This is a genomic window from Edaphobacter sp. (assembly GCF_035763405.1).
GTDB lineage: Bacteria > Acidobacteriota > Terriglobia > Terriglobales > Acidobacteriaceae > Edaphobacter.
On the sequence record NZ_DASUBE010000071.1, the window covers coordinates 1 to 57,671 of the forward strand.

Genomic DNA, 57,671 nt, shown 5'->3' on the forward strand with positions numbered 1-57,671 from the left:
ACAATCCATGAAGCATTTACAGCACGGATAAACCCGTACCCTTACGCAAAACGAAACCCTTCCGCAGCCTGTATCGGCGGTCAGGCGAAATCGACTTCGACCTCGTCCACGTAGCACCAGCCCCAGTCCTCGCCGGGCTCAATCGAGCGCATGATCGGGTGTCTGGTCGCGTGAAAGTGCTTCGTCGCGTGCTTGTGCTTCGAGGAATCGCAGCAGCCCACGTGCCCGCACTCCATGCACATACGCAGATGCACCCATGTGCTGCCCATCTTCAGACACTCCTCGCAACCCTTCGCCGACGGCTTCACCTGCCGTATCTGATCCAGATGCGTGCATTGCATCGCGCCCACCTCCGCCTGCGATTCTACGGCAAGCGGCGGGTGTCAGAACGCCGCGCCATCGACATCCTCGGCAAGGCCATACTCCTTCAGCTTCCGGTAGAGCGTCGTCTTGCCGATGCCGAGCAGCTTGGCCGCCATCAGCTTGTCTCCGTTCAACTGCCGGATCGTTCCAAGGATGGCGTGCTTTTCCATCTCGGCGATCGAGACGATGCCGTTGCCGCCCGTCCCGTCAGTCACATCGTGCTGCACCTCGGCCTCCGCGCCGTGCTGCGGCGGTGTGCGATGCAGCCGGAAGTCCTGCAACTGCGTGGGCAGGTCGCCCATGTGCAGCACCGGGCCCGAGGAGAGCGCGCAGGCCCGCTCGATGGCGTTCTCCAGCTCGCGCACATTGCCCGGCCAGTCAAACTCCGACATCACGCGCAGCGCGTCGTCGGAGAAGGTGTGCGACGTACCGTTCTCGCGGTTCATCCGCGCCAGAAAATGCATTGCCAATGGCGCTATGTCGTCGCGGCGGTCGCGCAGCGGAGGAATCCTGAGGTTCACCACGCTCAGGCGGAAGTAGAGGTCCTTGCGGAACTGGCCGCGCTCGACCATCGTCGCCAGGTCGCGGTTGGTCGCGGCCAGTACACGCGCCGAGATGGGCTTGGCCTGAGTGGCGCCTACCGGACGTACCTCCTTTTCCTGCAACGCGCGCAGCAGCTTCGCCTGTAGATCCAGCGGGAGTTCGCCAATCTCGTCGAGAAAGACTGTGCCGCCTTCCGCCGAAGCTAACAAGCCGTCCTTCGCGCGATCTGCTCCGGTAAAGGCACCCTTCACGTGGCCGAAGAGTTCGCTTTCGATCAGCGTTGGCACCAGCGAGCCGCAGTCCACCGGCACAAACGGCTTCGAGGCATTCGGGCCGTTCAGATGGATCGACCGCGCGACCAACTCCTTGCCTGTACCGCTCTCGCCGAGGATCAGTACCGGGTGCGCGGAGAAAGCGACCTTCGACAAAATTCTGTAGAGCTTCTCCATCTCCGGCGACTGGCCGATCAGTCCGCCCTGGCCTTTCTGCGTGCGCAATTTCTCGCGCAGCTTGCGGCTCTCGATGTCGATCTGGTGTTGCTGGCTGGCGCGTTCGAGCACCGTGGTCAGTTCTTCGAGCGCAAACGGCTTGGTTAGATAGTCGCCCGCGCCGATGCGCATGGCCTCGACCGCCGAGGCGACCGAGGCAAACGCCGTCATCACCACCACGCTGGTGTCCGGGTGCAGCGCCTTGACCTGCTCCAGCAGGCCCAGGCCGCCGCCACCCGGCAATTTCAGGTCGAGCAGAATCAAATCCACCTTCTGGTGCTTCAAGATGGCACGTGCCGCCGTGGCACTGTCGGCGCTCATCACTGCAAAGCCCATCCCAGCGGCGATGGTGCAGCACGCCTTGCGAACCGCATCGTCGTCATCGACGATGAGCACATGCAACAGCTCAAGCCGTTCATCAGAAACTGCCTTCCTGGTGACAGCAGGCGGTTCCAGCGGCGAAACACCGATCAGCACGCCCGAGGGTGCGCTCACCAGCTCCTTCTGATTTCCCGCCAGCCTCACCGCTTTATGGATTCCGTTGTCGCGCCTTCCATCTCCACTTGCTTTATCCACGCCGAAACCAGCCCCAGTTAGCATGTCCTTGACCTCGCATCGTTCTCAACCGCAGTCTTAACTTCCTGTCCATCGAAATCGTCCGCCGTATACCACTCAGCCGAAACGCGGGTGCCCTCATCGACCTCGCTCTCGATGCTCAGGCATCCGCCGGAGATGGCGACCAGCTCGCGCACCACGCGAAAGCCCAGCCCGCGCCCGTTCGCCGGCACGATTCCACCGGCCTGCATCAGCCGGCGCACCGCCGCCTTGTCCATACCGCAGCCCCGGTCGCGGACGGCGAGGACAACGCGCCTTCTGAAGCCGCCACCGACACTCTCTGTCGCGCCCTCGACGCTGATAGCGATTGCGTCGCCCCATGGAGTCGCCTCGGCTGCGTTCTTCACCAGATTGGTCAGGATACGCTCGACCGACTCAACCGGCACGGACACTCGCTCGAATGCACCCGCGCCGTAGCTCACCTCGACGGCCCTGCCTGCGATTTTGGTTAACAGGCCGTGGCACCGCTGAACGACTTCCGGCAGCACCGTTCCCGCCGCGGCGTACCTGGGCTGCTCAGCCTGCGCATGATGCACCAGCCGGTTGACCATCGCACGACTGCGCTCGCTCAACAGGCGAAGCTCCGCGGCATACGAGCGGTGCTCCTCGCGCAACACCCCCGGCAACGCAAGAAGGTCTGAATAAAGAGTGAGTGCCCCTAGAAGGTTCCCCACATCGTGCGCCAAGCCGGCGCCTTCGGCCACCCCGCCTGCGCCCAATGCCGCATTTCGCGCGGACAACACCGCGCTTTCTTTTTCGAGGCTCATCGCCTGCGAAACCTGACGAAGCGCCCTGAACTGCCCTGAACGGTCCCCTGACTTCCAGGCTGTACTGCTCTGCAATGCCTGCATTCCGTGCTCGCAATCTTCCGCGTACTTTCTATACCAACGCAGATAAAACTTCAGTAATCAATTTAAGTGCCAAACTGGAACTACTGCGCTAAATCCTTTCTCATAAAGCTAAAACACAAGATTACTCCACAAGCGTCTTCACCTCCTCGATTCCCAATATGGAATCCATCCTGAACCTCTATTGCCGAAAACCCCAGTAAAAATGCAAGCTGCATTATTTCCCAGGCTGGAACCCTGTCCCATTTTGGAACGCGCTCTCATTCGCTCAAAGGTAACTACCGCCTGCTTGCCGCAAGCTGCACGAGCTGGCTCCTGCGACGCACTACGGAATGACCCTGAGGATGAGCGGCAGATGCATCCTTCGGCGACCCGCCAACTATAATCAGCCAATGCCTGAAGTCTTCCGTCCCGATCATCGCCTCGCAGATGCACTCCGCCCGATTCGCCTGACTCCCAACTTCGTTGCCACCGCGGAAGGCTCCGTGCTCATTGAAGCCGGCAACACGCGCGTGCTGTGCAACGCGACCATCGAGCAGGGAGTCCCCGGCTGGCTGCGCAACTCCGGCCGTGGCTGGGTCACGGCGGAGTACGGAATGCTTCCCCGCGCAACCCTCACCCGTACTCCGCGCGAGAGCGAGCGCGGCAAGATCGGCGGACGCACGCACGAGATCCAGCGTCTGATTGGCCGCAGCTTGCGCGCCGTCGTCGATATGAAGGCGCTGGGCGAGCGCACGATCATTCTCGATTGCGACGTGCTCCAGGCCGACGGAGGCACACGCACGGCCGCCATTACGGGTGCGGCTGTTGCGCTGGCGATGGCGCTCGACAAACTGGTCGCGGCGGGCACGCTGAAAGCGTCTCCGCTGCGCCAGATGATTGCCGCCACCTCGGTGGGTATCGTGGACAGCAACATCCTGCTCGATCTCTGCTACGAAGAAGACTCCCGCGCCGAGGTCGATATGAACGTCGTCATGCTGGCTGACGGGGGACTGGTGGAGACGCAGGCCACGGCGGAAAAGGGTTCCTACACGCGCAAGCAGCTTGGCGAGATGCTCGATTACGCCGAAAAGGGCATCCGCGAGCTGCTTGATGTTCAGCGCGCTACGCTGCAAAGCGGCACATAGAGGCGCGCCTATCTGCGCCTTACAGCAGAGGCCCTACGCGATAGCCGTTTGTCAACAATTCCTGTCCTGAGACGGTCTCGTCGGGACGATCGTTCCAGGAGATGCGATATTGCTGTGACGGGTCGACGCCTGCGAAATGGACGATCCATTGCCGCTGCTTTGCGGGCGAAGCGATGTGAAACGCAATCTCTCCGGAACGGATGCGCAGATCGCTGATTGCGCATCCGTCGAAGCCGACTGCCTTGCCAGCTTTGAGATCGATCAAGGCGTCGCCCAGTTCCGGCGACATCATCTCGACCGAGGTCATCGCGCTGCCCGTGCCCCAGTGGAAGCCTGTCAGGGCTCCATGCTCGTCGAGATAGCCTGTGTGGGCCCAGTTCTCCCAGGGAGCTACGGCAAAGGTGGCCCTGGCGGCAGCGACCGCACGTTCGAGATATTCGACGTTGTTTGTGGCTCGGTAGTAGTCGAACAGCAGCGCGGCGGCGTAGCCCTGGCGCGCGTCGCTCCACTCGGCGTCGGTGTTTTGCGTGGTGAACCCGCCGAATAGTTTCGGCGAAAACGATGGGTTGTTCCACACCTGCTGGGTAAGCAGCAGATAATCGAGCGCCTTCGTGCCTGAGTCCAGGTAACTTTGCTTGTGAGTGATCTGATAGAGCACCAGCCACGCCCGCACTGTTTGAATCTCGGCCAAGTTATTTTGCGGAAACTGCGCGGTCCAGTGGTCGTAGAAGCCGTAATCTTTTCTGGCGCAGGAGAGAAATGTCTCGAAGTCGTACCACCGCTGCCGGGGAATAACTTCGTCGCTGATGAACTGCATCGCACGCTCTGCCCCGGCAATGTACTTTTGATTTCCTGTGGCTTCGCCCAGCGTCGCTAGAAAGAGCGCCGAAACTCCCGTCTCTGCGTTGAAGTCGCGGAACTCCGCGCGGGGGTGAAGCGATGTGTCGTACCAGGAAGGAATGACGCCGCTCGGCTGCTGCTCGCGCAGTAGAAAATCGCCGTAAGGTTCGACAAAACGCAAGACCTCGGCCTTGCGCTCGGGCGTAAGGTCGTCGACCCAGCGAAGCATCCAGTACGCCGTCCACGACATGCAGAACGAGTGGTAATCCTGCTCATAGCCAGCCCATCCATCGTCTGGTATCCATCGGTTGCTTTTGACGAGATAGATGGTGGGAAACGCTCCGTCCTTCTGAGGAGACGAGAGCGCAAGCGTCAGGACACTCGCGGCCTTGCGCATGATCGTCGCGTCGTGTGTATTCCTGCCGAAGATGTACCAGCCATAGGCGGTCCGCAGCGTCTGAAACCATGCGTTAAACCATGCGTCCGGTTCCGAGTGCTGCCAGTCGCCGTTGACGCTTCGGTTGCTGGCGAGTGTGCCGCAGAGTTTCCCCCCGCAGTCGAACGAGGTGTAGACGCGGTCGGCATAGTCCTTCCAGGCGTCTTTGCGCCAGGACGCAAACGATCTCAGCTCAGGGCGAATGATGTTCTGCTGCGCATCGGAAGAGTTGAGCAGCGACGGATAACCATACTCTGCCCAGAGCCTGCGAACGACACGACGATAGCCAAGCTTTGGCGGCTGGCGCGAGACGACAATCGAGTAGGCGTACTCGACGGTATCCGCCAGCATCTTCGGATGGCCGTCCGGATCCCTGCGAAAGTAGCTGTGCCCGTGCGGTTGCGAAGGAATTGCGCCGTAGGACATCCATGGCTGCTTTTCCGATGTAACGTCGAGGTCCATCGCCAGCGGCTCAATCAGTCGATTGCTCAGTTTTGGGATGAGTGCCGTGAAGACCTCGCCCTGTTGCAACATGACGGCCGGAGATTTAAATCCGCCGGTCGGGATGAGATCGTCGGCCTCGCTCTTGATATTTTGCGACCACACAAAATCGAGCGGCCCGGTTTGCGTATTGTCCGTGGAGCGGCGCGGCGGCAGGAAGCTGTAGCGGTCTTCGACAGAATGGACGGTCGCGTCGGGATTCAGGGTCAGCCGCGTCGAAACGTTCAACACATCCTCTTCAGCAGAGAGAATGATGCGTTGTTCGAATTGTCCGACGCCGCAATCGCCTATGAGCAGCAGCCCGCGTTCGATCTCAGATGCCTTGCTGAGAACGCACGTCTTCAGCCCGGTTGCAGTCCGCACCTGAACAGAGGATGAGCTGGCCGACAAGGCGGGCGTCCAGGTGTCTCCGATCTTCAGGGAGATGATCTCTTTGGAAGCTGAACCGGAACCGGTCATCTCTACGCGGATGGCCTCGCCGCCAGCTTTGAGTGCTTCCGCGTGGAATTGCGGGACGCAAAGGACAGCACTGGCTATCGCCGCTAACCATCGACGGGACATTCCACGACTCCTTTTGCGGAAGAGGCCGCTGGCTTCTACACCAGCGGCCATGGGCATCTACCTGACCGCTTTAAATGCGTTGCCTGGGCCGCCAACATGCTGGAGCGCGGGCAATCGCTCCTCGACTGGCGGCAGTGGAGGAAAGGGTTCGTGCGGCTCAGCCTGATACCAGTAAGCGACCGAGTAATAGTTGTCGGAGCGGTCGTTGGCGTTTCCATGCTCGATGGTGGCCTTGAACGACTGGGTAAACGGAATCGGCGAATCGAGATGGAAGCGATAGACGCTGGACCTGCTGCCAGCCAGCTCGTCGCCTACGATGGGCGCTCCGTAAAGCTGATACGAGAACGGCTTGCCGCCAAAGTCCCATGCGCCCAGAAAATAGTCTTCAGAGCCGGTGCCGACGATCGACGGTGTCTTTGCGCCATCGATAAAAAACATGTCGTCGCCCTCGCCCCACCATCCATCCTGATTCTGGAGCACCGACATGGTTACGCCTACGTACTGGCCGCGACCTTTGGCCTCCATCCACACGTAGTTGTCCTTGCCGTCGGGGTTCGTTTTGTTATTGACGAGAGGGTCGCCGTTGCTGATCCAGTTGTTGGTCCAGCCGCGGTTCGGCTGTGCCTGGCGATACTCCGCGTGGAAATAGACGGTGTCGTCCGGCAGGGGATGTGTATAGGTTCGGTAGTCGATGTTGTAGTAGAAGCTGCCGACGCGCTGCTTGCCTTCGTTCGTCACGGTGATGCGCGCGTGATGGCGGAACGGCATGGGAAAGAAGCTGTTCAGGCTCTTGTCGCTGCCGACCGAAAGCATCTGCGACTGCCAGTTGTGATAGATGCCGAGGCCTAAGCCGAAGAAGTCGCCGATCGGCGCCTCGACGCTGGGGTTCTCTTCGCCGTCCCAGTAGATACGCAGGACAATGCGCTTCAGGTGGTAAGGCTCGCCCGTGGCGATGGTGAACCAGAGATGGGAGACCATGCCCGGCCCGTCGGCATCAAGCACTGTCAGCGTAGCTCCGGGCGCAATCGAGCGGAAGTCCGCATTTGCGCCCGTAGGGTCGGTGCTCGAAGCCCTGTGCAGAGTGTAAGTCTGCTGTCGCGTGAGATCCGGCTGGGCAACCGGACTCTGCGCAAACGCCCCAGCCGTGAAGCCGGCGGCCAGCAAAACGAGCAGTGAAAGTCGCATCATGATTGTTTTCCTCACTCTTTGTAAATTTGCGTCAATCGATACCGAAGCTGTGTTGTATCTGTTCCAGCGAAACGCCCTTTGTCTCTGGGTAATACCTCAAGATCAGGAAGAAATCGACGACCATCATTGCGCCGAAGAAGATAAACGGATATGCGCCGGAGGCGCCCGCCATCACAGGAAAGATGAGTGAGATGATGGCATTCGTCACCCAGTGCGATGAACTGCCGAGCGCCTGCCCCTTGGAGCGCACGCGGTTGGGAAACACCTCGCCGATGTAGACCCAGACCACGGCTCCCTGCGAAATGGCAAAGCACGCGATGTAGGCCATCAGCAGCCACACCAGCCACTCCAGATGCTTGTGCGTCATGAAGACGTAAGATACCGCCCCGAGGCATACGGTGAGCCCCGCAGTGCCGACAAGCAGCAGCTTCTTGCGCCCGAACTTGTCGATGACCGACATGGCTGCCAGCGTGGCAACCAGGTTCATTGCCCCTACGGCGACCGCCTGTAATGCTCCCGAGACCTTGGTGGCCCCTGCAAACGCAAAAATATCGTTCAGGTAATAGAGGATGGCGTTGATGCCGGACAACTGGCAGAACATTCCAACCGTAATCGCAAGGAAGACCGGGAATCGATATTGCCGCGAGAACAGCGGGTCTGACGACGCACTCCGCTCCAGGTGAACCGAATCGACGATCTCGTCGAGTTCCTGCTGCGTCCGCGTGACGCCTGTAAGACGAAGCACGTCCATCGCCTCGCTGAGGCGTGACTTCATCACCAGCCAGCGCGGGCTGCGCGGAATACTGAACAAGGCGATCAGAAAGAGAATCGCTGGCAGTGCCGAGATGCCGAGTTGCCATCGCCACTCCGCCGCACCGAGATGCATGGTATCGATCAAGGCGTTCGACATGTAGGCAAGCAAAATGCCGACGACGATGTTGACCTGGAAAAAGCCCACCAGACGCCCGCGCCACTCCGCCGGAGCGATCTCCGCGATATACATCGGTCCAAGTACGGACGAGCCGCCGATGCCCAAACCACCGACGAAGCGGAAAAAGATGAGCGAAGTCCAGTTCCACGCCAATGCGCATCCCAGCGCAGAGATGACGTAAAAAATCGCCATCACGCGCAGGCTGTCGCGACGTCCATATTTCTGTCCGGGAATTCCGGCTGACATCGCACCGATGACTGTGCCTACGAGCGCACTCGATACTGTAACGCCAAGCAGCGCCGGAGAGAGATGATAGGTCTGGGTCAGCGCGCTCGTCGTGCCGGAGATCACGGCCGTGTCGAAACCAAACAGCAGGCCGCCCAGTGCTCCGACCACCGTGCTTTTCACTACGTGAGAGTTGATCGTCATTTGCCTTCCTGTCGTTGCGTCCGGCTTGCGATCTGCCGCAAGGCGGGTAGGATGTGCCCAACCGGCGCTGACGGTGCGTTGGGCAGTCCAAGCACAAAATAAGCATCGCGGAAGAGCGAATACAGTCTGTCATACACGGCGGCTTCGCGCTCGTCCGGCAGCTGAACCCGATGCGCTGGGCACAGAGCATCCTGCGCTTCTTCCACCGATGCATAATCGCCACAGGCCACGAATGCAAAAATCGCTGAGCCAAGGCTTGTGACATCACCAACGGGTATCAACACGGGCTTATTCAATGCATTTGCATAAACGCGATTCAGAACGTCATTCTTCTGCGGAATGCCTCCGCCGTTGATGATGCGGTTGACCGGAGTGCCTTTCTCCCGCATCCGTTCAAGAATGATTCGCGTGTGCAGCGCTGTCCCTTCAATGGCCGCAAAGAGTTCGTCCTGCGCCGTATGCACGAGGTTCCAGCCAAACGTTACGCCGCCCAGATTGGGATTGACCAGCACGGTGCGGTCGCCGTTGTCCCACGTCATGCGCAGGAGCCCGGTCTGCCCGGCACGGTACGATTCCAGTCCTTTCATCATCTCGGCAACGCTGGTGTTTCCCCTCCGTGCAATGCCGTCAAACAGATCTCCGACTGCCGACAGGCCCGCTTCGATGCCGGTATACCGCGGCACGACTGATCCGGGGACAACGCCGCAGACTCCGGGCACCAGCATATTTTCCTGACTCAGGCCGATCATGCAGGTCGAGGTGCCGATGACGTTCACCACATCGCCCAGACGAATGTTCGCGCCTATCGCGTCCCAGTGCGCGTCAAGCGCTCCGGTTGGCACAGGGATGCCCGCTCTGAGTCCCAGACGCTCTGCCCACACGCCGCTGAGCCTGCCTGCAATGCGGTCCGAGGTCATGTAGCGACCAGCCAGCTTTTGCCGAATTCCATCAAAGAGCGGATCGACAGAGGTGAGGAACTCCTGCGAAGGAAGGCCGCCCCACCTCGGGTTCCACATCCACTTGTGGCCCATCGCACAGATACTGCGGGGCAACTCTTCCACCGACGAGATGCCGCAAAGGGTGGCCGCGACCATATCGCAGTTCTCAAGCGCCGTCACGAACCGCCCGCGTTTCTCAGGATTGTGTCGCAGCCAGTGGAGCAGCTTGGCAAATCCCCACTCCGAGGAATACGCACCGCCGCACCATTCAATCGCCTCGAGGCCCTGCGCATGTGCGGCTTCTGTAATCTCCTGCGCTTCGCTCCAGGCGCGGTGATCGCACCAGAGGTAGTAGTCATCGATCGGCTGCAGGCCTTCTCCTACCGGAAGGACACTGGAACCCGTTGTATCAAGCGCGAGCGCCTCGACCCTGTGGCCATCGATCCTGCTCGTGTTCAGTGCCTTTCGCATCGCCTCAACGAGCGCATCCATCTGTGCGGCATGACTCTGCGTTGCGAAGTTAGGATCGTGCGGCGACCGGTTAAGTGGATACTCGGCCGCACCTGAGCCCAACCGCCCTTCGCACTTGTCAAAAAGCGAAACGCGCACACTCAGTGTTCCAAAATCTACGCCCGCAACAATACTCACAACCGCGCTCCTCGGACCGCTCCATGCAAACTAGTTGAAGCTCACCGTGCCGCAAAGATGCACCTTGATGCCCAGAGCATCAAACATGGCCGCTTTGACGGCCAGTGCCTGCGCTGCTGCCTTCGCATCTGGAGCGTAGACAATATTCACATGATTTGCCCTGTGCCGAGCCATGAACGCATCGCGCGAAACACCATCGAAAACCGCGCTCACCATGGGCCACTGCGTGGTCGTCTGGTTCCAGCGCCGCATCGTCTCATCGCGTGGCAGTTCCACGACCGAACCGAGCCCGGCATCGACATGCAGCGCGCCCCCTTCCACGAAGACGCGGCTCCAGACGATCTTTCCCGGTCTGCCAATACCCTTCAGCGTTCCGCCTCCCAGCGGGAAGTACATCGCAGGTTGCCGGTCGCTGGCCGCGCCGCGATAGCCATCGACAAAATGGCTGGCGGGTGCCGCACCTGAAATCTGAAGAACCCAGACGAACTCATCGAGGCCGTTGCCCTTATAGTGCTCGCCCCAGCGAACATCGTGCAGCGTAGTGGAAGGGTCGAGTCCCAGCGCGGTCCAGCAACGGTTCGTCACAAGCGCGTCGAGTCCCGCGCATTCATCCACCTCGTTGAAGTGGGGGAGGGCTTTGCCCGCATAAAGTTCATTGCCGGAGTGTTCGTCATAGACAGGAGGACGGTCAGGGTTGTTCAGCAACCCCTCAACCAGGTCCGATGCGGGCACCATGTCCTTCAACCCCTGCTGATATTGAATGCCAATCGCATCGCAGCCAAATTCGGCAGCCATGCGAACAGCAGCGATATACATCCTGCACTGTTCATGAATCTGCGCATCGGTCAGCTCCGACTTCTCATCGCTCCCTATATTGAACCGCATCCCTTTGGCGTTGAGCCATGCGCGCACGCCGGTTGCATCTTCGTCTTTCACTGTGCGCATCCGCGCCACAAGAGCAGACTGGCTGAGCCGCTCTTTAAAAACGCCTGCGGGATTGAGCAGTTCATCGTCGACGATGGCGTTGTACATCCCCATGCATCCCTCATCGAAGACGCCAAGGATAGCCTTCCGTTTCTGCAATGCCTCGGCCAGCCCACTGCCCATCCTGACCGCATCGACAGGCAGCTTACCGCGATCCAGCGCCTGCACATGCGAAAGATCATGCGTGACCGTTCCCCGTCCGATCCATTCGTTTAACCCGCGCGTAAAATACTCATCCGTGAAGTGCTCGCTCCAGAGCGAATGGAACGGCACGCCGGCCTTCACCAGCGACCCATTCAAATTCAGCAATCCGACAAGCCCAGGCCATTGCCCCGACCAGTTCGCCACCGTCAAGATTGGCCCGCGATGGCTGCGTAAGCCCGGCAATACGTGATGGGTGTACTGCCACGCAGCGGTCGCAAATACAAGGTTTGCCTCAGGCGCGATTCCGGTGAAGACGTCCATGCCCATCCGCTGACTGGAGATAAAGCCATGCCCGCGCTCCTTGTCCACAGGAAAAGCGCGGCGAACGGTCACACCCCGCTCAGCAAAGCAGCGCGTCAACTCACGCTCCAGCGATTCCTGCGCGGGCCAGCAAACTTTGTTGGCAGATTCCCGCAGGTCTCCACTCGTAATCAAAACTACTTCCTTCATTGGCAAAACCGGCATGGTCAAGTCCCTCGTCTCCCTTACATCGAATCAGCTCATTGCAAAAGTCTTCTTCAGTTATGCATCGTCGCGTCCTTCATCTCCGAAGCGTCCTCCGGCGTGGGCCTGCTATCAGCAACGGCTTCCAGTTGCCTCTGAGCGTTGCTCCGCGCCTTCACATCCTGCGAAGTCTTTTCAAATAACGCCAGTGCGGCGTTCATCTTTTCCTTTTCTCCCAACTCCCTATACGCCTTCGACAGCAAATAATACGCAGTCGAGTCGTCTTTCCGGACAGCGACGTAGCGCGTCAGGTTGCTGACAGCAGAGCGAGCATCCTTACGGTTCAAATCGAGCTTGCCCATCAGCCTGTAAACCTCCACTGGAGGGCGCTCCATCCCAAGGGCCGCAGTCAGCATCATCGTTGCCTCATCATCCCTGCCCATCGTCAGCAGCACATCGCCGGCATGCACATGCGCACTCGACGAGCGGGGTTGGATCTGAATCTCCGCCTCAAACTCCTTCAGCGCAGCATCTAGTTTCCCTTGCTGCTCAAGTACATTGCCAATCGCCTCGTGAACGCCAGGCAGGCTGGGCTTCAGCTTGAGAACTGCTCGATACTCCTCGATAGCCTGCTCCGGCTGCTGCTTCGCAACAAAGACATCGGCCATAATCTGGTGCGCACGGTAGGAGTCAGGGTCAATCCGCATCACCTCGAAAAAGGCGGCGTGTGCCTGCTGTTCGGCATCGTGCGCCTGCCGATAGACCGCGTCTTCCTTCGTCCACTCCGCCCGTGTCTGCGACGCGACAGCCGGGACTGTTCCTCCAGCTTCACGAATCAGCGTGCTTAACTCGGGCACATCGGGTCTGCGCTTGATCGCTTGAAGATAGTCTTCGAGCGCCTGCTGACGGTTTCCCTGTAATTGATACTGCTCACCCGCAAGCTGCCACACACGCCCGCTGTCCGGCGCCGAGGCAAGCAGCTTCAGCGTGGCGTTTTTACCTAGCTGAAGATAGGACTGCCCAAGCGCGTACCATGCGTCCACATTCTTCGGGTCGAGACCGCACACACTACGGAACTGCTTGACCGCCGCGTCGTACCTGAGCTGCGCGACATACGCATAGCCAAGCCACTGATGAGCGAGAACATCAGAGCCCTTCAACCGCACAGCCTTTTCCAGTTCCGGAACAGCGCGGTCCGGTCCCAAGAGATGATACTGTGCCAGGCCGAAGAACAGGTGCGGTGCAAACAGATTTGGATTGAGCACGATTGCCCGCTGGGAAGCCGCAGCAGCACCCGTCATGTCGTGATTGAAGTACAACGCCACTCCCAGATTGCTTTGGACCTCAGCATTGTGCGGCATCAGCTTCGCCAGTGCTTCGTATTCGCGCACTGCAGTTGGAAAATCGTTCCGGCTCTCAGCCAGTCGCGCAGCCTGCGCACGTTGCGCCGCGTCGCCCGAGACTGCTTGCCCAAACAGCGGCAGGGCCATGCTCATCAAGATGATCAGTTTTGCGAGCATGGCCCCTCCCTTCAAAACTCCAGCCTCGCGCCAAACTGGATGATTCTAGGCCCATTCTGCTGGTTCGTCATAATACCGAAGTTGGTGTTCGAGTTCTGCAACGATGCCGGACTCAGATTGGGCGGCGCCAGATTGATGATGAACGTCTGCGCATTGCCTCCCGAAGAGAACGTCGTCCTGTTCAGAACGTTGAAGGCGTTTGCTTCGAATTGCAGGTCGAGTCCCTCGAATAGCGTCGTCCGCTTCGAGATCGACAGATCTTCATCAAGGTAGGCAGGCATTCGCAACGACGAGATCAGGTTGGGCGCATTGCCGAACTCACCCGGCGGCGGCGCGACGAATGCAGCGGGATTGATATAGAACTGGCAAGGATTGCGCCCGGCCGATGCCTGCAACGGCCCCGAGCAGCTTCTCCGGTACTGCGGATTCTTGAAAGGTTGACCAGGCACGATATTTGGACGGAAGCTGAATCCATCACCTGCAGCAAAGTATGGATTGGAAGCTCCGAATGCATCGTATTCGATATGAATCGGCCTTCCGCTCTGGTATTGCTGGATACCCGAGACCGACCATCCGCCTGCGACCTTACCCACAAAGCCTTTGTGGTTTAGATACTTTTTGCCTGGCCCGATGGGAAGCTCGTAGGTGTAGCTCAGCGAGACGACGTGAGGAATGTCCGAGCTGGTCACGGAGCGCTCCGCCTTGCCGTTGTAGTAGTCCTGAAAGAACGAACCAGCAAAGATCGCGTTCTCCGCACCGGCGGAAGGTCCTGAGTTAGAATCGACATCGCCAATCGTCTTCGAGAACGTATAGGAGACCAGGAACGTCAGCCCCTGCGCGAATCGCTTTTGCAGACTAGTCTGCAAGCCGTTGTAAGAGACGCTGCCAATCGGGTCCATAAAGTGGTCTGTATCGCCGTACTGTGGAGTAGGCCGAAGCGCCTGCGCCATCGTGGCTCCCGGCCCGAACAATGCGGCGAATCCAGGCCACGGAGATTGCACCCCTGCTGCCGCTACGCGAGGATCATTGATCGGCAGAACAAGGAACTCGTTCAACGGCATCCCCGCCGCTGCCGCGGCTGCGCTGTATTTCTGCTGCACGACCTTGGGGTTCGACTCATTCGGCTTCGACCACAGGCCCAGATGATAAGTATGCATCCCCACATAGCCGATGCTTGCCATCATGCTGCTCGTCATCTGCTGCTGAATCTGCATCGACCAGTAAATCTGCGTCGGCGGAAGCCCTACATTCGACCCGATCCACGCCGGATTGTCGTTCCCCGTCAGGATCGACGGACTCAGCGCCGAACCCGCTGCGATGACGCTGCCTGGCGGATAAGTGTTGTCCCAGTAAAACGCGGGAGAACCCACATAGTCCTGCGGCCTGTTCACCGTTGCGAGTCCCGCATACCCGGCATCGTAGGAGACGGTGCCACCGATATTGTCGTTACCCAGAGGGCGAGTGATCGCAAACCCTCCTCGCAGCGCCGTCCTGTGCGCCGCGTCCGGAGAATACGCAAAGCCTACCCGGGGCTGGAACCCGAGATAGTTGATGTTGCCCACTCGCGTCTTCCCGTTGCGCCCAGTCCCTTTCCCGTAGAAGACATACGCGCCTGGAATGCCTCCGGCCGCGGGATTCGGAACAGTCGGGTCCATGGTCGAGACATTCCCGTACTTCTCCGTGCGCGGCACCTGCAGGTCATAGCGCAAGCCAACGTTGAGTGTCAAATTCTGGTTGATCTTCCAATCGTCCTGCGCATACAGGCCCATCTGAGTCCAGCGGTAGTACTGGGAGATCGGATAATCAAAGCGCGAGAAATCAAGGCCGCCAAATAAAAAGCTGGCAACCGAGTTTCCCGTCTGCGCAGGCAGCGCCACCACTTGGCCGTTCGCAAATCCTGTTCCGTTCAGTGCCGTCTCTGTAGCCTCAAAGTTGAAGCCACCGCCGGCAATGCCGCTGTTATTCCGCTGCAACTTCCGTAGCTCGCCCCCGAATGTCAGCGTATGTTCGCCGCGAACCAGCGTCAGGTTGTCGCTGACGATATAGCGGTTCTCTGCGTCTCCACTGGCGCCACCCGTACCGATGCTGTTCTGATTGCGCAACGCGATGTTGGGAAATGGGCTGTTACTCTCCAGCGCAGGCAAACCTGTGAGCCCAAGAGCCGTCAGGCCCGGGCCGGCCTGTAGCGGTCCGGAAAATCCCGTATCGCGCAGCAGACCTACATTCAAGTTGTTCACCAGTGTGGCAGAGTGCGTGTAGTTGTAAGAAAGACGCAGTTGTTTCGTATTCACCTGGGTCGAGTTGGAATCGTACAGATTCAGGCCGCCGTTGTTCGTGTTCGTGAACCCGCCCAGAAAGATGCTCCCAGAGACGGCGTTCTTGTCCGTCAGATGTTCATCAATCTTCACCACCACGCGATGCTCATCAGTCTTCACTGCCTGGCGCCGTACCAGGTTGTTGAACAATGCGTCGCTGTCCGCCGTTGGGAAGTATTTCAGAACGTTCTGCGTGACTTTGCTCAATCCAGGTGTGCCTGAAGGAATAATGTTGCCCGGGAACGGGTCGCGCACCTGATAGCTCTTACCGTCCTGTCCGATCACCGTATGGGTCGAGAGAGGATTGTAGATCGCCCCCTGATACACAGGCCGTCCCGCTGGATCGTAGATCAGGTTACCGCTGCCGTCGGTCAACTGCGGACCAAGCGCCTGAGAGAAATCGCCCGTGCGGTACTTGTTGGGCACCGTCGTCAAGCTCGCGTTACTCGAACTCGGACGGAATTTGAATCCAGTGTAATCGACAAAAAAGAAGGTCCTGTCGCGTCCGTCATAGAGCTTCGGAATCCGCACTGGCCCTCCGAACGTTCCGCCAAACTCGTTCTGCTTCAAACCCGGCTTCCGGCAACCGGCTGGTTGCGGAGTCACCGTGCAATCTGTACGCGCGCGCAGCGCATCGAACACATATCCACCCGCATTCAGGGCATCATTCTGTAGGTACTCGAACAGGCTTCCGTGGAATGCATTGGTGCCCGATTTAAACTCGAACGAAACCACGCCGCTCGAAAGCCCGTACTGCGCCGTCTGGTTGTTATTCACCAGCTTGAACTGGCTGATCGCGTCGAGCGGAGGATGCTGGTCGTCGATCCCGCCGGGCAGGTCGGTCGCCATCACCGGGATACCGTCCATATACACTTCGTTCGCGTAGCTCGATGAGCCGCTGATATGCAGGCGATAATCCGGCTGCGCTCCCGGCACCGACCCGGACACGCCCGGCGTAAGGAAGACAAAACTCAACGGGTTGCGCGAGTCTCCGCTCATGTGCAACGGCAAGTCTTTAATCTGCTCGGGAGAAATGACCGTGCCGATGTCCGACGTCTGTGTCTGAATCGTGCCTGTATCAGCAGAAACCGTCACAGTCGACTGCACCTCTCCAGGCTGGAACACGACCGTCAACGAAACCGTTGCGCCCGTACCAACCACGATGTGCTGCTGCACCGACGTGCTGAATCCTCCGGCCGACGAGGTGAGCGTATAGACGCCGGGCGTCAGGTTCAGAAAATTGAACTGCCCCGAAGCGCCGGAGACCGTATTCGTCACAACACCGGTTGCTTCTTCCTTGAGCGCAAGCTTTGCATTGGGCACGGCAGCCTTCTGGGTGTCGACAGTCTCGCCCTTGATGGCACCGCGATCGATCTGCGCCGCCAGATTGGCGGGCAACAGCGAAATCGATAATAGGAGCGTCACAACAACTGGCCAAGTTCTCATAACCTTACCCTCTCCGTCATTATTAAACCTTTAACTATCTCTGCACATCATTCAGACCCGTGGTTCTTGAAGCGTTCATTCTGTACGACGAGGCCCCGAAGAATACTATGCACAGCGGAACGCCGCAGCCACTCAGTGCTCAGGTCTTGCACGGCCTGCTCTGCCACTGCAAAATTATCGAGCATCATTAACTGATCAACGGCTCCGGCAACAACATCTGTTAAACGTTTTACTCTGTGCCGAACAGCATCTGACCACGAGCAAAATACCGTTGTCAAGATTTTTTTTGAACACCTCATCATCGCTTCCACCCCAAGAAGATCAGGCTCATCCTCCATCACTCCTCGCAACCATTCCATGAATCTTTCGCCCGGAACCAAGCGCCTGTCCTCTGCTCGCCTCGCATTGCCAAAGCCATCATTTATCGGGCAGTCGGTCCTCTACTTTGTCGGAGCAACCTTCGCACTTCCAATCGACCGACTTGAATCATAGACATGCAACCGACTGATCGAGGTGAAATGTGAAGCACCGCCCGGCGTCCCGATGATGCGAACACCATCCCCCACAACCACCGGAAAGCTGAACGTGTATGTTGCATAGCTTCCCGCCCGCTGGTCATAGGGATAAGCCGGAGTCATCGTAACTCCGGGAACATCAATCCACCGAAAGTCGCGACGGATCTGTACGCGCAAGTTGTCAGCGAACCAGCCGCCGTCTCCGGACATGACTCCCGTTGTGTATACAACGCGGTTAATGCTGTAGGACCGAGGCCACGTGTAGCCCCACCAGTCCGTCGTCTTCGACTCTTCATCCCAATCGTCCTCACTTCCTCCAGCCTGTGCGCCGCTGATCAGGTCCGAACAGTCCAAGCCACACAAGGAACCGAAATGCGTACTCTTGCTGGTAGCGCGCGTTCCCGGCGCGGCCGCAAGATCCTCCCCTGAAGGACCATTAAACGGCTGCGATGCTGAATACGGCTGTAGATAGAGCCGCCGTAGCGCGAATGTATACGCAGCCCACCAGACATTACTCTGCACATAAAGCGTCCTGCCGTCGGTGCTGATGTACTTCGATGGGATGTTCGTTCCGTACTGCCCATAGTTTGGCGACTTGCGCAGAGGGCCAAAATCCTTGGATAGAAAACGGCTCCATGGCCCCCATGGTTTTGGCGCCTCATAAAACTGTTGGGTCGCGCATGACCAGGACGCGAAGATATATCTCTTCAGCGGCGCGTCGTACACCACGCCTCCCTGCCCAATCACATGCTGATTGGCGGAGCAGTCTTTTTTAAATACTGCAGGATAGAGCAGCCGCTCATCAGTCAAAACAGCTACCTTGCGCGCCATATCGCGCGACCATACAGGAGCACCCTCCGCGCTGGCTCCCGCATAAAACTCCCACGCAGAGCGCTTCTGGATACGATCCGCTGGAACCCGCGCCAGATACATCGTCTGCTGCGACCTCCAGTTATGGTCTAACCCATACGCATAGACATAGCCATCGATCGCATTGTCTGAGTTCCTGCCATAGTCGAGAAAGAATATGGTTGTGAATTTGTAGGCGAGCGGACTTGCGGAATCGCCTGGTGTCCCAAACATCGGCGCGCGTGTGTCCCATGTCCATGTCAGCCCGTGATCGGAAGATTTTGCAATGGATGCGGCCGGAGCATCATTGAACTTCAGACCCAGGTTCTGAAACGCAAGATAGATAGCTCCGCCGACACACACCATGCCTGTCGGTTTGCGGTTGTAGTTCGGTCCGCTCCAATTTGTCCCCACATTAGTGGACACAGTAGTTCCTCTCAGAGCAGGCGGCATGCCACTGATCCTGCTGACCGCCATGTCGTACCGGCTTATTGCCTTGGTAAAGGCCTTGCCGTCGCCATTGGCGGCGTACACGTTGTCATCGTCAGACCAGCACGAAGGCCAGAGATCGCCGTCGCCCGGCAACTGGTAGGTTGCATACGACTCTTCAGCTGCCGTTGCAAAGAATGTGCTTTCAGGTGGAGACACAACTTGCCCCTGACACATCATCGCTGCAATCGACAGCATCGCTACAGGCACGAAGCTTGCAACCCAGATTTGTCTGAAGATCGGATGGAGCAACGGCAATCTCCTGACCGAGGATAGAAATCTGTTAAACGTTTTACGTTCTCTGACGCCCCTATCAAACTATCCGACCTCAACCTCTGTCAACTTTTATTTGGAGCCGGCTCCATTCGCCGATTGACCGCGCGGCTTCGTCGATTCGCGAATAACCAGTGTCGGCACGATCCTCACCACGGATGGCTCGCTCGTCAGTTTCCCTTCAATGCGATCCATCAAAATATTGGCCGCCCGTGACCCAATCTCGTAGCTCGGCTGCACCACCGCCGTCAGATGCGGATGGAATGAACGGTCCAGCACCAGATCGTCGAATGTCGCCAGCGCGATGTCACCCGGACAGGAGACACCCATCTCTTCCAATGCCTTCAGCACGCCCAGCGTCATCACACCGTTGCAGACAAAGATCGCGGTCGGCCTTCCCCGCTTCCGCAAGAGATCCTTGCCCAGCCGGTAGCCGGATTCCTCTCTGAAGTCGCCTTCGAGGACCATGCTCCGATCAATCTCAATATCGGCCTCCTTCAGCGCCTCTTCATATCCGCGCAGGCGCTCGCGTCCTGTCTGCAACTCCAGCGACCCGGTAATAATCGCAATTCTGCGGTGGCCTGTCTGGATCAGGTGCCGGACACACTCTCGCCCGCCGCGAACGTTGTCCAGCAGCACGGCATCCGTCTTGATCCCGGAGGCGGCCCTGTCCAGACAAACAATCGAAATGCCCGCATGAAGCGTGTTGCGGATATGGCTCCAGTCCTTGCCCGGCGCCGAAGCCAACAAAATTCCGTCGACCCGGTACGACCGAAGCGCAGAGATGATGCGCCGTTCGCGCCCAATTTGTTCGTCGGTATTGGCCGTTACCAGAAAGTAGCCGCGCTCGAATGCGCTGTCTTCGGCCCCGCGGATGATCTCAGGAAAGAAGGGATTTGTAATGTCGGGAATAATCATGCCCAGCATCCGGGTCTGCTTCACCTTCAGGCTGCGCGCGATTTCATTGGGGTAATAGTCCAGTTCGCGGATGGCCTGACGCACCCGCTCTTCCAACTTGGGACTCACCCGTCTGGTCCCACGAATCACGTTGGAGACCGTTGCAATCGAGACCTTCGCGCGCTCGGCTACTTCAATAATCGTGGGCATAGCACCTGATTTAGAAGTTACACGTTATCTAGAAGCCTGTTTAGTTAATCACAAAGTCCGAGTTTGCCCACAGAATCGACGCTGCATGCTCTTACGCCTACCGCTTATGATGCCGATGCCCTATTCTTGCGTATATGTCTAAAACCGCCGTTTTGCTCATCGACTGCCCGGACCGCAAAGGGATCGTCGCTGCCATCGCCAACTTTCTCGTCCGAGAGTATGACGCCAACATCCTCAACGCCGATCAGCACCAAGACGTCGAACTTGGTCTCTTCTTCATGCGAGTCGAGTTCGCCACGCAAAATCCAGCCTGCGACGAGGCCCAGTTTCGCCATGTCTTCACGCCGCTTGCTGAGCAGTTCCGTATGAACTGGCGTCTCACTTTCGCCACTCCGACACGAAACGTCGCCATCTTCGTCTCTCATTACCTGCACTGCCTCGCTGACCTGCTCGACCGCCGCCAGGTTGGCGAGCTCAATTGCAACCTTTCCTTAATCATCAGTAACCACGAGAACGCCCGCGCATTAGCAAACTTCCACGGTATTTCCTTCCACCACATTCCCATCACCACCGCTAATAAGGCTCAGGCCGAGCATCGGCAGCGCGAGCTGTTCGCCGCTCATCAAATCAATCTCATCGTCCTCGCCCGCTACATGCAGGTGCTCTCGCCTGACTTCGTCCGCGCGTATCCGCAACAGATCATCAACGTTCATCATTCCTTCCTGCCTGCATTCACCGGCGCCAAGCCGTATCACGCAGCCTTCGCTCGCGGCGTCAAGCTCATCGGCGCGACTAGCCACTACGTCACCGAGGCCCTCGACGAAGGCCCCATCATCGAGCAGGACGTGACCCGTATCTCACAAAACGACCAACTGCCCGACCTCGTCCAGAAGGGACGCGACCTTGAGCGTCTCGTGCTTTCACGCGCTGTCCGCTGGCACCTGAACGACCGCATCCTCTCCTACGCCAACAAGACCGTCATCTTTGCGTAGCACAGGAGGGCGTCTCCTCCAATTTCCGTGCTCACGGCGCTACCATCATTCATGGCCGCCGACACCGCTACCCCCGCCGATCCGAGTCCATTGTCCCGGGCCGCCAAATGGCGTGCTCTCGTCGAACTAGGCGGCGGATACGGACTGATCCTGCTCGTCCTCTGGGCCCCGCGCACCGCACGGCATCCTCTCTCCATCACGGCAATCATCTGGATCGTCATCGCCACCTGCGTCTCATTCGACGGCATGCGAACCATGGGTCTGCGGGTCTCTCGTCCGCTGCGCTCGGCATGGATCGTCCCCGCCACGCTCGCGCTTGCAGCGTGCGCCATCGGTGTCGCCTCGGTGCTGGGCACGCTCAGCCTGCCCCGCACCTGCATACTGTTCGTGCAACGATACTGGGGATACGCCATCTGGGCAGCGGTACAACAGTTTCTCCTACAGGACTTCTTCCTGTTGCGCCTCCTGCGTGTGCTTTCCGCAAAACACGCGGCGATTGCAGCGGCGCTGCTGTTCACCCTCGCCCACCTGCCCAATCCCATCCTCACACCGCTCACGCTCGCCTGGGGACTGGCCTCCTGCCTGTTGTTTCTCTGCTATCGCAACCTCTACCCGCTCGCCATAGCCCATGCCATTCTCGGCATCACGCTAGCCATGACCGTACCCGGGCACATCGATCACAACATGCGCGTCGGCCTCGGTTACCTCACCTATCACCAGCACCATCACCTCAGCCAGAACCCCCACACAACATCCACCAGCGCATGTGTCATCGCAGAAGCGCCAACCCTCCGCTCCTCTCTCCACGCCCGGCCATAAAAAATCCCCGCCACCGACGCCAGCAAAACATACCGCCAGTTGAAATGCAGCGCCCGCTTGTTGAAGTGCGATAGTCCGAACAATACCGAAGTTAAAACCAGCGCGCCATTCCGCCCCACGCGGCGCTCCAGCAGGTTCTGGAGCCATCCACGGAAGAAAAGCTCCTCCGGTACAGCGATGAAAAAGAAAGTGAACATCGCAGCAGCAGCCAACTTCACCGATCCGGCCCATGAAGCATGAAATCCATGCAGATGCAGAAAACCAAGCCACAAACCAAGCGGCACGGCAATCGGCACATAATACATCCACTCGCGCAACCCCACCTTCGCATCGCGCCATCGCAGCCGCAGGTCAAAGCCGGCCCCATCCAGCCGCCGCATCACCAGAAACCCGTAGATGCCGCATCGAGGAGCAGCATCTTGTTGAAAATCGCTAATCGCGCTGGCCATGCCGCTTCAAACCAGCGCAGGTCAACCGCCAATCCGAGCACCATCAGCACTAGAAAATCACGCCAGTTCCCGCGCCCCGCGGCATCCATGCACCTCGCCTGCCAAAGCAGCGTCACAACCGCAATCGGCAACACCGCATAGAGCGTCAACCACTCCCAGCGAAACATCCCAGCCGAAGAAGCCACCAGCGCATACGGAATACAAAGCAATCCGGGCGCAGCCAACCACAAGCAAACCGGCCACCGTTCGCCGAGCCTATCCAGTGAAATCGCAAAGAACGCAGCGTACAAATAGAACGCAAGCGTCAGCAATGCCGCAATCGCAACCTCAGGTCCAATCACAAGCCATCACCCCGAAGCTAGCGTTCGCAGCACTCCGACATTGCGCGCCTCATCGCCCGGAGCGTCCACCGGCGTCTCCGCAATAAATGCCGCATGGGCGAACCGCGCATCGTGCAACAACCGCCGAAACGCCTCCGCGCCAATCGTCCCTTCACCGATATGCTCGTGCCTGTCCAGCTTCGAGCCCATCGCCGCCTTCGCATCATTGCAGTGCCACACTTTCACCGCATCGAACCCCACCGTGGACTCCACCAGCTTCACCGTCTCGATGTAGCCGTCCGTCGTCACGATGTCATAGCCCGCCACATGCACATGGCACGTATCCAGACACACCGCCACGGGCGCCGAAGCACGCAACGTCTCTACCAACTCTGCGACCTGCTCCAGTTTTCCGCCCAGAGAAAACTCCGCGCCAGCCGTGTTCTCAATCAGAATCCGAAAATCCTTTCCTGGGCTGATCACCTTAGAAAAATCGATCCCGTCAATCGCCCGCTCAATCGACTCCGCCGCCAGCCGCAGCCCTTCCTCGCGCGTCAATCCCTTCCAACTCCCCGGATGCAGCACTAGGTACTCCGCTCCCAGAGCCATCGCACGCTCCACCTCGCCGCGAAAGGCCGTCACCGAGTTTGCCCGCACACTCCCTGTCTGGCTGCACACATTGATCAGATAGCTCGCGTGAACTGCCACCGGCCCCACATCATATTGCTTCCGCAGCTCCAGCATCTTCGTCGCGTCCGCCGCCTTCACCGGCGCAGCCTTCCACATCCTCGGACTCGCCGAGAAAATCTGGAACGTATTCGCTCCCGACTCCACGGCCCGCTCGACGGACGTCCACACCCCGCCCGCCGTGCCCACATGCACGCCAATCCGCTTCTTCAGTCCAGCCATTTCACAAGCCTACCCGAATTTCGTCGGTGCTATGCTGTTTGCCACAGCATCAACCAGTCGCTCCTTCAATTCGAAACGCCCGAAAGGAAGTACAAAGATGCCCATCGAACAGAATCTTAAAAACCACCACCGCTTCGATCCCTGGATTCACTTCTTCGTTTTTCCGGTCTTCATCCTCAACGTCTTCTTCGCGATCTGCATCGCCGCTCGTCACTGGTCCGCGCACACACACATCGTCATCTGGTGGATCATCCTTTCGATCGCTCTGTTGATTCTGGCTACGAAGTGCCGAATGAACGACCTCAAGCTCCAGGACCGCATCATCCGTCTCGAAGAGCGGCTCCGCCTCCAGGCGCTCCTCGGCCCCGCCGAGCTTCCTCATATCTCCGAACTCACCACGCCGCAGCTCATCGCCCTGCGCTTCGCATCAGACGAAGAACTTTCCGCACTTGTCCACAAGACTCTCACCCAGAACCTCTGCCCGAAAGCCATCAAGGAAAACATCGTCAACTGGCGCGGAGACCATCACCGAGTCTAAGCGCGCCTTACCAACCCACCGAAAACGAGCCTCTTTCGTGCCGGGGATTCTCGATCTCGTCTACCAGCGCAATCGCATAATCCTCCATCGAAATCCGGCTCTCTCCCTTCGCATCGGCAATCAGTTCCTTCGTCCCTAGCCGAAACTTTCCTGTCCGTTCTCCCGGCTCAAAAAATGCCGCCGGACTCAGATACGTCCAGTTGATATCTGACGCTCGTAACGCCTCCAGCGCCTTCCTGTGAGACCGCGCAATCGGCAGCCACACCTCAGGCAAATGTCCTGAGTCCATCAGCGTCATGCCCGACGCCACTTCCAGCAGCCCCGCGCCACCCACCATCAGCAGCCGAGGCACACCCGCCGACTTCACCGCGGCAATCTCGCGCTTCGTCACATCCACAAGCAAATCGGTGTTGTCGAACGGAGGCTGATATGCCGTCACCACCGCATCCGCACCTTGAATCACCGCCGCAATCTTATCCACGTTGGAGAGATCGTCCACCTTTGTCACTACTCCCGGCCGCCCCTTCAGCGAATCAACATTCCGCGCCACACCCGTCACCTTGTGGCCACGTGCGACCAGCTCCTTCACGATGCAACTCCCAGCCTTCCCCGTAGCTCCATATACGACGATGTTCATCACCATCTCCAATCCAAAAGGATGTGGCCCAGCCTATGCCGGACCACATGCGTTTTGCGATCAGCACTCAGGACTAATACACGTCGCGCTGATACCGTTTCTGCTTCTTCATCGCCGAAAGGTACTCAGCGGCAAAGTCGAGCGTGCCGTTCGATCCCTTTGCAATCGTATCCAGCAGCGCCGTCTCGACGTCCTTGGCCATGCGGCTGGCATCTCCGCAGACGTAGAAGTACGCACCGCGCTGTAGCCACTTGTACAGCTCCGTCGCCTTCTCCCGCATCCGGTCCTGCACATAAACCTTCTTCTGCTGGTCGCGCGAAAACGCCGTGTCCAGGTGCGTGAGCACGCCATCCTTCACCATCGCCAGAAATTGGTCCTTATAGAGAAAGTCCGAAGCCTGCCGCTGCTCGCCAAAGAAGAGCCAGTTCTGTCCCTTTTGCCCGGTGGCCTGCCGCTCTTCCAAAAACGCGCGGAACGGCGCAATTCCCGTGCCGGGGCCAATCATAATCACCGGCGCATTCGTATCTTCGGGCAGTCGGAAGTTGTTATTGGAATGCAAAAAGATCGGTAACGTGGTGCCCGTAGCCGCGCGGTCGCCAAGCTGCCCACTGGCAACGCCCTGCCGGTGGCGTCCATGCGAGTCATACCGCACCACACGAACCGTCGTCTGCACATTGTCTTTGTGCAGTGCCTGGCTTGATGCGATGGAATACATTCTGGGCGTCAGCCGTTGCAGCACGTGAAACAACTGTTGCGGGTCCGTCACCACTCCGGGAAAATCCAGTGCCAGATCCACAAACTCGCGCCCCCAGCAATACTCCTCAGCCTGCGCCTTGTGCTCCGGCCCGGTCAGCGCCTTCAGCTTCTCGTTCTCCGGAGCCAGCTTCGCAAACTGGTTCAGGCTGCCGCGCGCCAGTTTGCCGATGCCCAACCGGGTCCTGATCGCCTCCTCCAGGCCGATCTCCACCTTGTAGTGATCCAGCACACGCTCATCGCCCTTGAACCCCAGCGCCGCGAGCGTCTCAGCCACAGCCTCCGCCCGGTTCTCCGGAATGATGGCCACCGCATCGCCCGGTGTATACGTCATGCCGTCTTCAAGAGACAGCTCGATGTGCCGTGTCTCTTTCTCCGAGTCCGCCGACGTCAGTAGCTCGTTATAGAGGACCCTCGAAATATATGGATTGTTGCGCGTGTACTTCGCCGTATGCGCCTGCGTTCCCTTGGTTTCCTGCTCCAAAACCTCTGTCATCCTTCCATGATAAAAGGTAAGCCGCTATCCGCACAACGCATCCATACGACGATTGCGCCATCTCTGTACAATCAAGCTGTGCGGCGTCTTCTCGCCATCTCGTTGCTGCTGCTGTTCAACCTGCCGCTGGTCTCGCCCCTGTTCGCGCTGACGGCAACCTCCGATGCGAACCTTCCAGCGTGCTGCCGCCGCAACGGTGCCCACCACTGCAACATGCAGATGCCTTCCGCATCCGCATCGAACGACCCCGCATTCTCCTCCATCCCCGAAAAGTGCCCGGCATATCCTCGCCCTGCGACGCTTGTCCGCGTCACTCACGCCCAGATACAGGCCAGCACCTTCGTCTTTGCCACCCCGGCCGCTGCCGCCTCGGTCACACTGCACGCCGAGACTCGCTCCAAAAGCAACGTCAAATTTCCACACCAAAAGCGCGGCCCTCCCGTTCAGCAAATATAGCCATCCCGGAAAGCCATTGAGCAAAAGCTGTCATCCTTCCGCGTAGCGGGAGGATCTGCGTTTGCCTTTCCTTCAAACAGCACTAACGCTCGGGTGCATCATCCATCGCGATCTCATGCGATGGATGGGAATGTATACGCTCGCTCAGCGCGCCTTTGCTGTCACGCCCCCGCATGGCGGGAGGACTGTTTCCTAAACCCAGAGATTAAACCGAGAGACCCATGCGCAAAATTATTCTGCTCTTCATCGCCTTTGTTTTCGCCGGCCATCCCGCCGCCCGCGCCGCCATCTTCGCACAGGTTCGCGGCATTGTTCACGATCCGCAGCACCGCCCCATCGCCGGCGCACACATCGAGCTTCACTCCACCAGCTCCGCCCTTACCCGATCCACCGTCACCGCGTCCGACGGATCGTTCGCCATCCTGTCCGTTCCACTCGGCGACTACACCATCACCGTCTCGCACACCGACTTCGCTGCCATCCGGCAGCCGCTCACGCTCGCCTCCGACACATCGCCGATTCTGCATTTTGAGTTGCAACTCAGCACGGTCGAGCAGTCCGTCTCCGTCACCTCCATCGCTGACTCCGCAAACGTCGATACCGTCACGCCGACCACACTCGTCAGCCGCCAGCAGATTGCCGAAACACCCGGTGCCGATCGCACAAACTCGCTCGCGATGATCACCGACTACGTCCCCGGAGCCTATATGACCCACGACATGCTCCACATGCGCGGCGGCCATCAGGTCAGTTGGCTCATCGACGGCATTCAGATTCCCAACACCAACATCGCCTCCAACCTCGGCGCGCAGATCAACCCCGCCGACATCGACTACATCGAGATCCAGCGCGGCAGCTATAACGCCGGTCTCGGCGACCGCACCTACGGCATCTTCAACGTCGTCCCGCGCACCGGCTTCGAGCGCGACCGCCAGGCCGAACTCAAACTCAGCGCGGGCAGCTTCCTTCAAACCGAGGCGCAGCTCAGCCTCGGCGACCACAGCGAGAAATCCGCATACTACGCCAGCCTCACCGGCAACCGCAGCGACTACGGACTCGCTCCACCCATCGGCCAGGTCTTCCATGACGCTGCCAACGGCTACGGAGCCTTTGCCTCCTTCATCAACAACCGCACTCCCAAAGACCAGCTTCGCCTCGTCGCTCAACTCCGCGCGGACTACTTCCAGATCCCCTACGATCCCAATCCCGACAGCCCTGAGAACCGGCAGTACGACTCCAGCGGCCTGCGCGACGGCCAGCACGAGACCGACGGCCTCGCCGCATTCTCCTGGCTCCATACCTTCAATGCCTCCACCGTCCTCCAGCTCTCGCCCTTCTACCACTACAACCGCGCCAACTACGACTCCCACCCCGACGACACGCCCGTGGCCACAACCGCGCATCGCACCTCAAACTACGCCGGTGCTCAAGCCTCCGTCACCACCACCATTGCACGCAACACCATCGAAGCGGGCCTCTATTCCTTCGGCCAGCACGACGTCAACCGCTTCGGCGCAATCTTCAACAATGGCAGTGGCACGCCACCCTTCACCACTCCGGCCAGCGCCAACGGCGGCCTCGTCGAGGAGTACATCTCCGACAACTTCAAGGCCACTCCATGGCTCACACTGATCGCCGGCGTGCGTCAGTCGCACTTTCAAGGCGAGATCACCGAAGACGCAACCAGCCCGCGCATCGGCGCAGCCATCCTCGTGCCCAAACTCAACTGGGTCTTTCGCGGCTTCTACGGACGCTTCTATCAACCGCCTCCGCTGCTCACCGCCTCCGGCCCACTCGTGCAATTTGCCAACGCCAACAACACCGCCTTCACGCCGCTCCACGGCGAGCGCGACGAGGAGCACCAGTTCGGCGTGCAGATTCCCTTCCGCGGCTGGCTGCTCGACGCCGACACCTTCCGCACGCGCATCAACAACTTCCTCGACCACGCCAACCTCGGCGACTCCAGCATCTACTTTCCCGTTACCATCGACGGCGCACTCGTCCGCGCCTGGGAACTCAGCCTCCGCTCACCGCAGCTCTGGCATCGCGTGCAGGCTCACCTCGCCTACTCGAACCAGATAGCAGAGCAACGCGGAGCCATCACCGGCGGCCTCATCTGCACACCCATCTCCTCGCCCCAATGCGATGCAGGCTTCAACTACGAACCGCTCGACCACGACCAGCGCAACACTCTCAATGCAGGCTTCACCGCAGCCCTACCCTGGCGCACCACAGCCTCAGCCAACGTCTACTACGGCTCCGGCTTCGTCAACGGCGATCCCAACGACATCTACCCAAACGACTATCTCCCAGAACACACCACTCTCGACCTTTCGCTTCACAAAACCTTCAGCGAGAAGATCTCAGCCTCCATCACTGCAACCAACATCGCCAACCGCCGCGTCCTGCTCGACAACAGCCTCACCTTCGGCGGCTTCCACTACAACGACCCGCGCCAGATCTACGGCGAACTCCGCTACCGCTTCAGATACTGAAAATTACAAATCCGGGTGCCCCATCCATCGCGCTTTTTGCGATGGGTGGGAAAGTACACACTTGCTCAGCCATTATTCAGTTGTCATCCTGCCGCCACAGGCGGGAGGACCTGCTTTTTCCCATAGCATCAACAAATCTCAACCTTTCGGATGAGGTACGACACCCATCTTCCGGCTAACATGATCCTGCACCCCCAAAGAGGTCGAGTCTTGAAACTGCTCGTCCGGCTTCGGCCGATCGCATTCATCGCCGTTCTGCTTGTTCTCTGGCAGATAGCGATCGATCTGCATCCAATCCACATCCTTCCCAGCCCGTGGCAGACACTCGGCGGCATCGCCTACCTCATCCACCACAAGCTGCTCCTCAAATACATCGTCGCCTCCCTCTTTCGCGTCACCTGGGGATTCGCCCTCGCCGTCGTCCTCGCCGTCCCGCTTGGCCTGACCATCGGCTGGTATCGTCGCGCCGAGATGGCCTTCAACCCCATCATTCAACTCCTGCGTCCCATCTCCCCACTCGCCTGGATACCCATCGCCATCCTCTGGTTCGGCGTCGGAGACCTCGCCGCCATCTTCCTCATCTTCCTCGGCTGCTTCTTTCCACTCCTGCTCACCGCCATCAATGCCGTCCAGAATGTTCCCGCGGTCTACATCAACGCCGGACGTAACTTCGGCCTCACGCCCACACAAATCGTCCGCCGCGTCCTTTATCCGGCAGTCGTTCCGCAACTGATCGTCGGCCTCCGCATTACGCTCGGCATTGCCTGGCTAGTCGTCGTTGCCGCGGAGATGATCGCCGTAGACTCCGGCCTCGGCTTTCTTATCGTCGATGCGCGCAACGCAGGCAACCGCTACGACCTCGTCGTCGCAGGCATGGCCATCATTGGCATCATCGGTCTCGCGCTCGATCTCGCCATACGCTCGCTTGAACACGTCAAATCCTTCCGCTGGGGCTATGCTGAGGAATAATCGATGCCATACACCATGTCCTTCACCGAAGACGCCACCCCGACGATGACCGCAACCAAACTCTCGGTCGATCACGTCAACATGACCTTCACCCGCGATGGCAAAACCACGCCCGTACTCGAAGACATCAACCTCGAAGTCCGCGAAGGTGAATTCATCTGCCTGCTCGGCCCATCCGGCTGCGGCAAATCAACGCTGCTCAACACCATGGCGGGCTTCCTCCAGCCCACCAGCGGAGCCATCCGCATCGACGGCGAACCCGTCACCGGTCCTGACGCTCGCCGCATCTTTGTCTTTCAGGAGCGCGGCGTCTTCCCCTGGCTCACCGTCGAAGGCAACATCGGCTTCGGCCTCGCCAAACTTCCGCGCGACGAACGCGCCCGCCGCATCACCCACTACATCAAGATGGTCGGCCTCGAAGGCTTCGAGCAGTCCTACCCCAACGAACTCTCCGGCGGCATGAAGCAGCGCCTCGAAGTCGCCCGCGCCCTCGCCGTCAACCCCGACATGCTCTTTCTCGACGAGCCCTTCGGCGCGCTCGACTCCATCACGCGCCTCGTCATGCGCGGCGAACTCCTGCGCATCTGGGAGGCAGAGCGTAAGACCATCATCTTCGTCACCCACGACATCGACGAGGCCGTCCAGCTCGCCGACCGCGTCGTCGTCCTCAACTCGCGTCCAGCCAGCATCCAGCAGATTGTCGAGATCGACATCCCGCACCCGCGCAACCTCAGTGACCCGCGCTACCTCGAACTCCGCGACGGCATCTTCCAGCAGATAGGACTGGCCCACAAAGTATGAACGCCCTCGCCACTCCGAAAAAATGGGAGCAGTACTTCTGGCCCCTGCTCGCCTGCGCGCTCTTTCTCGCGCTATGGCACTACGCCGTCCTCTGGAGCCACACGCGCATCTTCCCTTCACCACGCGAAGTCGAACGCGGCATGGTCGAGCTCATCCACCAACACGTGCTCTGGGGAGACATCGCCGACTCGCTACGCCGAGTCGCCATCGGCTTCGGTGCAGCCGTTCTGCTCGGCGTGCCTATCGGCCTCACCCTCGGCTGGTATCCCGCTGCCGATCAGGTGGTCAACCCCACCATGCAACTCCTGCGGCCCATCAGCCCCATCGCCTGGATCCCCGTTTCCATCATCCTCTTCGGCGTCGGCGACGACGCGGCCATCTTCCTCATCTTCCTCGGCGCATACTTTCCCATCGTGGTCGCGTGTATCAACGGAGTTTCCAACGTCCCAGCCATGTACCGTCGCGCTGGCCGCAACTTCGGCCTCACGCCCGCCGAGCTTCTCCGCAAAGTCATCTTCCCCGCCGCGCTTCCGCAGATCCTCATCGGCCTGCGCATCGCGCTCGGCATCGCCTGGCTGGTCGTCGTTGCCGCAGAGATGATCGCCGTAGACTCCGGCCTCGGCTATCTCATCATCGATTCGCGCAACTCCGGCAAGCGTTACGACCTCGTCGTCGCCGCCATGCTGCTCATCGGCGTCATCGGCCTTATCCTCGACCTCGCCTTCCGCCGCCTCGAACGTATCAAATCCGTCCGCTGGGGGTTCCGCAATGCCTCTTAAAAGCTGGTCCCTCAAAAAAATCCTCCTCCTCTCCGCTGCCGCGTGGCTCATCGTCATCACCGGCCTGCACGCCTGGCTCAACGTCAACTGGGCCGCCGTGCTCAACGACTACCGCCCCGAAGCTAAACGCAAAATCATCGTCGCCTACCTTCCCGTCACCTGCCAGCTCACCTGCCCCGTCACCGACTACATCTCCAAATACTCCGAGAACGGCGAACTCTTTCTCCCGCGCATGTTCCAGGGCTTCCCCGAGATGAAAGAAGCGCTCATCTCAAATAAAGTGCAAGCCGCCTTCATCGTCGCACCCATGGCCATCGCACTCAAGGCGCAGGGCGTGCCCATCAAAGTCGTCTATCTCGGCCATCGCTACGGCAGCGCGATGGTCGTTAGCAAAAACGGTCCCATCAAAGCCTTCGCTGATCTCAAGGGCCGCACCGTCGCCATCCCCAGCCGCTTCTCCGACGAGCGCCTCATCCTCTTTCGCGCCATGAAAGTCTGGCACATGCCGCCCGACAGCATCCACATGGTCGAGATGGCCCCTCCCGACGTCTCCGGTGCGCTCGCCGCCGGTGCCATCGACGGCTTCGTCATGGGCGAACCCTTCCCCTCGCAAGCCGAGATGGCCGGCTACGGCCGCATCCTCTTCCAGGCCCGCGACTACTGGCCCGATTACATGTCCTGCATCCTCGTCGTTCGTCAGGACCTTATCGACCACAACCCCGAAGCCGTGCAGGTCCTCGTCGACGGCATCGCCCGCTCCGGCCTCTGGCTCGACAAGAGCAAGCCCAACCGCGAAGACGCCGCCGACTTCGTAGGTCGCTTCTACTACAACCAGAAGCCCGCGCTCCTCCGCTGGGCGCTCACCAAACCCATGGACCGCGTCACCTACAGCCCGCTCGCCCCACGCAAGGCCGACTTCGACATGGTCCGCGACCTCATGATTGAAACCGGAGTCCTCAAGAAAAAGATCGATTTCTCCGAATACACCGACACCAGCTTCTCCGACCACGCCAGCCGCGAGACCGCCTGGAAGTACCAGGCCGGCTCCGCCACCGCAAAATAGGTACGCGAATGATTGTCCTGCCGAGAACCCGCGATTTGTTCACTTGTCATTCTGAGTGCAGCGAAGAATCCCCGCATTTTCCCGTAGCGGCAAGACATTCTCCGTTCGGAACCGCCAACACAGACCCGGACATAAGGAGCCACCCGTGATCCGCCGAAACTTCCTCCAACTCCTCACCTTCGCCGGAGCAGGCACGCTCGCCACCGGCTGCACCGAAGCCAAAGCCCAAACCGTCACCTACAAGATCAAGGGCTTCTCCTGCGTCACCTGCGCCGTCGGCCTCGACGTGATGCTTCGCCGCAACAAGGGCATTCTGCGCTCGCACTCCACCTACCCCGAAGCCATCACCACCATCGAGTACGAGCCCAAAGTCATCACCACAACCACCATCCAGTCGCTCATCGCTGAGATGGGTTTCACTGCCAGCGAACAATCTCCAATCGAAAATCACAAGAGCATACAAGGATAACCATGCACGCCACTCACACGGAGCACTACGCAAATCTCGCCTATCTGCTCAACGATGCGCTCGAACTCCTCCAGCCGCCCATCGCCATCTCCTTCGCCGACGCCGTCCCCGCCGGTATCTCCAGACGTACCACACAGGCTCCCGCAGGCTGCCGCTTCTGGCAGGACGCTACCTCCAGCGTCTTCGCCACCTCAGCAGAAGACCACGCGCTCTGCGCCATTGGCTGCTATACGCACAACCTGCCCATGTCGGCGAACACACACACCGACCTCGCCGACACCCTCAAGGTGCTCAACGACCTCGGCTATGTCACCGAGCAGGACCTTGCGCAGATTCCCGCACTGAAATCGCAATCGAAGCACATCCTCTACAGCCCGCTCGCCGAAACGCCGCTCCCACCAGACGTCGTCCTCCTCTTCGTCAATGCCGGCCAGACCCTCATCCTCACCGAAGCTGCCCAGCAGGTCGAATCCGGCAACCCGCCCGCCCTGGGCCGACCTGCCTGCGCCGTTGTCCCGCAGGTCATCAACACCGGCCGCGCCGCGCTCAGCCTCGGTTGCTGCGGAGCGCGCGCCTATCTCGACACCCTCACCGACGGCGTCGCCCTTTTCGCCATTCCGGGCCCAAAGCTCGAAGCCTACGCCAAACGCATCGAAGCACTCGCCAAGGCCAATCACATCCTCGCTGGCTTCCACCAGATCCGCCGCTCTGCCGTCGAGTCCGGCCAATTCCCCACCATCAAGGAATCGCTGGCAGCCATTTCATAATCACCGCAGCCTTTAGGTAGGTTCAAGGCAATTCATATTTCCTTTTGCATTGTTTGAGAATGTTTTGTATTGTTCCAATGTGAGGTGAAATGTGAAAGCCCTTGTAAAATCCCGTGCAGAACGCGGCCTCTGGATTGAAGACGTACCAGAACCTCAGGTAGGCATCAACGACGTCAAAATTCGTGTGCTCGCCACCGGCATATGCGGAACGGACCTCCACATCTACGAGTGGGATTCCTGGGCGCAGAAGACCATCCCCGTCCCGCTCGTCATCGGCCACGAGTTCGTCGGCGAGATCGTCGAAGTAGGCTCCAACGTCGCCGACTTTCATCCCGGCGACCGTGTCAGTGGGGAAGGTCATGTCGTCTGCGGACGCTGCCGCAACTGCCTCGCCGGACGCCGCCATCTCTGCGCCCACACCCAGGGCGTCGGCGTCAACCGCGCCGGTGCCTTCGCGGAATATATTGTGCTCCCCATGACCAACATCTGGCGGCACACGCCCGACATCCCGCTCGATGTCGCGGCGATCTTTGATCCCTTTGGAAACGCCGTCCACACTGCGCTCGCGTTTCCCGTCCTGGGCGAAGACGTTCTCGTAACAGGCGCAGGCCCCATCGGCATCATGGCCGCCGCAGTCGCCAAACACGCTGGCGCGCGCCATGTCGTCATTACCGACCTGAACCCATACCGGCTCGAACTCGCGCGCACCGCAGCCAACGTAACACTCGCGATCAACCCACGCGAGACCACACTCGGCGACGCGCAGAAAAAGCTCGGGATGCTGGAAGGCTTCGACATCGGGCTTGAGATGTCCGGCAACGCCACAGCATTTCGAGACATGCTCTCCAATCTCAGCCATGGCGCGAAGGTCGCCATGCTCGGCATCCCCTCACCTTCCGAAATGTCCATCGACTGGAGCAAGGTCATCTTCAACCAGTTCACCCTTCGCGGCATCTACGGGCGCGAGATGTACGAGACCTGGTACAAGATGACCGTGATGCTGCAATCAGGCCTCGACATCGGCAAAGTCATCACGCACCGGATGCCATGGAACGAGTACGAAAAGGGCTTCGACGCCATGCGCTCCGGCAACTCCGGCAAGGTCGTCCTCGACTGGCAGAGCGCGGGCCGGTGAATTTGAATCGCCGTAATAGGGAGTATGACGGATGAATCGACGCAGCTTTGTAGGTCTCGGAGGCGCTGCCATCGTTGGCAGTAGACTCAAGGGCAACAGCCAGCCGCCCGCAGCGCAATACAGCGTGAACACCGTCAAGCGCGACCGCCCTAACATTCTGCTCCTGATGGGCGATCAGTGGAGGGTCGATTGCCTCGGGGCCTATGGCAATCCCCACATCCATACTCCCAATCTGGACCGCCTCGCCGGCGAAGGCATCCGCTTTCAATCGGCGTATTCCTGTACGCCCACCTGCACGCCCGCGCGTAGCGCACTGCTCACAGGGATGGGCCCTTGGCGCAATGGCTTGCTTGGTTATGGACACATGGCTTCGCGGCCCTATCCTGTCGAAAAGGCCACGTCAATGGCAGCTGCCGGCTACTACACTACATCCATCGGCAAGAACCACTACTATCCCATCCGCAATCCCCACGGCTACCACCACCTCATCACCGACGAGCATTGCAGTTACTGGTTCCACAGCGAACAGCCCCAGCACGAATCCTCCTGGGAGGCGCGATGCGACTACGAGGCATGGTTCTGGTCGCAGATGCCCGATAAAGACCCACACGCAACTGGCCTGAGCTGGAACGACCATCGTGGCGTGCCGTTCGCCTTCCCAGAAGAGATGCACGCCACCCACTGGACCGGCGAAACCGCAGTCCGCTTTCTCCAGAGTTATGAGCGGACCGAGCCCTTCTTTCTAAAGGTGAGCTTCATTCGTCCGCACAGCCCCTACGACGCCCCGCAGCGATTCTTCAAGATGTACGAAGACACTCCACTGCCCGAACCACAGGTCGCCGATTGGGCCAGCCGATTCGAACAACGCAGCGGACCAGGCAACGAGCTCTGGCATGGAAAACTGCCCGCAGACGAAGTCCGCCGCTCGCGCCAGGGCTACTACGGCTCCGTCAGCTTCGTGGATGAGCAGATAGGCCGCATTCTCGAAGTACTCGAAAAGCGCAAGCTTCTCGACGAGACGCTGATCCTCTTCATCTCCGACCACGGCGACATGCTGGGCGACCAGAATCTCTGGCGGAAGGGATATGGCTACGAGCAGTCCGCACACGTTCCCATGATCATGCGGCCGCCCTCCGGCATGGGCCTGGGCGCCGCAGGGCAGGTCATTCCCAACCCCGTAGAACTCCGGGACGTCCTACCCACCTTTCTCGACGCCGCAGGCGCTTCCATCCCCGAAAGCATCGAAGGAAAGAGCCTGCTGCAACTTGTTCGCTCCAGGGGCGAAGGCTGGCGCGAGTACATCGACCTCGAACACAACATCTGCTACGGCCCCGAGATCCATTGGAACGGACTCACCGACGGGCGATGGAAGTATCTCTATCACGCGCTCCACGGTGACGAGCAACTCTTCCATCTGGAAAACGACCCCCACGAACTCAAAGACCTTGCCGCTTCGGAGGAACATGCACCGCAACTGAAGCTGTGGAGAGAGCGCCTCGTGGCCCATCTCGAAGAGCGCGGCACCGAGTGGGTCAGCAACGGAAAACTCGTCCCCAGACCGCACGGTATGTTGCTATCGCCAAACTTCCCCGGCTACCTCGCGCCCGAACATCTGGTTCCGAAGATTGCCTGGGGAGCCTGACACACAGCCTCCTGCGCCGGATTCCCGCTCATGAACCGCCTGCGAACACTTGGTAAACTTGACTGGCACAGTCGAGGAACCGCCCATGAATCACTACATCGAACGCGTCGTCGATCTTCTCGATCCCGAAGCCAACCGACTCTATAACCTGACCCTCGACGAAGCCCGCGCGCTTCTCTTCAGCCAGCCCGCCGAAGCCGTCCGCGGCATCCAAGGCTCCTTCGCGCTGCTCGCCAAATCCGGCAAGACCGTCCGCATGGCCCGCTCGCTCGACCGCCCCATGCGCTACTTCCTCGCCAAACGCGCCGAAGGCCCCGCGCTCATCGTCGCCTCACGCATCGACACCATCTACAACTGGCTCCGTTCCAAAGGCCTCGACGCACAGTTCCATCCCAGCTACACCCGCATGGTGCCCGCACACCACATCGTCGATCTCCAACTCATCGGCTGCCCCGATCCCGACCCCGTCTACACGCGCTTCTTTGCGCCAACCTCCGCCACGCTACCGCCCAACCTCGACACCATCGGCCACGCTTACATCTCTGCGCTCGCCGAAGAGATCGCTCAGTGGCTCCAGCGCATCCCCACCTCCGAACCCATCGCCGTCGCGTTCTCCGGAGGCATCGACAGCGGCAGCATCTTCCTCACCACGTATCATGTCATGCGAAAGCTCGGCATGAACCCCGCGCGTCTCAAGGCCTTCACGCTCGACCTCGGCAACGGCCCCGACCTCCAGCAGGCACGCGCCTTCCTCAAACAGCTCGACCTCGAACTCTTCCTCGAACCCATCGAAGCCGATCCCGCCACGCTCAATCCAGCCGAGACCATCCGCATCACCGAAGACTACAAGCCCCTCGACATCGAATCGGCAACCATGGCGCTCGCCCTCTGCCGCGGAATCCGCGCCCGCTACCCCAACTGGCTGCACCTCATCGACGGCGATGGCGGCGACGAGAACCTCAAGGACTATCCCATCGAAGAGAACCCCGAGCTCACTATCACCAGCGTCATCCACAATCAAATGCTCTACCAGGAAGGCTGGGGTGTCGGCAAAATCAAGCACTCGCTCACCTACTCGGGCGGCCTCAGCCGCTCCTATACTCGCACCTACGCACCAGCGCACCACTTCGGTTTCCAGGGCTTCAGCCCCTTCACCCGCCCCAACGTCATCGCGGTTGCGGAAGCAATTCCTTTCATCGACCTCACCGAATACAACGTCCCACGCCTCTACGAACTCAAGGGCGAGATCGTCTCACGCGGCGTCGCCTCCATTACCGGAATCAAAATGCCTGTCTTCCCTAAGCGCCGCTTCCAGCACGGCGCACTCCCCGAAGACGCACTACGCCAGCGCCTTCCACACCGCGAGGCCGAGTACCGCAGACAGTTCCTCTCGCTCTACCAATAAGCCGGCTATGGAGGCCTTCAACGCATTTCTATCTCGCAGCCCTTTTGCATTTCCATTCCGCAGTTTTTTATATTTCCATTCCGCAGCGCAGCGGAGGAATCTCCCTCTCATCCAGCCAACAACCTCCGGCTGCCCATTCATCGCCGCTTCATGCGATGGGTGGGAAAGACACACTCCACCAGCCAACTCCCTATTGTCTTCCTTCCGCGAAGCGGGAGGACCTGCTTTTAGCTTCGTAATCCCGACTCGCTGACCCATGTCCTCTCTCTACCCAACCAACCCGGCGCAACGCGACCACTGGATCGTCACACAGCGACCGGCACGCAACACACTCGACCCGCAACGCCCCTACGCCTACCTTGTCGAAGACGAGTACTCCGCCGAAAACAAAATCGTCCCCGTAGCCACCGTCTTCCTCACCAACCGCGAGTGCCCCTTCCGCTGCGTCATGTGCGATCTCTGGAAGAACACACTCCCCACAACGGTCCCCATCGGAGCCATACCCGCACAGATCAAACGTGCGCTCAGCCAGCTCCCGCCCGCCCGCCACATCAAGCTCTACAACGCAGGCAGCTTCTTCGACCCGCACGCCATCCCGCCGGAAGACCACTCACCCATCGCCAATCTTGTGGCAAAGTTCGATCGACTCATCGTCGAGTGCCACCCATCACTCATCAACCAAGCCTGCCTGTCATTCAAAAACAAAATCGACGGCCAACTCGAAATAGCAATGGGCCTCGAAACCGCCCACCCACAGGTCCTCGCGCAACTTAACAAGCGCATGACGCTCGACCAGTTCAAACGCGCAGCAGACTTCCTCCAACAAAACAAAATTGCACTCCGCGTCTTCATCCTCGTCCAGCCGCCCTTCATGCGCGAAGAGGAATCTGTCGAGTGGGCCGCCCGCTCGCTCGACTTCGCCTTCGATTCCGGCGCCACCGCCGCCACGCTCATCCCCACGCGCGGAGGCAACGGCGCGATAGAGCACCTACAAGCCACCAACGAATTCACTCCGCCAAAACTCGCCACACTCGAAGCCGCCGCAGTCTACGGCCTCACCATCAACCGAGGCCGCGTCTTCACCGACCTCTGGGACATTCAACCAACCTGCGCGAACTGCGGCCCTCCACGCATCGAACGCCTCCGGAGGATGAACCTCGAACAGAAGCTACTCCCTCCGATTCACTGCAACGTCTGCGAGGCGCGCTCGTGAACCGGCACTACGACCTCGCCATCGTCGGCTCCGGCTTCAGCGGCTCGCTGCTCGCCATGATCGCTCGTCGCCTCGGCCACTCCGTCATTCTCATCGAACGCGGTGCGCACCCTCGCGTTGTCATCGGCGAGTCCTCTACGCCCCTCGCCAACCTCCTGCTCGAAGAACTCGCCACCCGCTATGACCTCCCTGCCATCCGCCCGCTCTGCAAGTGGGGAACCTGGCAGGCCGCGCATTCCGAAGTAGCCTGCGGCCTCAAGCGCGGATTCACCTTCTACCATCACAACCTCGACCACCCAACTCCGTTTCCCCCAGATCGCAAGCATCAACTCCTCGTCGCCGCCAGTCCTCATGACCACATCGCCGACACACACTGGTACCGCGCCGACTTCGACCACTTCCTCGTCCGCGAAGCCCAAAACCTCGGGGTCGAGTACTTCGACGAAACGCGCATCACCGCCATCACCGATTCAGCAGACGCAATCCATCTCCAAGCCACGCGCCACGGCAAGCCGCTACAGATCAACGCCAATTTTCTCATCGATGCCTCCGGCCCGCGCGGCTTTCTCCATCGCGCACTCAACCTCAGCGAAAAGCTGCTCCCCGACTTTCCGCAGACGCAGGCCCTTTACAGCCATTTCTCCGGCGTAGACAAACTCGAATCGCAACTCCCTCAGCAAGATACGCCGCCGTACCCAGTAGACAGCGCAGCGGTTCATCACGTCTTCGATGGCGGCTGGATCTGGGTCCTCCAATTCAACAACGGCATCACCAGCGCAGGCATTGCCGCAACCGACATCTCCGCTGCGCAATACAACCTCAGCGAAGGCGCCGCCGCGTGGCATTGCATCCTGGAACACATCCCGGCGCTCCAACGGCAATTCACAAATGCAAAACCCACCCAACCCTTCAGCCACATCCCGCGCATCTCATTCCTCAGCGACGCCATCTCAGGCAAACGCTGGGCACTGCTTCCCTCCGCCGCAGGTTTCGTGGACCCACTCCTCTCCACCGGCTTCCCGCTCACCCTGCTCGGCATCGGCCGCATCGCCGAAATCATCGAGCAAAGCTGGAAATCTCCAGAACTCGAATCTCAGCTTGCAGCCTACGCCGCCAAAACCGAAGCCGATCTCCTCGCTGCCGCGCGCATCATCGCCGCGCTCTACACGAATCTCGACAACTTCCCTACCTTCATCTCATTGTCGCTGCTCTACTTCGCCGCCGTCAGCTTCACCGAGACCGCCCGACGTCTAGGCAAATCCGGGCTTGCCCCGTCGTTCTTACTCCATGACAACTCCACGTTCGGCCCAGCCTGCGCCAGGCTCTGCCAACGCGCTCTGCATCTGCACACCAAAGATCAGGCACACGAACTTTCTGAAGACATCCTCCGCATGATCGAACCCTTCAACGTAGCGGGCCTAGGCAACCACAGCCGACGAAACTGGTATCCCGTAGACCCACGAGACCTCATCGAAGCCGCCCCCAAACTTCAAGCCACTCCGGAAGACATGCGTAAACTCCTCGAACGTTGCGGTTTTTAGGCCTACAGACTCACGCCGTCCTTCTGGCCCCGAGCAACGCCAACGGGTAAGAACCACCGCATTTTCTAATGGCAGCACAAGTCTTCACAGAAGTCTTCTCAGACAAGCGCCTACTTTGCAAGAGGAGTAAAGACTATCGGCTTAGCCGAAACGATGCCCTTCCCCTCCTCAACAGTCAGGAACTGATCCGGCTTGATGCCTTGGATGGACTCTCTCCGCCCGCTGGGCCATATAATTTCGAGCTTCAACACAGTGCCGCCCTCCGGCTTGCCCAACCCAAACGTCAGGGGCAGTTCACTCTGCGAAAGATAGCTCGACCCACTCTTCACCATAGCGAACTGCCGCAGCCCACGATTCGTCGTCAGCGTCACCTTCGCGCCAATGCCGTCGCGATTCGACCGCGAACCCACCAGCTTCACACGCAGCATATCGTTCTTGTTGCCGTTGTCGTTCCTGAACAGATGAACCGGGCCATTACTCGTCGTCACAACCAAATCCAGATCGCCATCGTTATCAATGTCTGCATACGCCGCGCCCCGCGCAACCAGTGGACGCCCAAGCGCCTTGCCCACGTGCGAAATCACATCTTCAAATCTGCCGCGCCCATTGTTGTGAAACAGAAGCGGCGGTTCTGCATACTTCAGCGAAGGCTGCGTCACACTGATGTCGTCGGCCACGTGACCGTTCGCAGCAAAAAGATCCAGCGAACCATCCAGATCGTAATCGAAGAAAAACGTCCCGAACGTCAGCGACTTCAGCGAGGGCGTGGCCACTCCCGAAGCCACCGACACATCCTGAAAGAGCCCGTCACCTGCGTTGCGATACAGTGCCAACCCTTCATTCGTAAAGTTGCCAATCACCAACCCCTGCCGTCCCGAATGATCGAAGTCTCCAGCATCCACACCCATGCCCGCGCGCGTCGCGCCCGACTCGCCATACGCGATTCCCGCAGCGACGCCCATATCGGTAAACGTGCCATTGTGGTTGTTGCGATAGAGTTTGTCCGGTTCTGTGTCGTTGGCGACCAGCAGGTCCATCCAGCCGTCATGATCGAAGTCCAACGTAGCAATCCCCAGCGACTTGCTCGTCGGGTCGTACAAACCGGCCTTCTTCGTTACGTCCTGAAACACACCATGCCCAAGATTGTGGAATAGCGTCACACTCTGCCCTTTGTAAGCCTGCGGCGTGCAGTACGACTTATTCTTGTTGTCCAGCGAACAAAACTGGTCCTTCGCCTCTGCCCAATCAACATAGTGCGAGACAAAAAGATCGAGCTTGCCATCGTTGTCATAGTCAAACCAAATCGCGCTCGTCGAAAAACCGGGATCGGCAACTCGAGCCTTCGCCGTCACATCCGAAAATCTGCCATTGCCCAGGTTTCGAAACAAATGGTTCTTGCCAACTGCGGTAACGTACAGATCGTCATATCCATCGTTGTCGAAGTCGCCCACCGCACAACCCATGCCATACATCTCGACATCGAGCCCTGCCTTGCGCGTCACATCGGTAAAGGTGCCGTCTCCGTTATTGTGATAAAGCGCAGGATACGACGTGCGCGTCTTATGATCGGGCCAGTCCATCGAGTTGACGAGGAAGATGTCCTGTAGTCCATCACGGTCGTAGTCGATAAAACACACGCCGCTGCCCATCGTCTCTGGAAGATATTTCTTCCCGAACGCGCCACTGTTGTGGGTAAAGTGAATGCCCGCCTTCGCCGTAATGTCGGTGAACTGGATCGGGCCGGATGGACGCTGCTCCACTGGCTCAGCAGCCGTGCTTGCCGGCGACTGAGCGACCTTCGCAGATGCCGCAGGTAGCGCCGTTTCGCCGACCGGCGCAGCCGTCTTCTGCCTGCATCCGCCGCACGCAATCAGGATCAACAAACAAAAACCCACTTCTGCTCTGCGTCTTGCCATCACCTGCGTCGTCCACCTTCGTTGAATGTTCCGATCCTGACGAGACCCTTCATGCCGTTGCCGCAGCCACCTGTACCCGCCTCGACTGCCACCACATCTCAACCAGCAACGCGATAGGGCCAACGAAAAACAGCGCATAGAACGGCGCATAAATCACGCGATCCAATCGCATCACCATCTCAACCAGCGCCACTGCAAACGCGACCGCGCATTGCCCCCTCCTGCTCTTCACGGTCGTCTTCGGGTCCGTAATCATGAAGAAGATAAAAAGCTGGTACTCGGGACCGGTAATCGGAGAGATCTCCGACAGCACCGGACTCCCCGTAATCCAGCTCCGCAGCACCGCAAACAGTAGGAAGAAAACCACATACGTTCCCGTGATATGAAAGCGCCTGAGCCGCCAGATAATCACCGCGCCCAGCGCCCAGATCACCAGCAGCGGCAGCAGAAAATTCCCCCACTGAATGCTGAGGCTCGCCACTATATCGCCCGCGAGAAACAGCAGCGCCGAGATGCCAAGGTTGGATGGGTTCCACAGGTGGCGTCCTTTGTAGCGCAGCACATACTTCGACGTAATCGAGATCATCGCGCCCAGCGCAAACGGCCAGTACGCCGGCGACCGCACCAGAATCCCCACACTGATACCGGTAATATAGGCACTCGCCAGATGCGGCCATTTGCCCATAAAAAAACGGCTCAACACCAGTTCCGTAGCGATGCTCGCCGCAATCGCCAGCAGCGTCTTCTGGTAGCTCTCCAGCATCCCGAACGACAAATGCCCGGCAAGCAGAATGAGCGTGATGAACACCGGAGGCGTATACCTGCTGTCGAGCAACGCAAGCAGCCTGTTCCCGCCACGCGGATTCTCCAGCGCAATGTTTGGCGCAGCAATCTGCTCGTTCACAGCGGCTCCTTCACCGTGTACAACTCGTCCGGCTTCAATTCATCAACGGTCTGGACCTTCCCTGAAGGCCAGCGAATCACGGCCTTCTCGATCTTCGGATTTTTCCCCAAACCGAAGTGCAGCCGCCGATCGTTCTGCGCGGCAAATCCGCAGCCGCCCGAGACCTCCTGTATCTGCTCCTTGCCATCCCAGTAGAGCGTCAACTCGGCCCCAATCGCGCTACGGTTGCTCTTCGTCCCCTCCAGTTGAAACTCAATCCACTGATCGGCTGGGTCCACTGTGTTCTTATAAATCAGCAGCGGCCCGCGCTCGGTCGCTACCACTACATCCAACGCGCCTGTGTTCCACAGATCAGCCAGCGCCACCGCGCGCCCGTCGTAGGTGTCCGTCACGCCAACCGCCTGCGCGACATCCACAAACCGCCCCGCTCCATCGTTCAGCCACACACGCTTGGTCTGATACCCCGAAAGACTCCGCCCATCCATCGCCGGCCAATTCTTCGCGTCGCCGATGATCGTGCTGTTCCCGCCCGAGACCTTCGAAAAGTCATACCAGTAACTGCGATTCCGGTCGAGCGAAACATACCCGTTCGTCAGATACAGATCGAGATTGCCATCATTATTCAAGTCTCCGAACTGCGCGCCAAAGCTCCAACCACCCAACTCCACACCCATATCGCGTGCAAGGTTCTGATACTTGATCGTGCCCGCAGGCGTGCCATCCTCCGGCACCCACAGGTTGTTTCCCTGAATGAGCACTCCTTCCTCCGAGATATTCGACACATACACCGAATACTTCCCCTGATTCATAATGTCGCCAAACGCAACATTCATTCCACTCTTCGGCGAAAACCCAATCCCCGTCTCCTCGCCCACCTCGTGAAACCTCTTGCCATCGTTCAGATAAAGCTCCGAGACCCCATAATCATTGGCAATAAATAAGTCCTGATGCCCGGTGCCGCGCAGGTCGGCAGCACCGGCGGCCAGCGCCCAACGCCTGCTGTCAATCCCGACCTTCGCGCTCACCTCTTCAAACTTGCCATTGCCCAGGTTGTGAAACAGATATTTACGCCCGCCATTCTTCGCGTACTCGAAGCTGTCAGGCATAATCTTCGTCGTGGTCAGGTGCCACAGGTCAACGTCCTCCGGATAGTACCCACCGATAAAAAGGTCCAGCAGCCCATCGCCGTCGTAGTCAAACCATATCGCCGTATTCGCATTGATCCACTTTGGCAGTCCTGCCTGCTCCGTCACGCGCGTGAACCCATGTCCGTGATCATTATGAAACAACTCCGGCTTGCCCCACTTGATCAGTAGCAGATCTTCGTACCCATCGTTGTCATAGTCGCCCCATACCGCACCCATCGAAACGCCAGTGCCCAGCTTATTCACGTCCGCCACGCCCATCTCGCTCGCCACGTCCTTGAACGTGCCATCGTGCATGTTGCGATAAAGCGCATTTTTACTGCCGATCTTGCTGTTGGTCACATAAATGTCTGGCCAGCCATCGCGGTCGAAATCAACTATCGACACCGAAGCACCCATCGACGCGACCTCTGGCATAATCTCCTTCAACTTCGGATCGAGCGTCGGCCCCTCGTGCACAAAGTCCACGCCTGCAGCCTTCGAAACCTCCTGCAAATAAAATCCATGCCGCGCCAGCGACTCCTTCGTATCCAGCCGAGTCTTCGCCGATTGCCTGTCCGCCGCGATCCTGCGAAAGACCGACGGGACCATTAGCAACCCTACAAAAAACAATGCAAGCACCGCTCGTGCAAAAGGCCCATGCTTCATCGTGCCGCCCCATTTCGCAGCGCCTCTTCAAAAGGCGCAGGCGTCACATACCGTGTTTGGTAAGTCTCCCAATCCGCCGGATGATGCCGATATGTCCACTCATCCTCAAGCCTTCCCGGCGGCGTACTATAGACCGTCCTGCTGTGGTGCGGCAGCGGCAGCACTGTCTTCGAGTCCATCGAGTTGTAGTCCCCATCCTTCACCCAGCCGTCGCCCGCAATCACGTAGTCGCGCACCCAGCCAGCAGGCGGTGCCGACGGCACGGCAAACCGAAACGACATCTCATCGCCCGCATTCATAATCACATAACGGTCATCCACCTTCGCCAGCAGCTCGCGCACATCGCCATAGCGCGTGTAGTAGCCTTCAAGATCCCGCCACGGATGCCGCGCACCCGAAAGCTCGTTGTAATCCGGGATCTCCGGCGAAGATGCATTTGCCTGACGAACGACCGAGTAGCCGCGATAGTGCAGATTCGCCACCTCAGGAGCAAGCAGCGTAATCTTCAACGGAGTCTCCGGCAAACCCTGCGCCCACTCAATCGAGTCCCAGTAAATCTCAAGATTAGTCCGCAACCGTACCTTATGCGGAACACTGCGACGAAACAGCCCAGTCAAATCGAACAAACAAATCTTCTTCCTTCCCGCAGGAAATCCGAGATTAGCCCGAGCCACCATCCATCCGCCATGCCCATCCGGCACTTCCAGGCTCAGCGGATGTGGCTGCTCATGACTTCCCTGGCCCATCGCCACATTCACCGACGAATCCGACGGATGCAGCCACCCGCGCGCAATCAGATACAGCGGCCCCTTCGGGACATCGTCGCCAAGATTGACCTCGACATAGTGGTCGCGCGTCACGCCCTGATACTGCCCGCGCCCAAACGTATCGAGATAGCGATTGTCCTGATCGCGCACAACATCCGTCACATCGTGCCCCTCGTTGTCCACCGCGCTGACAATCTTATGCAGCGGCCCCACCGCCGTAATCGCTGGCTTCACCGCAGGCACCTGAAATCGCTCGTCCGTAAAGACATTCGTGCTCGCCGGATGGTCCACCACCATCATGCCGAAGTAATCGTAGTAGTACGTCTCCCACAACTCGCCCGTGATGCGCAGATCGTAGTACCCATCACGTGGGGCCAGGTCTTCGCGTGGAATCTTGTACCACTCCGTCGTCGCTGCAATGCTCGCCGTCCCCAGATTGTTGATCCGCAACCCAATCGCCGAACCCCACGGCACAGCATCCTTCACAAACTCCACGCTGTGCCCGTTGTACGCAAACAGAAACGGACACGATCCTTTCAGCCTCTGCTCCGTGACAACCTCCTGATCAGCCTTCATTGAAAACTCAGCTCGCGCCGTGCCATTCGGCCACAGAATGCGCGCGACATCCACGCCCGTCTGCTCGCCCAACCCGAAGTGCATCTCGGGGCCGGTAATGGGCTGCATCTGCACCAGCAAACCGGAGCGAATCTCAATCTCGCCGCCCACGCCAAACGAGTTGATGCGCTGGTCGCCCGTCGCTTGCGCCGCACGCGGACGCACAATCTGCCAGTGATAATTCTTCGCGCCGTGATTGGCATACCGCACCAGCTCCCCATCCGCAATGCCGAGCAGGTCAAGCCTCCCGCTACTGCTGAGGTCCGCATCGTCGTAGATCGCAGCCGATGCGGCAACCTTCTCAACAGGCTCAAAGCTGCTGTCCGCCTTGCCCAGCCAAAGCAGCGCCCCAGGCTGTCCAGACGCCGGAGTCACCCGCCCCAGCACCAGATCATTGGCGCCATTGTTGTCCATGTCCGCCGCATGAAGCCGCACCTCACCCGCAAGAAAGTTCGCCGCATCCGGCACACGCGCAAGCTCCGCAACATCCCAGCCGCTCCCGCCATCCTTCAAGGCAAGCCGCAGAATCGCCCCATCCGCCCGCACCACCAGCAGATCGAGCACACCATTGTGACTCGCATCCGCAGCAGCAATCGCCTTCACCTCACCCACACTCGCAGGCACAGGGATTTCAACAAAGTGCCCCAGCCGCCCATTGCTGAAAACGTGCAAATGCCCCGCAGGGTCGATCATGCTCGCGTCTGGATTCCCCTCGCCATGCAGATCGGCCCACACAAACTCACGCACGCCATTCACTCCGGCAAATGGAGCAATCGGCGTAAACGTCCCGTCGCCGTTGTTTCTCAAAACCGATGGCGCTCCGTTCGCCGAACCAAGCACCACATCCAGGTCGCCGTCGGCCTCAATATCCACAGCCCACGCGCCGGTGTAGCTCCCGTCGAGCACCGCCTTCGGCAGCTTCGTCGTAGCAGTTACATCAGTAAAGGCCCCAGGACTGTCTTGCCGGAAGAAGCGCACGCCGCCCGCGCCCGCAAACACCAGGTCCGTCTTGAAGTCATAGTTGAAGTCGATGGGAACAATCCCCTCGGGCCCGGGCGCAACCTTCTCCGCACCGCCGGGAAACGGCAGCGTCGCACCAGTAGCAAGCCGGACCACAGAGCCGTTCGCCTCGACCACAGTAGGCGCACCCTTATCACTCAGCGAGACAGCCCCAATCCAATTCCACGCTGTCTTATCCGGATTAGGCAGCGGCTGCGGCTCGAACATCATCGCCGTATCCGCCGGCGCAGGCGTAAACGATGGCGTCGTCAGCCTCAGAAAGCGCGCGAACGGCCGCGCCTCGTCTCCCGGAGCAGGCTTGATCTCCGCAAGGTCCTGCCGAAAGCGCGGAAGCTGCATCATCTCGTTGCGCAGAAACGTCGTCTTCAGCGCCGCCGTCCTCGGGTCGTTTCCGGCAGCGGCAACCTCAACCGCTTCAAGTTGCTCGATCACCGGCGCGGGCCATCCGTCAGCGTGCGCGCGAATCCGGTCCACGGTCTGGCGCAGCGTAGCGCCGTCCCCCTGCTTTGCTGAAACCCGCGCAAGCTCCAGCAGAACGGCAAGATTGTCCGGCCGCTGAGCAGCAATCTGCTGCACCAGTTTCGCAAACTGAGCATCGCTGTCCGCATCGCCCTGACGCTGAATCTCATCCGCCAGCTTATACGTAGCAATCAGGTTCTTCGGATTGAGCGCAATCGCCCGTCGAAGATCAGCAATCGCTCCGGCTGAGTTGCCCTTACCGTCTTCCACCAACCCCAGCAAATAATAGATGGTGTCATTGTCCTTCGCCAGAGAACGCGCCCGCTCCAGCCGCTCGCCCGCCGGATCGAAGTTGCGCTGCCTGAGCGCCAGAATCCCCCAGTTTGCCCACGCCGCCGGCTCGCCGGAGGCCAGCCGCGTCGCCTTCTCCAACTCCGGATCAGCCAGCGCATCGTTGCCAACCTCGAGCGCCCCCAGCCCGGTGTAAAACGCCGAAACAAAATCACGGTACGTCTTCGACGACGCGGACGGCAGGCCCCTGTGGCACCCAGCCAGCAGCGTTGCCATCCCGAGCACAGCCGCCATGCCTCCACGGCAAAGCCTGCGCACCCCGGACACGGACGAAGCTGCGACCGGCCCCTCAGCCACAACGGAGCCTCCTGCCTGCGAAACCATCTCCAGCCTTTCCATTGCGTGAACCATCTAAGGATAGTGCCACGGAGCACACATAGGCCTCCACCTTTTGATTGAGGCACAGACCTTCCTTCAAGCCCTTCAAAAGCAAAGGCGCAGCCGGAAAGGCCGCGCCTGCAAAATAGTCTGAACCAAATTTAGAAGTGGTACGCAATACCAATCGACGGCGAAGAGATCACCTCATACCGGTTGGTCTTGAAGGTATCGCCCGGCAGACCGAAGTCCGGTGTCTTCACCAGAAAACCTCGGTACTCGGCCCGTATATCAAAGCTGGGGCTGATCTCGTATGCCAACCCGGCGCCGAAGAGCCCGCCGATGTTCGTATTCTGTTTCACATCGAACTGATTGGTCCCCTCGTCCTTGAGCGGATGGAAGATCATCGCGCCCACGCCGATCTCGGCAAAGGGGTTGAAGTTCCCATAATTCCGGCTGTAAACATACGCGCCGCTCATCTCATGCTGTAGGGTATGAATCCCGCCATACGATTTGCCGTAAACAATATAACGTTGCGTATTCTGCGCATAGCCGTAGTTCAACTCCAGCGCGCTCCGGGGTGTCAGCATATAGCGATAGCTAGCCAGAAAACCCAGCGTCGTCGTCGTCGATTTCTGCACACTATTCCCGGTGATTACGGGCGCAAAGGCTCCAACGCCGCTGATGCTCACATCCTGCCGGCTCTCCTGCGCATATCCGGCCACGGCTGACAGCACAAGTGCGCACAACAACACAATCATCTTCTTCATTCTTCGCTGAATCCCTTCGAGTTCGTCCGCAAACGCCCTTCACGCAGCCCTGGGCAGCGCATTCGAGAAGCATAACGGAACGCCGTAGTCACTTGTCCTTCATTGTAACCGCAAGCCGCCCCTTCACGTCGTCCGCTGACGCAAGAAAGCCGGGGAGATGTCTCCCCGGCCCGGTCTGCCCATCCCTTACTGCTGGGGCGCAGGAGGAGGTGGTGGCGGTGGTGGAGCATTCTCTCCGCCCATCCTGCCTCTGCGTTCGCGCATCTTTGCCAGCATCGCGTCATACTTTGTCTTCTGCTCATCGTTCAGCACCGCACGGATCTTGTCCTGCGAAGCCTTGCGGATGTCCATCATCTTCGATCGCTTGTCTGACCGTGCAATCGTCGAGTCATCGCGCACGGCCATTGCCTGCTTCTGCATATCTTCGTTGATCGCCTTGATCTGCGACACCTGATCCGTGCTCAGGTTCAACTCCTTGGTCATCCGCTCCAGTTGACGCTCAGGATTCATGCGCCCGCCACGTCCATTCGGCGGCGGCGGCGCCATGTTGTCCTGCTGCTGCGGCGGCGGTGGAGGTGCTGTGTTGTCCTGCGCCACCACGGGCATGGCGCAAAACATCGTAGCTGCAAGCGCCATCGTGGCCGCCCGCATCATCGGTTTACTCGAAATCATTCTGTTCATCGGAATCCCTGCTCCTTGTGGAACCCGCGCCGGTCAAGTTCACCCGGCAACCCGGTCTCGAACGTACAGACGAGGTTTCTCGCCAAAGGTTCCGCTGTAGCGGGAAAAATTACACCCCGCGCTCCGCCTGAAAGCAATACGGATCCCCATGCGACGCCGCATACGCCTCCACCACCTTCAGAAACGCCAGCGCCGCGTGCGACAGATTCGCCTGCTTCCTATACACCAGCCGCAGCTTGCGCTCAATCTGCAACTCCGGCACCTCCACCCGCACCAACACGCCCGACTCCAGCTCCGGCCTAACCGTCAACCCCGGCACCAGAGCCACGCCGTTGCCCATCTCCACAAATCGCTTAATCGCCTCCAGCGACGGCAGTTCTACACCCATCTGCAACGGCGTCTTGTGCCGCTTAAACGTCTGAATCACCTTCTGCCTCTGCGGCGAAGGCACATTGTGCGCAATAAAATTCTGCGCCCCCAACTGCCTGATCGACACCTTCTCCTCACGCGCCAGCGGATGTTGGGGGTTCACCACAAACGCTAGCTCATCCCGATACACCACCATCGACTTCACCTGAGTGTCATCCGGCCGGAACGAGAGCACCCCAAACTCAACCGAGTGCATCAGTACCTCGTCCGAGATCCGGCTCGCCAGCGTCCGCTGCACCGCCAGTTTGATCCTCGGGTTCTGCCGCCTGAACTCGTCCAACAGCGGCAACAGATACAGGCACGTGTACTCATTCGCAGCCAGATTCAGTCGCCCCCGGTGCAGCGCCCGCAGCTCGCTCAGCGCCTCCTCGGCATCCCCACGTAGATTCAGCAACTTAGCCGCATACTCCCGCAGCACCTCGCCCGCGTCCGTCAGCGTCCCATCGCGCGAAGACCGCTCAAACAGCACCTCACCCAGCTCACTCTCCAGCTTGGCAATCGCCTGGCTCACCGCAGGCTGCGTCCTGTGGAGCCGCGCCGCCGCGCGCGAAAAGCTGCGCTCCTCGGCCACCGCCAGAAACGTCTCCATTTGAACAAGATCCAAGCCTCACCTCGCCGCTATTCAGAAAATCAATCGTTCCGTATACCGCGATTAGAAATACTGATAAGCGTAGAAGTCATCATAAGCCTGCGTTATGATAACGTCCAGGATCGAGAGTACATACCCTATATGCCCGCTCCCAACCAGATTCTCTTCTTCGACACCACCCTCCGCGACGGCGAGCAGTCCCCCGGCTGCACCATGCACCACGACGAAAAGCTCCGCATGGCCCACCAACTCCGCGACCTCGGCATGGACATCATCGAGGCCGGCTTCGCCATCGCCTCCGACGGTGACTTTAGCTCGGTCCAGACCATCGCCCGCGAGGTCAAAGGCCCCACCATCGCCTCGCTCTCCCGCGCCAAGCGCGAAGACATCGAAGCCGCCGGACGCGCGCTTGCGCCCGCCCCCAGCCGCCGCATCCACCTCTTCCTCGCCACCTCCGACCTGCACCTCGAATACAAGCTCCGCATCTCGCGCGAAGAAGCACTCGACCAGGCAGCCGAGGCCGTCCGCCTCGCCCTCACCTTCACCCCCGATGTCGAGTTCTCGACCGAAGACGGCACCCGCACCGACCCCGACTTCCTCATCAAAATCATCACCGTTGCCGTCCAGGCCGGAGCCACCACCATCAACATCCCCGACACTGTCGGCTACACTACGCCGCCCGAGTATGAGGCCATCTTCCGCAACGTGCGCGCCCGCGTCCCCGGCATCGAAAATGTCGTTCTCTCCGCCCACTGTCACGACGACCTCGGCATGGCTACAGCGAACACGCTCGCCGGCATCCGCGGCGGAGCGCGCCAGGTCGAAGGGGCCATCAACGGCATTGGCGAGCGTGCGGGCAACGCCGCTCTCGAAGAGATCGCTGCCGCCCTCATGGTCCGGCACGACCTGTTCCCCTTCACCAACAACATCAGGATGGAACTGCTTTACCCCACCAGCCAGTTGCTCTCCGAGTTCATCAGCTTCGGCCCTGCGCCAAACAAAGCCATCGTCGGAGCCAACGCCTTCGCGCACGAAGCGGGTATCCACCAGCACGGCGTTCTCTCCAACCCGCTCACCTACGAGATCATGACGCCCAGGTCCGTCGGTGTAGACCACACCAACCTCGTGCTGGGCAAACACTCCGGCCGCCGCGCCCTTGACGACCGCTTCAAAAAACTAGGCCACACGCTCACCCACGAACAACTCGACGAGGTCTACCACCGCTTCACCGAACTCGCCGACCACAAGAAAAAGATCTACGACCAGGACCTGCTCGGCCTGCTCACGCATGACAAGTCCACTGTCACCACGCATTCGTAGCGGTGATGAGGCATTCATTGAGGCCACGACGCCGTCATATCGGTAAGAGGTTTTGTTAAGGGCACAGCTTCAGCCGTGCCGACAACGATTCACCCAACAGGGGGCTTTAGCCCTGAGGTACGGAACACAATGAAGCTCAAGATCGCAGTTCTCGCCGGCGACGGCATCGGCCCCGAGGTCACCCGTGAAGCCACCAGCATTCTGCGTGCTGTAGCCGAGCTCGGCGGCCACGACTTCACCTTCACCGAGGGCCTCATCGGCGGCATCGCCATCACCGAGACCGGCTCGCCGCTCCCCACTGCGACGCTCGACACCGCACTCGACTCCGACGCCGTCCTGATGGGAGCCGTAGGCGACAACAAGTTCAACGCCCTGCCGCCCGACAAGCGCCCCGAAGCCGGTCTCCTTCAGATCCGCCAGGCTCTCGGAGGCTTCGCCAACCTGCGCCCCTCCATCGCCTACGCCGCGCTCAGCGAAAGTTCCCCGCTCCGCCCCGAAGTCACCAAAGACGTAGACATCCTCTTCGTCCGCGAGCTGCTCGGCGGCCTCTACTTCGGCGCGCCGCGCTGGTGGAACCGCGAGACCAACGAGTCGATCAACACGATGCGCTATACCAAAGCCGAAGTCACCCGCGTCGCCCGCATCGCATTCGAGCTTGCCGCCAAGCGCCGCAAGAAAGTCACCTCCGTGGACAAGGCCAACGTCCTCGAAGTCTCGCAGCTCTGGCGCGCCACCGTCACCGAAGTCGCCCAGGATTATCCCGAGGTCACGCTCGAACACCAGCTCGTCGATTCCATGGCGATGCACATCATGAACACGCCGCGCAACTTCGACGTCGTCCTCACCGAAAACCTCTTCGGCGACATCCTCTCCGACGAGGCCGGCGTCATCACCGGCTCGCTCGGCATGTTGCCCTCGGCCACCATCGGCGGAACCGTCAATCTCTACGAGCCTGTCCACGGTTCAGCGCCCGACATCGCAGGCACCGGCAAGGCCAACCCGCTCGGCGCAATCCTGACCGCCGCCATGATTCTGCGCCACTCCGCCAATCTGGAACAGGACGCCAAGGCCGTCGAACAAGCCGTCCACAAGGTCCTCAACGCCGGCTATCGCACCGCCGACATCGCTCGCGGCCGTCCGTCGATTACGACACAGGAGATGGGCAAGCTCGTCCACCAGGCGCTTGCCGAATCCATCGACCTACGCCAGGCCATGCACGCCGTATGACGTGGTTTCGCATCAAAGTCGTGCTTATCAACCTCGGCATCGCCGCCGCGCTTGTCTATCGCTATTGGACCGGAACGCCGCTGCACCTCATCTTAATCATCGGCGCCATCATCTTTATCGTCGCTAACGGGCTGATGATCATCGCGCAGGAACAGTCAGCGCAAAACGCAAAACGCCGCAGTCGATGAAAACCGTTCTCCAACTCGCCGCCATTGTCCTCATCGCAGCCGCAGGGACGACCGCGCGCGCCGATCTCTTCCACCGCAAACCAGCGCCGCCCAAAAGCAACGTCCAGTGGCTCTGGCAGTACAGCACGCCCGCGCCCAACGGCCGCGAAAATGCCCTCGTCCTCGACCAGCATTTCCGCCCATTCCTCGCCCAGTACTTCACCGCGCCGCAAACCTTCTGGGGCAGCGCGAAGACCGGCTACAAGCCGCTCGCCGCCACCGTGCTCGACTTCGTCTCCGTTCCCGACAAAGTCCTCGCCGACGACAACCGCTACCTCACCATCACCGGCTGCGTCTTCCGCTTCTGTCCCGATCGCGGCATGATCTGGGTCGATCTCGGCCAGCGCGAACCGCAGGTCATCTTCGCCGCCATCAACTGGATCCAGCAGGACAAGCCCCCCAGCGAGCCCGGCGCCGAATATACGCTCTGGGTCTTCTCCAATCAGCCGCTCGACCCAGACCACATCCCCGCTGCACTCGTCCACAGCATCGCCCGTTGGACAGCCGAGCCACCCTCCGGCAGCACCATCCTGCAAAAAATTCGCAACGCCATCCTCGTCGCGCCCGACGGCACGCCGCACCCAATCCCGCCCGCGACACTCGGCGCAAACACCATCACGCTGCCGCAAACTCAGCCGCACCCGAACACGAAACCCCTGACCGAACAGAACACGGAGCAGAACTAGACCAATGAGCATCGCACCCAAAACACTCTTCGAAAAAGTCTGGCAGCAGCATGTCGTAGCCGAGCCCGCGGGCGAGCCGACCATCCTCTACATCGACCTGCACCTCATCCACGAAGTCACCAGCCCACAGGCATTCGACGGCCTCCGCATGGCCGGACGCAAGCTCCGCCGCCCCGACCGCACCCTCGCCACGGTGGACCACAACGTTCCCACCACCAGCGCAGCCGACCGCCTCGTCATCGCCGACCAGACCTCCGCCGCGCAGGTTAACGCACTGCGCAAAAACTGCGCCGAGTTCGGCGTCGAGTTCTTCGATGTGCAAGACCGCGACCAGGGCATCGTCCACATGATCGGCCCCGAGCTGGGCGCGACCAAACCCGGCATGACCATCGTCTGCGGAGACTCACACACCTCCACGCACGGCGCATTCGGCGCGCTCGCCTTCGGTATCGGCACCAGCGAAGTCGAGCACGTCATGGCCACGCAGACGCTGCCGCAATCGAAGCCCAAAACCTTCCGCATCACCGTCGATGGCGACCTGCCCTTCGGCGTCACTGCAAAGGACATCATCCTCGACATCATCGGCAAGATCGGTACCGACGGCGCCACTGGCCACGTCATCGAGTACGCCGGCTCAGCCATCCGCGCCCTCTCGATGGAAGGCCGCATGACCATCTGCAACATGTCCATCGAAGCCGGCGCGCGCGCAGGCATGATCGCCCCCGACGAAACCACCTTCGCCTACCTCAAAGGCCGCCGCTTCTCCCCGGGCACGATCGCCGAAAATTGTCATCCTGAGCGAAGCGCGCAGCGCGGAGTCGTGGGACCTGTGGGTTCTTCTCATATAGACGAAGCTCTCTGGCAGCAAGCAGTCGCCCATTGGAAGACCCTCCCCACGGACGAAGGCGCAACCTTCGACCGCGAACTCCACATCGACGCCGCCACACTCGCGCCCGCCGTCACCTGGGGCACCTCGCCGGGCATGACCACCACCATCACCAGCAATGTCCCCACACTCGCCGAAGCCAAAACCGAAGCCGACCGCAAATCCTTCGAGCGTGCCTACGAGTACATGGGCCTCACCCCCGGCACGCCCATCGAAGAGATCAAAATCGACACCGTCTTCCTCGGCTCCTGCACCAACGGCCGCATCGAAGACCTCCGCGCCGCCGCCGCCGTCGTCAAAGGCCACCACATCGCCACGCACATTCGCGCGATGGTCGTTCCCGGCTCGCAGGCGGTCAAACGCCAAGCCGAATCCGAAGGGCTCGACGCCATCTTCAAGACCGCAGGCTTCGAGTGGCGCGAACCCGGCTGCTCGATGTGCCTCGGCATGAACCCCGACATCCTGCAACCCGGCGAACGCTGCGCCAGCACGAGCAACCGCAACTTCGAAGGCCGCCAGGGTCGTGGAGGCCGCACCCATCTCGTCAGCCCCGAGATGGCCGCCGCCGCCGCCATCACCGGCCACTTCACCGACATCCGCAAATGGAAGGCGAGATCATGATCAGCATCTGTCCTAAGCAAGGTGATCCCTTAAGTAAGGTGATCCGCATCTGTCCTAAGCAAGGATTGTCAGAGTAAAGATCCTCTCCGCTTCTAGGTACCCCAAGGCTTCAGCCTTGGGTCTCTCAAAAGGCGTTACAGGTCAGGGGCTTTAGCCCCTGGGGTAAGCACTCCACCAACTTACAAAGATTACGAGGAGCCACAATGGAACCCATCAACATCCTCACCTCAAAAGCCGTCCCACTGCCCTTGCCCAACATCGACACGGACCAGATCATCCCCAAACAGTTCCTCAAGCGCATCGAGCGCACCGGCTACGGCGAGTTCCTCTTCTTCGACTGGCGCTACGACCTCGACACGCCCGACCACGTTGAAGAGCGCAAGGACTTCGTCCTCAACAAGCCCGAGTACAAGGGTGCGCAGATCCTCATCGCCGAGCGCAACTTCGGCTGCGGCAGCTCGCGCGAGCACGCCGCCTGGGCGCTTCAGCAGTACGGATTCCTCGCCGTCATCGCCCCCACCTTCGCCGACATCTTCTTCTCGAACGCGGGAAAGAACGGCATCATCGCCGTCCGCCTCACCGAAGAAGAAGTGCAGGAGCTTCTGTCCCGCTGCACAAAAAATCCAGAGCACAAACTCACCATCAACCTCGAAGCCCAGACCGTAACCGACGCCGACGGTTTCCACGCCCACTTCGACATCGACCCGTTCCGCAAATACTGCCTGCTGAACGGCCTCGACGACATCGGCCTCACCCTGCGCCACGAATCCGAACTGGACGCCTACGAATCCAAACACAACAAAGACTTCTGGTCCACACCAAAAGCCGCCACTGCATAAAGTGCC

48 protein-coding genes are annotated in these 57,671 nt (G+C 59.7%); 23 read left to right on the forward strand and 25 right to left on the reverse strand.

Going from position 1 to position 57,671, the window contains the following annotated elements:
• Positions 1 to 80 precede the first annotated feature (80 nt).
• The 3 genes from VFU66_RS07030 to VFU66_RS07040 form a co-directional block, all read right to left on the reverse strand.
• Positions 81 to 341: a ubiquitin carboxyl-terminal hydrolase 14 gene (locus VFU66_RS07030; protein ID WP_326445531.1), complete on the reverse strand. Its 261-nt coding sequence runs from the start codon at positions 339 to 341 to the stop codon at positions 81 to 83.
• 42 nt (positions 342 to 383) lie between these two features.
• Complete coding sequence (locus VFU66_RS07035; protein WP_326445532.1) at positions 384 to 1,889, reverse strand: sigma-54-dependent transcriptional regulator; 1,506 nt, start codon at positions 1,887 to 1,889, stop codon at positions 384 to 386.
• Positions 1,890 to 1,987: 98 nt separating this feature from the next.
• The gene (locus VFU66_RS07040; RefSeq protein ID WP_326445533.1) at positions 1,988 to 2,749 is read right to left on the reverse strand and encodes a sensor histidine kinase; all 762 of its coding nucleotides are present in this window, start codon (positions 2,747 to 2,749) and stop codon (positions 1,988 to 1,990) included.
• Between the two features lie 500 nt (positions 2,750 to 3,249).
• Here VFU66_RS07040 and rph point away from each other — a divergent pair, with 500 nt between their 5' ends.
• Positions 3,250 to 3,984, forward strand: a complete 735-nt coding sequence (gene rph, locus VFU66_RS07045) for a ribonuclease PH (RefSeq protein WP_326445534.1) — start codon at positions 3,250 to 3,252, stop codon at positions 3,982 to 3,984.
• 19 nt (positions 3,985 to 4,003) lie between these two features.
• On the opposite strand, the gene VFU66_RS07050 is transcribed toward rph, so the two are convergent.
• The 10 genes from VFU66_RS07050 to VFU66_RS07095 all read right to left on the reverse strand — a co-directional run bounded on the left by VFU66_RS07050 (position 4,004) and on the right by VFU66_RS07095 (position 20,602).
• Positions 4,004 to 6,322, reverse strand: a complete 2,319-nt coding sequence (locus tag VFU66_RS07050) for a hypothetical protein (protein ID WP_326445535.1) — start codon at positions 6,320 to 6,322, stop codon at positions 4,004 to 4,006.
• Positions 6,323 to 6,379: 57 nt separating this feature from the next.
• Entirely contained in the window at positions 6,380 to 7,510 is a 1,131-nt protein-coding gene (locus VFU66_RS07055) for a glycoside hydrolase family 172 protein (protein WP_326445536.1), read from the reverse strand.
• Positions 7,511 to 7,541: 31 nt separating this feature from the next.
• The gene (locus VFU66_RS07060) at positions 7,542 to 8,870 is read right to left on the reverse strand and encodes a sugar porter family MFS transporter (RefSeq protein WP_326445537.1); all 1,329 of its coding nucleotides are present in this window, start codon (positions 8,868 to 8,870) and stop codon (positions 7,542 to 7,544) included.
• The gene (locus VFU66_RS07065; RefSeq protein WP_326445538.1) at positions 8,867 to 10,456 is read right to left on the reverse strand and encodes a ribulokinase; all 1,590 of its coding nucleotides are present in this window, start codon (positions 10,454 to 10,456) and stop codon (positions 8,867 to 8,869) included. The genes VFU66_RS07060 and VFU66_RS07065 overlap by 4 nt, the downstream gene beginning before the upstream one ends.
• Before the next feature lie 30 nt (positions 10,457 to 10,486).
• Positions 10,487 to 12,109, reverse strand: coding sequence for a fucose isomerase (locus VFU66_RS07070; protein ID WP_326445539.1), 1,623 nt, complete (start codon positions 12,107 to 12,109; stop codon positions 10,487 to 10,489).
• A gap of 53 nt (positions 12,110 to 12,162) precedes the next feature.
• On the reverse strand, positions 12,163 to 13,608 hold the full coding sequence (locus tag VFU66_RS07075) for a tetratricopeptide repeat protein (RefSeq protein WP_326445540.1): 1,446 nt from the start codon (positions 13,606 to 13,608) through the stop codon (positions 12,163 to 12,165).
• A gap of 11 nt (positions 13,609 to 13,619) precedes the next feature.
• Entirely contained in the window at positions 13,620 to 17,369 is a 3,750-nt protein-coding gene (locus VFU66_RS07080; protein WP_326445541.1) for a TonB-dependent receptor, read from the reverse strand.
• Between the two features lie 47 nt (positions 17,370 to 17,416).
• A complete protein-coding gene (locus tag VFU66_RS07085; RefSeq protein WP_326445542.1) occupies positions 17,417 to 17,707 on the reverse strand; it encodes a hypothetical protein in 291 nt (96 codons plus the stop codon).
• 102 nt (positions 17,708 to 17,809) lie between these two features.
• Positions 17,810 to 19,474, reverse strand: coding sequence for a DUF5005 domain-containing protein (locus VFU66_RS07090; RefSeq protein ID WP_326445543.1), 1,665 nt, complete (start codon positions 19,472 to 19,474; stop codon positions 17,810 to 17,812).
• Between the two features lie 93 nt (positions 19,475 to 19,567).
• Positions 19,568 to 20,602 carry a LacI family DNA-binding transcriptional regulator gene (locus VFU66_RS07095; protein ID WP_326445544.1) on the reverse strand — a complete coding sequence of 345 codons (1,035 nt, stop codon included), beginning with the start codon at positions 20,600 to 20,602 and terminating at the stop codon, positions 19,568 to 19,570.
• 134 nt (positions 20,603 to 20,736) lie between these two features.
• Between VFU66_RS07095 and purU the strand changes: the two genes are divergently transcribed.
• Positions 20,737 to 21,594 carry a formyltetrahydrofolate deformylase gene (purU, locus tag VFU66_RS07100; RefSeq protein WP_326445545.1) on the forward strand — a complete coding sequence of 286 codons (858 nt, stop codon included), beginning with the start codon at positions 20,737 to 20,739 and terminating at the stop codon, positions 21,592 to 21,594.
• Between the two features lie 51 nt (positions 21,595 to 21,645).
• Complete coding sequence (locus tag VFU66_RS07105; RefSeq protein ID WP_326445546.1) at positions 21,646 to 22,413, forward strand: CPBP family glutamic-type intramembrane protease; 768 nt, start codon at positions 21,646 to 21,648, stop codon at positions 22,411 to 22,413.
• Here VFU66_RS07105 and VFU66_RS07110 read toward each other — a convergent pair.
• Genes VFU66_RS07110 through VFU66_RS07120 form a run of 3 tightly spaced genes read right to left on the reverse strand, consistent with a single transcriptional unit; the run spans position 22,320 to position 24,091 of the window.
• Complete coding sequence (locus VFU66_RS07110) at positions 22,320 to 22,862, reverse strand: CPBP family glutamic-type intramembrane protease (protein ID WP_326445547.1); 543 nt, start codon at positions 22,860 to 22,862, stop codon at positions 22,320 to 22,322. The genes VFU66_RS07105 and VFU66_RS07110 overlap by 94 nt on opposite strands.
• Entirely contained in the window at positions 22,793 to 23,173 is a 381-nt protein-coding gene (locus tag VFU66_RS07115) for a hypothetical protein (RefSeq protein ID WP_326445548.1), read from the reverse strand. The genes VFU66_RS07110 and VFU66_RS07115 overlap by 70 nt, the downstream gene beginning before the upstream one ends.
• Before the next feature lie 36 nt (positions 23,174 to 23,209).
• Positions 23,210 to 24,091 (reverse strand): deoxyribonuclease IV, encoded by an 882-nt coding sequence (locus VFU66_RS07120; RefSeq protein WP_326445549.1) that lies wholly within the window; start codon positions 24,089 to 24,091, stop codon positions 23,210 to 23,212.
• A gap of 97 nt (positions 24,092 to 24,188) precedes the next feature.
• Here VFU66_RS07120 and VFU66_RS07125 point away from each other — a divergent pair, with 97 nt between their 5' ends.
• Positions 24,189 to 24,629 (forward strand): DUF6526 family protein, encoded by a 441-nt coding sequence (locus VFU66_RS07125; protein WP_326445550.1) that lies wholly within the window; start codon positions 24,189 to 24,191, stop codon positions 24,627 to 24,629.
• Between the two features lie 7 nt (positions 24,630 to 24,636).
• On the opposite strand, the gene VFU66_RS07130 is transcribed toward VFU66_RS07125, so the two are convergent.
• Together VFU66_RS07130 and VFU66_RS07135 are read right to left on the reverse strand one after the other, a co-directional pair.
• Positions 24,637 to 25,266: an NAD(P)-dependent oxidoreductase gene (locus VFU66_RS07130; RefSeq protein WP_326445551.1), complete on the reverse strand. Its 630-nt coding sequence runs from the start codon at positions 25,264 to 25,266 to the stop codon at positions 24,637 to 24,639.
• A gap of 73 nt (positions 25,267 to 25,339) precedes the next feature.
• Positions 25,340 to 26,515 carry a diflavin oxidoreductase gene (locus tag VFU66_RS07135; protein WP_326445552.1) on the reverse strand — a complete coding sequence of 392 codons (1,176 nt, stop codon included), beginning with the start codon at positions 26,513 to 26,515 and terminating at the stop codon, positions 25,340 to 25,342.
• A gap of 78 nt (positions 26,516 to 26,593) precedes the next feature.
• On the opposite strand from VFU66_RS07135, the gene VFU66_RS07140 reads away from it, so the two are divergent.
• From VFU66_RS07140 to VFU66_RS07200, 13 genes are all read left to right on the forward strand, one after another.
• Positions 26,594 to 26,971, forward strand: a complete 378-nt coding sequence (locus tag VFU66_RS07140) for a hypothetical protein (RefSeq protein ID WP_326445553.1) — start codon at positions 26,594 to 26,596, stop codon at positions 26,969 to 26,971.
• Between the two features lie 221 nt (positions 26,972 to 27,192).
• Complete coding sequence (locus tag VFU66_RS07145) at positions 27,193 to 29,466, forward strand: TonB-dependent receptor (protein WP_326445554.1); 2,274 nt, start codon at positions 27,193 to 27,195, stop codon at positions 29,464 to 29,466.
• Between the two features lie 210 nt (positions 29,467 to 29,676).
• Positions 29,677 to 30,435: an ABC transporter permease gene (locus tag VFU66_RS07150; protein ID WP_326445555.1), complete on the forward strand. Its 759-nt coding sequence runs from the start codon at positions 29,677 to 29,679 to the stop codon at positions 30,433 to 30,435.
• Positions 30,436 to 30,438: 3 nt separating this feature from the next.
• Complete coding sequence (locus tag VFU66_RS07155) at positions 30,439 to 31,236, forward strand: ABC transporter ATP-binding protein (RefSeq protein WP_326445556.1); 798 nt, start codon at positions 30,439 to 30,441, stop codon at positions 31,234 to 31,236.
• Entirely contained in the window at positions 31,233 to 32,015 is a 783-nt protein-coding gene (locus tag VFU66_RS07160; protein ID WP_326445557.1) for an ABC transporter permease, read from the forward strand. Before VFU66_RS07155 ends, VFU66_RS07160 begins: the two co-directional genes overlap by 4 nt.
• The gene (locus VFU66_RS07165) at positions 32,005 to 33,078 is read left to right on the forward strand and encodes an ABC transporter substrate-binding protein (RefSeq protein WP_326445558.1); all 1,074 of its coding nucleotides are present in this window, start codon (positions 32,005 to 32,007) and stop codon (positions 33,076 to 33,078) included. Before VFU66_RS07160 ends, VFU66_RS07165 begins: the two co-directional genes overlap by 11 nt.
• A gap of 145 nt (positions 33,079 to 33,223) precedes the next feature.
• Complete coding sequence (locus VFU66_RS07170; protein ID WP_326445559.1) at positions 33,224 to 33,547, forward strand: hypothetical protein; 324 nt, start codon at positions 33,224 to 33,226, stop codon at positions 33,545 to 33,547.
• A gap of 2 nt (positions 33,548 to 33,549) precedes the next feature.
• Positions 33,550 to 34,314 (forward strand): DUF169 domain-containing protein, encoded by a 765-nt coding sequence (locus VFU66_RS07175; RefSeq protein ID WP_326445560.1) that lies wholly within the window; start codon positions 33,550 to 33,552, stop codon positions 34,312 to 34,314.
• A gap of 91 nt (positions 34,315 to 34,405) precedes the next feature.
• A complete protein-coding gene (gene tdh, locus VFU66_RS07180; protein ID WP_326445561.1) occupies positions 34,406 to 35,449 on the forward strand; it encodes an L-threonine 3-dehydrogenase, zinc-binding type in 1,044 nt (347 codons plus the stop codon).
• A gap of 31 nt (positions 35,450 to 35,480) precedes the next feature.
• Positions 35,481 to 37,091, forward strand: a complete 1,611-nt coding sequence (locus VFU66_RS07185) for an arylsulfatase (RefSeq protein ID WP_326445562.1) — start codon at positions 35,481 to 35,483, stop codon at positions 37,089 to 37,091.
• 85 nt (positions 37,092 to 37,176) lie between these two features.
• On the forward strand, positions 37,177 to 38,496 hold the full coding sequence (locus VFU66_RS07190) for an asparagine synthase-related protein (protein ID WP_326445563.1): 1,320 nt from the start codon (positions 37,177 to 37,179) through the stop codon (positions 38,494 to 38,496).
• A 256-nt stretch (positions 38,497 to 38,752) separates the two neighbouring features.
• Positions 38,753 to 39,709: an archaeosine biosynthesis radical SAM protein RaSEA gene (locus VFU66_RS07195; RefSeq protein ID WP_326445564.1), complete on the forward strand. Its 957-nt coding sequence runs from the start codon at positions 38,753 to 38,755 to the stop codon at positions 39,707 to 39,709.
• On the forward strand, positions 39,706 to 41,250 hold the full coding sequence (locus tag VFU66_RS07200; protein WP_326445565.1) for an NAD(P)/FAD-dependent oxidoreductase: 1,545 nt from the start codon (positions 39,706 to 39,708) through the stop codon (positions 41,248 to 41,250). Before VFU66_RS07195 ends, VFU66_RS07200 begins: the two co-directional genes overlap by 4 nt.
• A 110-nt stretch (positions 41,251 to 41,360) precedes the next feature.
• On the opposite strand, the gene VFU66_RS07205 is transcribed toward VFU66_RS07200, so the two are convergent.
• The 7 genes from VFU66_RS07205 to VFU66_RS07235 form a co-directional block, all read right to left on the reverse strand.
• Entirely contained in the window at positions 41,361 to 43,133 is a 1,773-nt protein-coding gene (locus VFU66_RS07205) for a CRTAC1 family protein (protein WP_326445566.1), read from the reverse strand.
• Positions 43,134 to 43,215: 82 nt separating this feature from the next.
• Entirely contained in the window at positions 43,216 to 44,070 is an 855-nt protein-coding gene (locus tag VFU66_RS07210) for a hypothetical protein (protein ID WP_326445567.1), read from the reverse strand.
• On the reverse strand, positions 44,067 to 45,863 hold the full coding sequence (locus VFU66_RS07215) for a CRTAC1 family protein (RefSeq protein WP_326445568.1): 1,797 nt from the start codon (positions 45,861 to 45,863) through the stop codon (positions 44,067 to 44,069). Before VFU66_RS07215 ends, VFU66_RS07210 begins: the two co-directional genes overlap by 4 nt.
• Positions 45,860 to 49,399 (reverse strand): CRTAC1 family protein, encoded by a 3,540-nt coding sequence (locus VFU66_RS07220; protein ID WP_326445569.1) that lies wholly within the window; start codon positions 49,397 to 49,399, stop codon positions 45,860 to 45,862. Before VFU66_RS07220 ends, VFU66_RS07215 begins: the two co-directional genes overlap by 4 nt.
• A gap of 155 nt (positions 49,400 to 49,554) precedes the next feature.
• Positions 49,555 to 50,160, reverse strand: coding sequence for an outer membrane beta-barrel protein (locus VFU66_RS07225; protein WP_326445570.1), 606 nt, complete (start codon positions 50,158 to 50,160; stop codon positions 49,555 to 49,557).
• A gap of 186 nt (positions 50,161 to 50,346) precedes the next feature.
• Entirely contained in the window at positions 50,347 to 50,841 is a 495-nt protein-coding gene (locus VFU66_RS07230; protein ID WP_326445571.1) for a Spy/CpxP family protein refolding chaperone, read from the reverse strand.
• 109 nt (positions 50,842 to 50,950) lie between these two features.
• The gene (locus VFU66_RS07235; RefSeq protein ID WP_326445572.1) at positions 50,951 to 51,874 is read right to left on the reverse strand and encodes a LysR family transcriptional regulator; all 924 of its coding nucleotides are present in this window, start codon (positions 51,872 to 51,874) and stop codon (positions 50,951 to 50,953) included.
• A gap of 126 nt (positions 51,875 to 52,000) precedes the next feature.
• Between VFU66_RS07235 and VFU66_RS07240 the strand changes: the two genes are divergently transcribed.
• From VFU66_RS07240 to leuD, 6 genes are all read left to right on the forward strand, one after another.
• Positions 52,001 to 53,179 (forward strand): 2-isopropylmalate synthase, encoded by a 1,179-nt coding sequence (locus VFU66_RS07240; protein ID WP_326445573.1) that lies wholly within the window; start codon positions 52,001 to 52,003, stop codon positions 53,177 to 53,179.
• Positions 53,180 to 53,308: 129 nt separating this feature from the next.
• Positions 53,309 to 54,406, forward strand: a complete 1,098-nt coding sequence (gene leuB, locus VFU66_RS07245; protein ID WP_326445574.1) for a 3-isopropylmalate dehydrogenase — start codon at positions 53,309 to 53,311, stop codon at positions 54,404 to 54,406.
• Positions 54,403 to 54,594 carry a hypothetical protein gene (locus VFU66_RS07250; protein ID WP_326445575.1) on the forward strand — a complete coding sequence of 64 codons (192 nt, stop codon included), beginning with the start codon at positions 54,403 to 54,405 and terminating at the stop codon, positions 54,592 to 54,594. Before leuB ends, VFU66_RS07250 begins: the two co-directional genes overlap by 4 nt.
• The gene (locus VFU66_RS07255; protein ID WP_326445576.1) at positions 54,591 to 55,319 is read left to right on the forward strand and encodes a hypothetical protein; all 729 of its coding nucleotides are present in this window, start codon (positions 54,591 to 54,593) and stop codon (positions 55,317 to 55,319) included. Before VFU66_RS07250 ends, VFU66_RS07255 begins: the two co-directional genes overlap by 4 nt.
• Before the next feature lie 4 nt (positions 55,320 to 55,323).
• The gene (locus VFU66_RS07260) at positions 55,324 to 56,826 is read left to right on the forward strand and encodes a 3-isopropylmalate dehydratase large subunit (protein WP_326445577.1); all 1,503 of its coding nucleotides are present in this window, start codon (positions 55,324 to 55,326) and stop codon (positions 56,824 to 56,826) included.
• A gap of 203 nt (positions 56,827 to 57,029) precedes the next feature.
• Complete coding sequence (leuD, locus tag VFU66_RS07265; protein WP_326445578.1) at positions 57,030 to 57,665, forward strand: 3-isopropylmalate dehydratase small subunit; 636 nt, start codon at positions 57,030 to 57,032, stop codon at positions 57,663 to 57,665.
• Positions 57,666 to 57,671: the final 6 nt, after the last annotated feature.

What these genes read in the sequence shown, in the direction of transcription:
- VFU66_RS07160 (WP_326445557.1), top strand. Translation starts at nt 31,233, where the DNA reads ATGAACGCCCTCGCCACTCCGAAAAAATGGGAGCAGTACTTCTGGCCC.
- VFU66_RS07070 (WP_326445539.1), bottom strand. Translation starts at nt 12,109, where the DNA reads ATGCCGGTTTTGCCAATGAAGGAAGTAGTTTTGATTACGAGTGGAGAC.
- VFU66_RS07185 (WP_326445562.1), top strand. Translation starts at nt 35,481, where the DNA reads ATGAATCGACGCAGCTTTGTAGGTCTCGGAGGCGCTGCCATCGTTGGC.
- VFU66_RS07055 (WP_326445536.1), bottom strand. Translation starts at nt 7,510, where the DNA reads ATGATGCGACTTTCACTGCTCGTTTTGCTGGCCGCCGGCTTCACGGCT.
- VFU66_RS07255 (WP_326445576.1), top strand. Translation starts at nt 54,591, where the DNA reads ATGAAAACCGTTCTCCAACTCGCCGCCATTGTCCTCATCGCAGCCGCA.
- VFU66_RS07145 (WP_326445554.1), top strand. Translation starts at nt 27,193, where the DNA reads ATGCGCAAAATTATTCTGCTCTTCATCGCCTTTGTTTTCGCCGGCCAT.
- VFU66_RS07120 (WP_326445549.1), bottom strand. Translation starts at nt 24,091, where the DNA reads ATGGCTGGACTGAAGAAGCGGATTGGCGTGCATGTGGGCACGGCGGGC.
- VFU66_RS07220 (WP_326445569.1), bottom strand. Translation starts at nt 49,399, where the DNA reads ATGGTTTCGCAGGCAGGAGGCTCCGTTGTGGCTGAGGGGCCGGTCGCA.
- VFU66_RS07175 (WP_326445560.1), top strand. Translation starts at nt 33,550, where the DNA reads ATGCACGCCACTCACACGGAGCACTACGCAAATCTCGCCTATCTGCTC.
- rph (WP_326445534.1), top strand. Translation starts at nt 3,250, where the DNA reads ATGCCTGAAGTCTTCCGTCCCGATCATCGCCTCGCAGATGCACTCCGC.
- VFU66_RS07050 (WP_326445535.1), bottom strand. Translation starts at nt 6,322, where the DNA reads ATGTCCCGTCGATGGTTAGCGGCGATAGCCAGTGCTGTCCTTTGCGTC.
- VFU66_RS07080 (WP_326445541.1), bottom strand. Translation starts at nt 17,369, where the DNA reads ATGAGAACTTGGCCAGTTGTTGTGACGCTCCTATTATCGATTTCGCTG.
- VFU66_RS07125 (WP_326445550.1), top strand. Translation starts at nt 24,189, where the DNA reads ATGCCCATCGAACAGAATCTTAAAAACCACCACCGCTTCGATCCCTGG.
- leuB (WP_326445574.1), top strand. Translation starts at nt 53,309, where the DNA reads ATGAAGCTCAAGATCGCAGTTCTCGCCGGCGACGGCATCGGCCCCGAG.
- VFU66_RS07110 (WP_326445547.1), bottom strand. Translation starts at nt 22,862, where the DNA reads ATGGCCAGCGCGATTAGCGATTTTCAACAAGATGCTGCTCCTCGATGC.
- VFU66_RS07135 (WP_326445552.1), bottom strand. Translation starts at nt 26,515, where the DNA reads ATGACAGAGGTTTTGGAGCAGGAAACCAAGGGAACGCAGGCGCATACG.
- VFU66_RS07260 (WP_326445577.1), top strand. Translation starts at nt 55,324, where the DNA reads ATGAGCATCGCACCCAAAACACTCTTCGAAAAAGTCTGGCAGCAGCAT.
- VFU66_RS07030 (WP_326445531.1), bottom strand. Translation starts at nt 341, where the DNA reads ATGCAATGCACGCATCTGGATCAGATACGGCAGGTGAAGCCGTCGGCG.
- VFU66_RS07250 (WP_326445575.1), top strand. Translation starts at nt 54,403, where the DNA reads ATGACGTGGTTTCGCATCAAAGTCGTGCTTATCAACCTCGGCATCGCC.
- VFU66_RS07195 (WP_326445564.1), top strand. Translation starts at nt 38,753, where the DNA reads ATGTCCTCTCTCTACCCAACCAACCCGGCGCAACGCGACCACTGGATC.
- VFU66_RS07085 (WP_326445542.1), bottom strand. Translation starts at nt 17,707, where the DNA reads ATGGAGGATGAGCCTGATCTTCTTGGGGTGGAAGCGATGATGAGGTGT.
- VFU66_RS07075 (WP_326445540.1), bottom strand. Translation starts at nt 13,608, where the DNA reads ATGCTCGCAAAACTGATCATCTTGATGAGCATGGCCCTGCCGCTGTTT.
- VFU66_RS07165 (WP_326445558.1), top strand. Translation starts at nt 32,005, where the DNA reads ATGCCTCTTAAAAGCTGGTCCCTCAAAAAAATCCTCCTCCTCTCCGCT.
- purU (WP_326445545.1), top strand. Translation starts at nt 20,737, where the DNA reads ATGTCTAAAACCGCCGTTTTGCTCATCGACTGCCCGGACCGCAAAGGG.
- VFU66_RS07190 (WP_326445563.1), top strand. Translation starts at nt 37,177, where the DNA reads ATGAATCACTACATCGAACGCGTCGTCGATCTTCTCGATCCCGAAGCC.
- VFU66_RS07155 (WP_326445556.1), top strand. Translation starts at nt 30,439, where the DNA reads ATGCCATACACCATGTCCTTCACCGAAGACGCCACCCCGACGATGACC.
- VFU66_RS07105 (WP_326445546.1), top strand. Translation starts at nt 21,646, where the DNA reads ATGGCCGCCGACACCGCTACCCCCGCCGATCCGAGTCCATTGTCCCGG.
- VFU66_RS07230 (WP_326445571.1), bottom strand. Translation starts at nt 50,841, where the DNA reads ATGAACAGAATGATTTCGAGTAAACCGATGATGCGGGCGGCCACGATG.
- VFU66_RS07130 (WP_326445551.1), bottom strand. Translation starts at nt 25,266, where the DNA reads ATGAACATCGTCGTATATGGAGCTACGGGGAAGGCTGGGAGTTGCATC.
- VFU66_RS07095 (WP_326445544.1), bottom strand. Translation starts at nt 20,602, where the DNA reads ATGCCCACGATTATTGAAGTAGCCGAGCGCGCGAAGGTCTCGATTGCA.
- VFU66_RS07225 (WP_326445570.1), bottom strand. Translation starts at nt 50,160, where the DNA reads ATGAAGAAGATGATTGTGTTGTTGTGCGCACTTGTGCTGTCAGCCGTG.
- VFU66_RS07060 (WP_326445537.1), bottom strand. Translation starts at nt 8,870, where the DNA reads ATGACGATCAACTCTCACGTAGTGAAAAGCACGGTGGTCGGAGCACTG.
- VFU66_RS07215 (WP_326445568.1), bottom strand. Translation starts at nt 45,863, where the DNA reads ATGAAGCATGGGCCTTTTGCACGAGCGGTGCTTGCATTGTTTTTTGTA.
- leuD (WP_326445578.1), top strand. Translation starts at nt 57,030, where the DNA reads ATGGAACCCATCAACATCCTCACCTCAAAAGCCGTCCCACTGCCCTTG.
- VFU66_RS07240 (WP_326445573.1), top strand. Translation starts at nt 52,001, where the DNA reads ATGCCCGCTCCCAACCAGATTCTCTTCTTCGACACCACCCTCCGCGAC.